This is a genomic window from Streptomyces sp. NPDC090077, from assembly GCF_044747545.1.
In the GTDB taxonomy this organism is placed as follows: domain Bacteria; phylum Actinomycetota; class Actinomycetes; order Streptomycetales; family Streptomycetaceae; genus Streptomyces.
Genome location: NZ_JBIVEG010000042.1, coordinates 1 through 54,194, shown reverse-complemented (window position 1 = coordinate 54,194; position 54,194 = coordinate 1). Strand labels below are relative to the sequence as shown.

The 54,194-nt window shown below is 73.8% G+C and carries 43 protein-coding genes and 1 tRNA gene; 14 read left to right on the top strand and 30 right to left on the bottom strand.

From position 1 onward, the window contains the following. Positions 1-246 precede the first annotated feature (246 nt). Positions 247-1,986 carry a bifunctional 3'-5' exonuclease/DNA polymerase gene (locus ACIPW5_RS36850; protein WP_401254910.1) on the top strand — a complete coding sequence of 580 codons (1,740 nt, stop codon included), beginning with the start codon at positions 247-249 and terminating at the stop codon, positions 1,984-1,986. Between the two features lie 25 nt (positions 1,987-2,011). On the opposite strand, the gene ACIPW5_RS36845 is transcribed toward ACIPW5_RS36850, so the two are convergent. The 4 genes from ACIPW5_RS36845 to ACIPW5_RS36830 form a co-directional block, all read right to left on the bottom strand. After that, the gene (locus tag ACIPW5_RS36845; protein ID WP_401254907.1) at positions 2,012-3,253 is read right to left on the bottom strand and encodes a hypothetical protein; all 1,242 of its coding nucleotides are present in this window, start codon (positions 3,251-3,253) and stop codon (positions 2,012-2,014) included. Between the two features lie 95 nt (positions 3,254-3,348). Then, a complete protein-coding gene (locus tag ACIPW5_RS36840; RefSeq protein WP_401254904.1) occupies positions 3,349-3,870 on the bottom strand; it encodes a SigE family RNA polymerase sigma factor in 522 nt (173 codons plus the stop codon). A 56-nt stretch (positions 3,871-3,926) separates the two neighbouring features. After that, on the bottom strand, positions 3,927-4,445 hold the full coding sequence (locus ACIPW5_RS36835) for a GNAT family N-acetyltransferase (protein WP_401254901.1): 519 nt from the start codon (positions 4,443-4,445) through the stop codon (positions 3,927-3,929). An 81-nt stretch (positions 4,446-4,526) separates the two neighbouring features. Further along, positions 4,527-5,738 (bottom strand): serine hydrolase domain-containing protein, encoded by a 1,212-nt coding sequence (locus ACIPW5_RS36830; protein ID WP_401254898.1) that lies wholly within the window; start codon positions 5,736-5,738, stop codon positions 4,527-4,529. Positions 5,739-5,853: 115 nt separating this feature from the next. Between ACIPW5_RS36830 and ACIPW5_RS36825 the strand changes: the two genes are divergently transcribed. The 3 genes from ACIPW5_RS36825 (at position 5,854) to serS (ending at position 9,668) form a co-directional block, all read left to right on the top strand. Further along, a complete protein-coding gene (locus tag ACIPW5_RS36825) occupies positions 5,854-6,651 on the top strand; it encodes an ATP-binding cassette domain-containing protein (protein WP_401254895.1) in 798 nt (265 codons plus the stop codon). Beyond that, positions 6,648-8,309 (top strand): hypothetical protein, encoded by a 1,662-nt coding sequence (locus tag ACIPW5_RS36820; RefSeq protein ID WP_401254892.1) that lies wholly within the window; start codon positions 6,648-6,650, stop codon positions 8,307-8,309. Before ACIPW5_RS36825 ends, ACIPW5_RS36820 begins: the two co-directional genes overlap by 4 nt. Positions 8,310-8,375: 66 nt before the next feature. After that, a complete protein-coding gene (gene serS, locus ACIPW5_RS36815; protein ID WP_401254889.1) occupies positions 8,376-9,668 on the top strand; it encodes a serine--tRNA ligase in 1,293 nt (430 codons plus the stop codon). A gap of 118 nt (positions 9,669-9,786) precedes the next feature. Here serS and ACIPW5_RS36810 read toward each other — a convergent pair. The 11 genes from ACIPW5_RS36810 to bldG all read right to left on the bottom strand — a co-directional run bounded on the left by ACIPW5_RS36810 (position 9,787) and on the right by bldG (position 25,798). Then, positions 9,787-9,860 (bottom strand) — tRNA-Thr (locus ACIPW5_RS36810). Between the two features lie 103 nt (positions 9,861-9,963). Next, on the bottom strand, positions 9,964-11,496 hold the full coding sequence (locus tag ACIPW5_RS36805; RefSeq protein WP_401254886.1) for an alpha/beta hydrolase: 1,533 nt from the start codon (positions 11,494-11,496) through the stop codon (positions 9,964-9,966). Positions 11,497-11,686: 190 nt separating this feature from the next. Beyond that, on the bottom strand, positions 11,687-12,898 hold the full coding sequence (locus ACIPW5_RS36800; protein WP_401254883.1) for a DNA polymerase III subunit delta': 1,212 nt from the start codon (positions 12,896-12,898) through the stop codon (positions 11,687-11,689). Between the two features lie 105 nt (positions 12,899-13,003). After that, a complete protein-coding gene (gene tmk, locus ACIPW5_RS36795; RefSeq protein ID WP_401254881.1) occupies positions 13,004-16,282 on the bottom strand; it encodes a dTMP kinase in 3,279 nt (1,092 codons plus the stop codon). Between the two features lie 150 nt (positions 16,283-16,432). Beyond that, complete coding sequence (gene topA, locus ACIPW5_RS36790) at positions 16,433-19,258, bottom strand: type I DNA topoisomerase (protein ID WP_401254879.1); 2,826 nt, start codon at positions 19,256-19,258, stop codon at positions 16,433-16,435. Positions 19,259-19,534: 276 nt separating this feature from the next. After that, complete coding sequence (locus ACIPW5_RS36785; protein ID WP_401254877.1) at positions 19,535-19,732, bottom strand: hypothetical protein; 198 nt, start codon at positions 19,730-19,732, stop codon at positions 19,535-19,537. A 126-nt stretch (positions 19,733-19,858) separates the two neighbouring features. Further along, positions 19,859-21,373 carry a methyltransferase gene (locus ACIPW5_RS36780; RefSeq protein WP_401254874.1) on the bottom strand — a complete coding sequence of 505 codons (1,515 nt, stop codon included), beginning with the start codon at positions 21,371-21,373 and terminating at the stop codon, positions 19,859-19,861. A gap of 126 nt (positions 21,374-21,499) precedes the next feature. Further along, positions 21,500-22,060 carry a small secreted protein gene (locus ACIPW5_RS36775; protein WP_401254871.1) on the bottom strand — a complete coding sequence of 187 codons (561 nt, stop codon included), beginning with the start codon at positions 22,058-22,060 and terminating at the stop codon, positions 21,500-21,502. A 172-nt stretch (positions 22,061-22,232) separates the two neighbouring features. After that, positions 22,233-24,635, bottom strand: coding sequence for a sodium-translocating pyrophosphatase (locus ACIPW5_RS36770; RefSeq protein WP_401254868.1), 2,403 nt, complete (start codon positions 24,633-24,635; stop codon positions 22,233-22,235). Positions 24,636-24,912: 277 nt separating this feature from the next. Beyond that, a complete protein-coding gene (locus ACIPW5_RS36765; protein ID WP_401254866.1) occupies positions 24,913-25,353 on the bottom strand; it encodes an ATP-binding protein in 441 nt (146 codons plus the stop codon). Between the two features lie 103 nt (positions 25,354-25,456). Beyond that, a complete protein-coding gene (gene bldG / locus ACIPW5_RS36760; RefSeq protein WP_007264942.1) occupies positions 25,457-25,798 on the bottom strand; it encodes an anti-sigma factor antagonist BldG in 342 nt (113 codons plus the stop codon). 82 nt (positions 25,799-25,880) lie between these two features. On the opposite strand from bldG, the gene ACIPW5_RS36755 reads away from it, so the two are divergent. After that, the gene (locus ACIPW5_RS36755; RefSeq protein WP_401254863.1) at positions 25,881-28,328 is read left to right on the top strand and encodes a DEAD/DEAH box helicase; all 2,448 of its coding nucleotides are present in this window, start codon (positions 25,881-25,883) and stop codon (positions 28,326-28,328) included. Here ACIPW5_RS36755 and ACIPW5_RS36750 read toward each other — a convergent pair. From ACIPW5_RS36750 to ssd, 7 genes are all read right to left on the bottom strand, one after another. Further along, the gene (locus ACIPW5_RS36750; protein ID WP_401254860.1) at positions 28,300-28,773 is read right to left on the bottom strand and encodes an Rv3654c family TadE-like protein; all 474 of its coding nucleotides are present in this window, start codon (positions 28,771-28,773) and stop codon (positions 28,300-28,302) included. The two genes, ACIPW5_RS36755 and ACIPW5_RS36750, sit on opposite strands and share 29 nt — an antisense overlap. Before the next feature lie 71 nt (positions 28,774-28,844). Further along, positions 28,845-29,222, bottom strand: coding sequence for a TadE family type IV pilus minor pilin (locus ACIPW5_RS36745; protein WP_401254858.1), 378 nt, complete (start codon positions 29,220-29,222; stop codon positions 28,845-28,847). Then, positions 29,209-29,406, bottom strand: a complete 198-nt coding sequence (locus ACIPW5_RS36740) for a DUF4244 domain-containing protein (RefSeq protein ID WP_401254856.1) — start codon at positions 29,404-29,406, stop codon at positions 29,209-29,211. Before ACIPW5_RS36740 ends, ACIPW5_RS36745 begins: the two co-directional genes overlap by 14 nt. A 72-nt stretch (positions 29,407-29,478) precedes the next feature. Continuing rightward, positions 29,479-30,252: a type II secretion system F family protein gene (locus ACIPW5_RS36735; protein WP_401254853.1), complete on the bottom strand. Its 774-nt coding sequence runs from the start codon at positions 30,250-30,252 to the stop codon at positions 29,479-29,481. Further along, positions 30,252-31,136: a type II secretion system F family protein gene (locus ACIPW5_RS36730; protein ID WP_401254850.1), complete on the bottom strand. Its 885-nt coding sequence runs from the start codon at positions 31,134-31,136 to the stop codon at positions 30,252-30,254. The genes ACIPW5_RS36735 and ACIPW5_RS36730 overlap by 1 nt, the downstream gene beginning before the upstream one ends. Beyond that, positions 31,133-32,281, bottom strand: a complete 1,149-nt coding sequence (locus ACIPW5_RS36725) for a TadA family conjugal transfer-associated ATPase (protein ID WP_401254847.1) — start codon at positions 32,279-32,281, stop codon at positions 31,133-31,135. The genes ACIPW5_RS36730 and ACIPW5_RS36725 overlap by 4 nt, the downstream gene beginning before the upstream one ends. Beyond that, positions 32,278-33,405 carry a septum site-determining protein Ssd gene (gene ssd / locus ACIPW5_RS36720; RefSeq protein WP_401254915.1) on the bottom strand — a complete coding sequence of 376 codons (1,128 nt, stop codon included), beginning with the start codon at positions 33,403-33,405 and terminating at the stop codon, positions 32,278-32,280. The genes ACIPW5_RS36725 and ssd overlap by 4 nt, the downstream gene beginning before the upstream one ends. 489 nt (positions 33,406-33,894) lie before the next feature. Here ssd and ACIPW5_RS36715 point away from each other — a divergent pair, with 489 nt between their 5' ends. Then, complete coding sequence (locus tag ACIPW5_RS36715; protein ID WP_401254845.1) at positions 33,895-34,764, top strand: HAD family hydrolase; 870 nt, start codon at positions 33,895-33,897, stop codon at positions 34,762-34,764. 461 nt (positions 34,765-35,225) lie between these two features. On the opposite strand, the gene ACIPW5_RS36710 is transcribed toward ACIPW5_RS36715, so the two are convergent. Beyond that, complete coding sequence (locus ACIPW5_RS36710) at positions 35,226-36,089, bottom strand: oxidoreductase (protein WP_401254842.1); 864 nt, start codon at positions 36,087-36,089, stop codon at positions 35,226-35,228. 109 nt (positions 36,090-36,198) lie between these two features. Here ACIPW5_RS36710 and ACIPW5_RS36705 point away from each other — a divergent pair, with 109 nt between their 5' ends. Next, on the top strand, positions 36,199-37,212 hold the full coding sequence (locus ACIPW5_RS36705) for an ATP-binding protein (protein WP_401254839.1): 1,014 nt from the start codon (positions 36,199-36,201) through the stop codon (positions 37,210-37,212). Here ACIPW5_RS36705 and ACIPW5_RS36700 read toward each other — a convergent pair. Next, positions 37,169-38,482, bottom strand: coding sequence for a hypothetical protein (locus ACIPW5_RS36700; protein ID WP_401254837.1), 1,314 nt, complete (start codon positions 38,480-38,482; stop codon positions 37,169-37,171). The two genes, ACIPW5_RS36705 and ACIPW5_RS36700, sit on opposite strands and share 44 nt — an antisense overlap. Positions 38,483-38,717: 235 nt before the next feature. Here ACIPW5_RS36700 and ACIPW5_RS36695 point away from each other — a divergent pair, with 235 nt between their 5' ends. From ACIPW5_RS36695 to ACIPW5_RS36675, 5 genes are all read left to right on the top strand, one after another. Beyond that, a complete protein-coding gene (locus ACIPW5_RS36695) occupies positions 38,718-41,321 on the top strand; it encodes a bifunctional SulP family inorganic anion transporter/carbonic anhydrase (protein WP_401254834.1) in 2,604 nt (867 codons plus the stop codon). 266 nt (positions 41,322-41,587) lie between these two features. Further along, positions 41,588-43,543: an acetate--CoA ligase gene (acs, locus tag ACIPW5_RS36690; protein WP_401254831.1), complete on the top strand. Its 1,956-nt coding sequence runs from the start codon at positions 41,588-41,590 to the stop codon at positions 43,541-43,543. A gap of 229 nt (positions 43,544-43,772) precedes the next feature. Then, positions 43,773-45,218 carry a Na+/H+ antiporter NhaA gene (nhaA, locus tag ACIPW5_RS36685; RefSeq protein ID WP_401254828.1) on the top strand — a complete coding sequence of 482 codons (1,446 nt, stop codon included), beginning with the start codon at positions 43,773-43,775 and terminating at the stop codon, positions 45,216-45,218. Between the two features lie 54 nt (positions 45,219-45,272). Beyond that, the gene (locus ACIPW5_RS36680) at positions 45,273-45,731 is read left to right on the top strand and encodes a phage holin family protein (RefSeq protein ID WP_401254826.1); all 459 of its coding nucleotides are present in this window, start codon (positions 45,273-45,275) and stop codon (positions 45,729-45,731) included. Beyond that, the gene (locus ACIPW5_RS36675) at positions 45,728-46,687 is read left to right on the top strand and encodes an alpha/beta fold hydrolase (RefSeq protein WP_401254824.1); all 960 of its coding nucleotides are present in this window, start codon (positions 45,728-45,730) and stop codon (positions 46,685-46,687) included. The genes ACIPW5_RS36680 and ACIPW5_RS36675 overlap by 4 nt, the downstream gene beginning before the upstream one ends. Positions 46,688-47,100: 413 nt before the next feature. Here the strand turns inward: ACIPW5_RS36675 and ACIPW5_RS36670 are convergent, their stop codons facing one another. The 3 genes from ACIPW5_RS36670 to nth all read right to left on the bottom strand — a co-directional run bounded on the left by ACIPW5_RS36670 (position 47,101) and on the right by nth (position 50,040). Next, the gene (locus tag ACIPW5_RS36670) at positions 47,101-48,303 is read right to left on the bottom strand and encodes a MarP family serine protease (protein ID WP_401254912.1); all 1,203 of its coding nucleotides are present in this window, start codon (positions 48,301-48,303) and stop codon (positions 47,101-47,103) included. A gap of 13 nt (positions 48,304-48,316) precedes the next feature. Continuing rightward, complete coding sequence (locus tag ACIPW5_RS36665) at positions 48,317-49,033, bottom strand: NUDIX hydrolase (RefSeq protein WP_401254821.1); 717 nt, start codon at positions 49,031-49,033, stop codon at positions 48,317-48,319. 143 nt (positions 49,034-49,176) lie between these two features. Beyond that, positions 49,177-50,040, bottom strand: coding sequence for an endonuclease III (nth, locus tag ACIPW5_RS36660; RefSeq protein ID WP_401254819.1), 864 nt, complete (start codon positions 50,038-50,040; stop codon positions 49,177-49,179). 250 nt (positions 50,041-50,290) lie between these two features. On the opposite strand from nth, the gene ACIPW5_RS36655 reads away from it, so the two are divergent. Together ACIPW5_RS36655 and ACIPW5_RS36650 are read left to right on the top strand one after the other, a co-directional pair. Next, positions 50,291-50,965 (top strand): Crp/Fnr family transcriptional regulator, encoded by a 675-nt coding sequence (locus ACIPW5_RS36655; RefSeq protein WP_007264960.1) that lies wholly within the window; start codon positions 50,291-50,293, stop codon positions 50,963-50,965. Between the two features lie 134 nt (positions 50,966-51,099). Further along, positions 51,100-51,903 (top strand): nucleotidyltransferase domain-containing protein, encoded by an 804-nt coding sequence (locus ACIPW5_RS36650; RefSeq protein WP_401254816.1) that lies wholly within the window; start codon positions 51,100-51,102, stop codon positions 51,901-51,903. Here ACIPW5_RS36650 and ACIPW5_RS36645 read toward each other — a convergent pair. From ACIPW5_RS36645 to ACIPW5_RS36635, 3 genes are read right to left on the bottom strand one after another with little or no spacing between them, the layout of a single operon-like run. After that, positions 51,900-52,214: a hypothetical protein gene (locus ACIPW5_RS36645; protein ID WP_401254814.1), complete on the bottom strand. Its 315-nt coding sequence runs from the start codon at positions 52,212-52,214 to the stop codon at positions 51,900-51,902. The genes ACIPW5_RS36650 and ACIPW5_RS36645 overlap by 4 nt on opposite strands. Next, entirely contained in the window at positions 52,211-53,056 is an 846-nt protein-coding gene (locus ACIPW5_RS36640; RefSeq protein ID WP_401254811.1) for an MBL fold metallo-hydrolase, read from the bottom strand. The genes ACIPW5_RS36645 and ACIPW5_RS36640 overlap by 4 nt, the downstream gene beginning before the upstream one ends. Next, positions 53,053-53,961, bottom strand: a complete 909-nt coding sequence (locus tag ACIPW5_RS36635; RefSeq protein ID WP_401254808.1) for an NUDIX hydrolase — start codon at positions 53,959-53,961, stop codon at positions 53,053-53,055. Before ACIPW5_RS36635 ends, ACIPW5_RS36640 begins: the two co-directional genes overlap by 4 nt. Positions 53,962-54,194 lie beyond the last annotated feature (233 nt).

Below are 54,194 nucleotides of genomic sequence, written 5' to 3'. Positions count from 1 at the left end.
GCGCGGGGGTCTGGGGGCGGAGCCCCCAGAAGGGGTCCGGGCGCAGCCCGGGGAACGGTGGAAGGGCGGGTAGGGGACTTGGCCCCGCGCAGCGGCACGCCGACCCGCACCCGGCGCCCCGTACAGCCCCGGCCAGGGCAGCGGCACAGCCCGGCCCGGCAACGCCCCCGGCACGGAGCCCCGTACCCGCCCGGCCAGGGCCCCCGTACCCGCCCGGCCAGGGCCCCCGCGCGCCCGGCCAGGGCGATGTCAGACCCCGGTGGGACACTCGCACCCGTGAGCGACCACTCCCCCACCCCCTGGGCCCTCGCCGAAACCGCCGAAGGCCAGTGGCACGCCACCCCCCTCCGCCCCGGCGCCCGCCCCGTCACCACCGCCACCCCCGCGGAGGCGATCCGCTGCGCGCCGCCCGGCACCCGCTGGATCTGGCGGTCCACCGCCGCCGTCTACCCCCGCGTCCTCGCCGCCGGCACCCGCGTCGAGCGGTGCTACGACATCGAGGACGCCGAGCTGCTGCTCCTCGCCCACGAGGGCCGCTCCGGCGAGCCCCGCTCGGCGGCCGCGGCCTGGGCGCGGCTCAACGACGCGCCCGTCCCCCCGGACCCCCCGCAGCGCGCCGCCGAGCCCGCGCGGGCGGCCGCGCAGGACTCCCTCTTCGACGTCGGCCCCGGGGCCGCCGCGCCGCTCCCCCTCGACGCCCTGCTCGCCGTGCACGCGGAGCAGGCCCGCCGGATCGCCGCCACCGCGCACCCCGACCGGATGCGCCTGCTCATCGCCTCCGAGTCGGCCGCGTTCCTCATCGCCGCCGAGATGCACCGTGCGGGCCTGCCCTGGCGGGCCGACGCGCACCGCGCCCTGCTGACCGAGCTGCTCGGCGAGCGCTACGCCGGCGGCGGCGAGCCCCGCCGCCTCGCCGAGCTCACCGATGAGATCTCCGCCGCCTTCGGCCGCCGCGTGCGCCCCGACCTGCCCGCCGACGTGGTCAAGGCCTTCGCGCAGGCCGGCATCCGACTCGGGTCCACCCGCCGCTGGGCGATCCAGGAGGTCGACCACCCCGCCGTCGCGCCGCTCCTGGAGTACAAGACGCTGTACCGGATCTATACGGCCCACGGCTGGTCCTGGCTCGCGGACTGGGTCCGGGACGGCCGGTTCCGCCCCGAGTTCATCCCCGGCGGCACCCTCACCGGCCGCTGGGTCACCAACGGCGGCGGGGCCCTGCAGATCCCCAAGGTGATCCGCCGGGCGGTGGTCGCCGACCCGGGATGGCGGCTCGTCGTGGCCGACGCCGACCAGATGGAGCCCCGCGTCCTGGCCGCGATCTCCCGCGATCCGGCCTTCATGGAGGTGGCCGGGCGCCCCGAGGACCTCTACACGGCCGTGTCCCGCCAGGGCTTCTCCGGCGACCGGGACAAGGCCAAGCTCGCCGTGCTCGGCGCGGTCTACGGGCAGACCTCCGGGGACGGCCTGAAGAACCTGGCCGCGCTGCGCCGCCGCTTCCCGCGCGCCGTCGCGTACGTGGACGACGCGGCCCGCGCCGGCGAGGAGGGGCGGCTGGTGCGCACCTGGCTGGGCCGCACCTGCCCGCCGCCCGTCGGCGCGGCCGAGGCCGACGAGGCGGGCATCCCCCAGGAACAGGAGCAGGAGCGCGCCGGGTCCGGGGACACCGGCTGGACCCCGGGCCACGCCTCGACGAACACCCGCGCCCGGGGCCGGTTCACCCGTAACTTCGTCGTCCAGGGCAGCGCCGCCGACTGGGCGCTGCTGATGCTCGCCGCGCTGCGGCAGGCCACGGCCGGGATGCGCGCGGAGCTGGTGTTCTTCCAGCACGACGAGGTGATCGTGCACTGTCCCGCCGAGGAGGCGGAGGCCGTGGTCGGGGCGATCCGGGCCGCGGGTGACCGGGCGGGCCGGATCGCCTTCGGCGACACCCCGGTCCGCTTCCCGTTCACCACGGCGGTGGTGGAGTGCTACGCCGACGCCAAGTGATCCGGGCCCGCCCCCGGCGGCCGCGTCAGCGCCCGAAGGCCTCCTTCCAGTGCCGGTTCAGCGCGACCTCCTTCAGCTGCTCCAGGGTCAGCGCGGGCGCCGTACGGCTCGCCGGGCCCGTCTGCTTGGGGGCGTTGTACGCGGAGACCGTGATCCGCTCCCCGTTGGGCCGCTCGGTGTCCACCGTCCAGCGGACCACGCCCGGGGCGTTCTCGCCGGCGGGGCCCTGGGTGACCTTCGCGTGGACTCCGCCGGGCTGCGCGGTGGCGTCCTTGGGGAAGTCGTCGTTCTCCGTGCGCGGCCGGACGCGGAGTTCGACCAGGGAGCGGCCCTTGCCGTCGTCGAGGACCACGTAGCCGTAGGCCCCGTCGCCGCCCTTGTCCGCGACCGGGATCTCGTAGCCGCGCAGCAGGACCTCCAGGAACGCCTGGGCGTCCTCCTCGGGGCCCTTGCGGGAGCCGCTCTCGGACGGTGCGGGCGGCAGGTCCGCCAGGGCCGGGCGCCACTTGTCCGACAGGACGAGGGCCTTCAGCCGCTCCAGGGGCAGCGGCGGTTCGGCACGGGTGGGGCGGACCTTCTTGCTCTCGGGAGCGTTGAACTCCGAGGCGTCGACGAGGTAGCCCTGCGGGGTGGCGAGGGTGGCCCGCCACTCCTTCACCGAGCGGCGGGAGTCGTCGTAGTCGTAGTCCTGGATCAGCAGCAGGCGGGAGCCGTCGGGGAGGACCTCCTCCTTGCAGGAGTCGAAGGCCACGTTCCTGCGGTCGGGGCAGGTGGTCATCTCCTTGGCCATCGCGCCGGCCGGGTCGATCCGGGTGAGCAGGATGCCCAGGCGGCCCTGCCCCTTGCCGTCGTCGACGAGTCCCGAGGCCATCGGGCCGCTGCTGTCGGAGCCGCGGCTCTCGCCCGGGGTGAACTGCCCGGCCGGGACGAACGACTTCAGGACCTCGGTCATCTGCCGCGCGGTGACCGCCCCGGTGCCCACCCGTTCCTGCGGTCCGTCCGCCGGCGGCCGGACCGTGCCCCGGCCGGGCAGGGCGGGCGCCGCGGCGACCTCTCCCGTGCCGCCGCCGATCAGGCCGCCGGTCCAGGCCCCGGCCGTGCCGATCAGGGCGAGGGCCAGTACGGAGCCCCCGGCGACGGCGGCCCGGCGGCGGGCCACGAGCCGGCGTCCGCGCCGTTCGCCCGCCTCCACCAGGGCCTGCGGGTCCGGCGTGAAGGCGGCGCCCGCGGTGCGGAGGGCTTCGCCGAGCTCGTCTTCAAGGGGCATGGGGGGCATGCGGAACCAGACCTTCCACTTGGTGGGCGGGGAGAGGGACGGGGCGGAGGGGAGGACGGCACCGTGAAGGGCGCGGCACCGGGGCCTCAGTGGCCCGCGAACTCGGCGAGGCTGCCGCCCAGCTGCCCCCGCAGCCGGGACAGCGCCCGGGAGGTCCGGGTCCGCACGGCCGCCGAGGTGACCTTCATCGCCTCGGCGGTCTCCTCGACGCTGCGGTCCTCCCAGTACCGCAGCACCAGCACCGCCCGGTCCTTCGGCGCCAGCCGCCCCAGCGCCTCCAGCAGCGTCAGCCGCAGGGCCGGATCGGTGCCGCCGGCCGCCGGCTGCGCACCGTCGGCCCCGGGGAACTCCCCGAACGGGCGCTCCCCCGCCGAGCGGCGGCGCTGGTGGGTCAGGAACACCCGGACCAGCACCGTCTGCGCGTACGCGGCCGGGTTCTCGATGCGGGAGATCCGGCCCCAGAGCACGTACATCCGCCCCAGGGTCTCCTGTACGAGGTCCTCGGCGAGGTGGGTGTCCCCGCTGGCCAGCAAACAGGCCGACCGGTACAGATGACCCGACCGGCCCGCTGCGAACTCGCGGAACCCGTCTCTGCGACCCTGCCGCATGCACTCCCCCTCGCGTCCGTCTCACCCCATCGACGCGCCGGCCCCCGGGAAATGTTTCAGCCGAGGTCGTGGAAGTAGACGTGGAACTCCTCGCGCACGAAGCCCTCGGACTCGTACAGCCCCTGCGCCACGTGGTTGTCGTACGCGGTCTCCAGCTGGACCCCCGCCACCCCGGCCTCCCGCGCCCGGCGCAGCACCTCGCGCAGCAGCGCCCGGCCCGCGCCGGTACGGCGGCCCGCCGGGGCCACGTACAGGTCGTTGAGGATCCACGCCGTGCTCAGGGTGAGGGAGGAGAAGGCCTGGTAGACCTGCGCGAACCCGACCGTGCCCGGCACCCCGGGCGCGTCGGCGAGCAGCACCAGCGACTCCCCCTTGGCGATGCGCTCCGCGAGGAACTCCCGCGGGCCGTCGGCGTCCTGGACGGTCACCTCGTAGAAGTCGAGGTAGCCGCGGAAGAGTTCCGCGGCCGTGTCCAGGTCCGCCTCCCCCGCCACGCGGAGCACGACGCCGGAAGCCCCGTCCGTCACCGTGCCGCCCGCTCCGTCGCCGCCCCGGGTTCCTGCCTGACCGAACATGCGTCTCTCCTTGGTCCACTCGCGCGATGCGGTCCATTGTGCGACGCGGGCGCGGGCCAACGGGCCCCGGAGGAACGCGCGTCAGTGCCCGGTGACGGGCTGGGCGGGCAGCGTGAACACGTGCTGCGGGGTGACGGTCTTCGTGATCGCCTCGCCGAACAGCGTGCTGGGTTCGCTGCCCCGGTACGCGATGTCCGTGTTCAGCATGACCACCAGCGTCGCCTGCGCCTCGGGGAGGTAGACCACCAGGTCCTGGTAGCCCGGCAGCGATCCGTTGTGCCCGATCCACCCCTGCACGTCGAAGACGCCCAGGCCGTAGCCGGCGCCCGGCAGGGCCTCGACCACCTTCAGCCGCTGCGCCTGGGTGGCGGGGGTCAGCAGGGTGCCGGTGGCCAGGGTCTTCGCCCAGCTCCGCAGGTCGGGCAGGTCCGAGATCATCGCTCCGGCCGCCCAGCCCCAGGAGGGGTTCCAGTCGGTGGCGTCCTCGGTCTTCCCGGAGGCGGTCTGGTCGGTGTAGCCCTGCGCGTGCGGCTCCGGGAACTCCGCACCGGTGGGGAAGAGGGTGTGGTGCAGCCCCGCGGGCCCGGCCACCTTCTCGTCGATGTACCGGTGGAGGGGCGTACCGCTCAGCTTCTCGACCACCAGCCCCAGCAGGATCAGATTGGTGTTGCAGTAGTCGAACTTCGCGCCCGGCTCGAACAGCACCGGGTGCCGGAAGGAGTACGACAGCAGCTCCTGCGGGGAGAAGGGGCGCCGGGGATCGGCCGTGAGGGCCTTGAAGAACCCTTCGTCCTCCGAGTAGTTGTAGAGCCCGCTGCGCATCCCGGCCAGCTCGCGCAGGGTGATCCGGTCGCCGTTCGGCACTCCGGCGACGTACTTCCCGATGGGGTCGTCCAGCCGGGCCTTGCCCGCGTCGACGAGCTGGAGCAGGGCGGTGACGGTGAAGGTCTTCGTCACGCTGCCGATCCGCTGGTTCACGTCGGTGCGCATGGGCGCCCCGGTCGCCTTGTCGGCGGTCCCGAAGGCCCGTACGTACTCGCCCTTGCCGGGGGCGGAGAGCGCGACGACCACGCCCGGCACCGCGGCCTCCTTCAGCACCCGCTGGACGGCCTCGTCCAGCCGGGCCGCCACGGCGGGCGTGAGCTGCGGGAACGCGTCGGACTCCGGAGCGGCGGCGACGGTGCCCGCGGGCGCCGCGGCCTCCCAGGCGTACCCGGCCCCGACGCCGACGGGGACCACCACCAGCCCGATCGCGGCCGCGCCCACCGCCGCACTGCGCCACCGTCCCGCCATGACCGGCCTCCCGCTGCCGTACGTCCTTCCACGCTAGCCCCGCGCCCGGGACGCGGGCGACCTGGGGCGAAGTGGCCGGAACGCGCGTTCACTACCATCTTCAGATGATCCACTTATGCACCGCGCCGCCTCCGCGTACGGGGCTGCCGAGGACCCGGAGCAGGCACCGCACATGAAGAAGAACCGGAAGCCGGGCTGGAAGACGGCCTGGCAGGCCGCCCGGGCCACCGACCGGAAGCCCGCACCGTCCCGGACCCTCCTCCGGCTGACGGACGTGAGCCGCAGCTACGGGGACCGGAGCGTACTGCACGGGGTCACCATGGAGCTGGCGACGGCGGAGTGCACCGTCCTCGTGGGGGACAACGGTTCGGGGAAGTCGACGCTGCTGCGCCTGGCCTGCGGCCGCGAACGCCCCACCTCGGGCGAAGTCCTCTTCGACGGCGAGCCCCTGCACGAGGACTCGCCCCGCACCCGCGCCCGGGTCGCCACCGTGATGGAGGCCGGCACCGCCTACCCGGACCTGACGGTGCGCGAGCACCTGATGCTGGTCGCCGTCGGGCACGGACTCGGCCGCCGCGCGGACGAGGCGGTGGACCGGGCCCTGGCCGGCCACCGGCTGGCCGACCACGCCGGATCACGGCCCTCGGCGCTCTCGTCGGGGCAGACCCAGGCCCTCCTGCTCGCCTCCGCCTTCGTACGGCCGCACGAACTGCTGGTCCTGGACGAGCCCGAACAGCGGCTGGACGCCCGCGCGCGCACCGAGCTGGCCGAGCGGCTCTCCGACCACAAGAGACGGGGCACGGCGATCCTCCTCGCCACCCACGACGCCGCTCTGGCCGCGGCCGTGGCCGACCACGTGCTCACCCTGGAGGACGGGCGGGCCACGGTGGCTCCAGCCGGGAGCCACCGGTGACCCCCGACCGCACCGGCCCGCGCGAGCGCACCGGCCTGCGCGAACGCACGGACGAGACGCTGGCCCTCCTCCACGAGCTCCACGCCCCGGCGCGCCGCCGCAAGCGCGGCAGCACCGCCTTCCTGCTGTACTGCACCGCCCTGGGGACCGCCTTCTGGGGCATACCCCTCCTGCTCACCGCCGACCGGGCCGGACAGCGGGGCGACTGGCACGGCGGCACCGCCGACCGCCTGCTGGCCGGCCTCCCCGTGGCCGTGCCGGCGCTGCTGGCGCTCGTGATGGTCCACGCCGCCCGCAGCGCCGTCTGGCGGGGCCCGGTCCTCGTGGACCTGCCGACCGTCTCGTGGCTGCTGCCCCTGCCCGTCCTGCGCGGGCCGTTCCTGCTGCCCCGCTTCCACGCGGCCGCACTCCGCGCGGCCGCGCTCGGCCTGGCCGGCGGCGGACTGCTCGGCTACCTGCTCGCCGTCGCGGGCTCCGCCGCCCGGCTGCCGCTGACCGGCGCGGGCGCCTGGGCGGGCACGGCGACGGCGCTGACCGCGGTGGCCGCCGGGCTGCTCGTCGAACGCCACGACCGCGCGGTCGCCCGCGACGCCGTCCGCTTCCAGGCCGTCACCTGGACGCTGGCGGCGGGCTCCGCGGCGCTCTGCGCGTACGCGGCACTGCGCGGCACCGGCGGCCTCCCCGGCGCGGCGGCCCTGTGGTCCGGCCCCTGGGGGTGGGCCGCCCAGCCGCTGGTCGCCGCGGCCGGACACCCCACCCCGGGCTGGCCGTTCGGGGCCGCCCTCTCCGCGGCGTTCACCCTCGCCGCGCTGCTGTTCGCCCGCCGCCGGACCCCGGACGTCCCCGAGGAGGCCCTGCGCGCCCGGGCCACCGTCGCGTTCCGGGTCTCCGCCTCGGTGTACTCCCTCGACCTGCGCCAGGCCCGTTCCGCGGCCCGCGGCATGCGGGGACAGCGGGCCAGGCCGGCGCTGCGGCTGCCGGTACCCCGCAGCGCGTGGCTGATCGTCCCCTGGCGCGACGCCACCGGGCTGCTGCGCGCCCCCGGACGCCTGCTCTGGGCGGCCCTGTGGGGCACCGCGGCCCTCGCCCTCCTCGCCGCCGCCCACCGCGCCACCGGGGACGGGCGGGCCGCCCTGTGCGCGGCCGCCCTCGCCGCCGAGTACCTGGCGGCCGCGCAGCTGACCGAACCGGCCCGCCTCGACAGCGACGACGCCCGCCGCTCCGCCAACCTGCCCCTCGCGTTCCGGTCCCTCGCACTGCGGCACGCGTGGGTCCCGTGCGGCCTGCTGCTGGGCTGGCTCGGCGCCGGCGCCTCCGCGGCCTGGCTCACCGGCCGCTGGACGCCCGGCTGCGCCGTGCTCCTGGCGGCGGTCCCGGTCATGGTGGCGGCCGCGCTGGTCAGTTCGTACCGCGGCACGGTCCCCACCCACCTCCTGATCGGCGCCGAAACCCCCACCGGCAACACCGCCGCGCTCCAGACGGGCCTCTGGTACGGGCGCGGCCCGCTGGCCGCGCTCGTGGTGTCCGTCCCGGTCCTGATCGCCGCCGAACGCTCCCACCAGCTCGGCGCCGGCCCCATCGGCTGGCTGCTCCTGGCGGCCGCGGCCCTCATGTGGTGGGCCCGCCGCACGGCCCACCGCCTGCACGGCACCCCCTGACCCGCGTGTTGCTACGGTCGACCGGCACGTCCCCGTCCCACTCTCCGGTGAAGAAGGACCTCCCCCATGCATGATGCCCGCGCCCTGATCGACATGGGTGCCGAAGCGGTTCGTCGGCTCGCCCGTCGCGGCTACTCCCTGGACCTGTCCCGGCTGGAGGACCTCCAGTCCCGGCGCAACCAGGGCATCCGCTCCGCCGACGAACTGCGGGCGGAGTCCAAGCGGGTGGCGAGCGAGGTCCAGCAGACGGCCAAGCAGGGCGGCGACATCTCCGCGCTCAAGGAGCGCGCCCGCGAACTCAAGGACCAGATCCGCGACATCGACACCGAGCAGGAACAGGTCCAGGACGAACTGCGCGACCTCCTCCTGACCATCCCGAACCTCCCCGACGACGCCGCCCCCGACGGCGACTCCGAGGAGTTCGCGGTCGAGGTCCGCCGCGTCGGCACCCCGCCCGTCTTCTCCTTCGAGCCGAAGGACCACGTCGACCTCGGCGAGGCCACCGGCATCCTCGACTTCGCCCGCGCCACCAAGCTCTCGGGCCCCCGCTTCGCGGTCTCCCGCGGCGCCGGCGCCGCCCTGGAACGCGCCCTGGCCGCCCTCTTCCTCGACCTCCACACCCGCCGCCACGGCTACGTCGAGCACTCCGTCCCGTACCTGGTCACCCGCAAGACGATGACCGGCACCGGCCAGCTGCCGAAGTTCGAGGAGGACCTGTTCAAGACCGGCGTCGCCGACCGCGAGCTCTTCCTCATCCCCACGGCCGAGGTCCCGCTGACCAACCTCTACGCCGACGAGATCATCCCGCCGGCCGAACTGCCCCTGGCCCTGACCGCGCACACCCCGTGCTTCCGCTCCGAGGCCGGCTCCTACGGCCGCGACACCCGCGGCCTGATCCGCCAGCACCAGTTCGCCAAGGTCGAGATCGTCAGGATCGTCGACCCGGAGACCGCGGACGCCGAACTGGAGACGATGGTCGGCCACGCCGAGGCCTGCCTGAAGGAGCTCGGCCTCGCCTACCGCGTGGTCAGGCTGGCCGCCGGCGACACGGGCTTCTCCGCGCAGCTCACGTACGACATCGAGGTCTGGATCCCGAGCCAGAACACGTACCGCGAGATCTCCTCGGTCTCGAACTTCGGCACCTTCCAGGCCCGCCGCGCGAACATCCGCACCCGCGGCGAGCACGGCAAGCCCAAGCTGGTCGCCACCCTCAACGGCTCCGGCCTGCCCATCGGCCGCACCCTGGCCGCGCTCCTGGAACAGTGCCAGCAGCCCGACGGCTCCCTCACCCTGCCCGAATCCCTGGCCCCGTACCTCGGCTTCCGCCACATCACCCCGAACGGCACCCCCCAGCCCTGACCCCACCCCCCGCGCGCCCCGGCCCACCGGGGCCGCGGGCCGTCTCCGCTCCCGATCGGGAGCTGCCCGCGCAACAGAAAGAGCCAGGTCAGACAATGTCTGACCTGGCTCTTCTCTGAGCCGCCTTCGGGATTCGAACCCGAGACCTACGCATTACGAGTGCGTTGCTCTGGCCAACTGAGCTAAGGCGGCACCGCCGGGAGACAAGAATTCCCTGGGAGGGAGGCTCTCATCAGCAGCGGCGCCAAGTCTACAGGGTTAAACCGGGTGCCCCGAACCGGGGCGGGCGGGCGGGTCAGCAGCGTTTGCCGGCCGCCGGGGGGAGGCCTTCCAGGAGGTAGCGGTTGATCGCCGTGTCGATGCAGTCGCTGCCGCGGCCGTACGCCGTGTGGCCGTCGCCGTCGTAGGTGAGGAGGGTGCCCGAGTCGAGCTGGCCGGCCAGGGCCTGGGCCCACTGGTACGGGGTCGCCGGGTCGCGGGTCGTGCCGACCACCACGATCGGGGCCGCGCCCGCCGCCTTCAGGGGCTTCGCCGTGCCCGTCGCCTTCACCGGCCAGTACGCGCAGTTCAGGGAGGCCCAGGCCAGGCCCGTACCGAAGACCGGCGAGGCCTTCTCGAAGGAGGGCAGCGCGGCGTCGACCGCCTCGGGGCCGCTGAAGGCGGGCGGCTGGTCCAGGCAGTTCACGGCCGCGTTGGCGTACATGAGGTTCGCGTACGAGCCGTCCGCCCCGCGCTCGTAGTAGCTGTCGGCGAGGGCCAGCAGGCCGGCGCCGTCGCCGTCCATCGCGGCGGTGAGGGCCTCCCGCAGCTGCGGCCAGGCGCTCTCGTCGTACAGGGCGGCGATCACGCCCGTCGTCGCGAGGGCCTCGCCCAGCGGGCGGGCCGGGTCGCCCGAGGGGACCGGCTGGGCGTCGACCTTGCGGAAGAACTCCTTCAGGCGCTGCGCCACCTCGTCCGGGCCGCCCCGGCCGAGCGGGCAGTCGGCCTGCTTCGCGCAGTCCTTCGCGAAGGAGCGGAAGGCGGTCTCGAAGCCCGCCGTCTGGTCGCGGTTCAGGTCGAGGGCCGACCGGGACGGGTCCATCGCGCCGTCCAGGACCAGCCGGCCCACGTGGCCCGGGAAGAGGTCCGCGTACGTGGCGCCGAGCAGGGTGCCGTACGAGGCGCCGACGTAGTTCAGCTTCTCGTCGCCCAGGACCGCGCGGAGCATGTCCATGTCCCGGGCGGCCTCGACGGTCGAGACGTGTGGCAGCACCCGCTTCGAGCGGCTCTCGCAGCCCTTCGCGAACTCCTTGAACGCGGCCACCAGCTTCGCGCGTTCCGCCGGGTCGTCCGGGGTCTGGTCCACCTGGGTGAAGCGGTCCATCTCCGGCCCGGTCAGGCACTCGACCGGGCTGCTGCGGGCCACGCCGCGCGGGTCGAAGGAGACCATGTCGTACTGGGCGCGCACGGCGGCGGGGTAGCCGATGCCCGCGTACGCCTGGAGGTAGCCGATGCCGGAACCGCCGGGGCCGCCCGGGTTGACCAGCAGGGAGCCCAGCCGCTTGCCCGGGCCGGTCGCCTGCTTGCGGGCCACCGCGATCTCCACGTCCTGCCCGGAGCCGGGGTCCGCGTAGTCCAGCGGCGCCTTCATGGTGGAGCACTGGAAGCCGGGGACACCGCAGTCGCGCCAGCTCAGCTTCTGGCCGTAGTACGGGCGCAGGGCGTCCGGGACCGCGGTGGGCTCGGCCGAGGCCGCCACCTCGGGGCCCCCGGTGGTGCACCCGGAGACCAGCAGCCCGGCGGCTGCGATCACGGTTCCGGCGGTACGCAGCAGGCGGCTGGTGTCCATGCGGCGAGCCTACGTGCTGCCGACGGCCCCCGTCGGGCGCGCGGGATCCCGGCGGCCGGCGGCCGAACGCCCGCCGACCGGGCGGCTGCCGGGCTCCGGGCGGGCGCCCGGTCCCGGGCGGGCCCCCGCGGCGGTCCGCCCGGGACCGCTCGTACGGGTGAACCGGCGCGCGCACCGGGCCCGCGGAGGGTCAGCCCGCGCGGAGCGCCATCGTCATGGCCTCCACCGCGAGCAGCGGCGCCACGTTCCGGTCGAGGGCCTGCCGGCAGGCGATGATCGCCTCGATGCGCCGCAGCGTGCGCTCGGGGCCCGAGGCGCGGGCGATCCGGTCGAGGTCGGGCCGGACGTCCTCGTTGGCGATGGCCACCGCCGAACCGAGCTGGAGGGCCAGCACGTCCCGGTAGAAGCCGGTGAGGTCGGTCAGGGCGAGGTCGAGGCTGTCGCGCTGGGTCCTGGTGCGGCGGCGCTTCTGGCGGTCCTCCAGCTCCTTCATCACCCCGGCGGTGCCGCGCGGCAGCCGGCCGCCCGCGCCCGCTCCGGCGCCGAGCGCGGCCCTCAGCTCCTCGGTCTCCTTGGTGTCGACCTCTTCCGCGACCTGCTTGGCGTCCTCCGCGGCCGCGTCCACCAGCTCCTGGGCGGCCTTGAGGCAGCCGCCCACGTCGTCCACCCGCAGCGGCAGCTTGAGGACGGCGGTGCGCCGGGACCTGGCGGCCTCGTCGGTGGCGAGCCGGCGGGCCCGGTCGATGTGGCCCTGCGTGGCGCGGGCGGCGGCCGCCGCGGCGGCCGGCTCCACGCCGTCCCGGCGCACCAGGACGTCGGCCACCGCCGCCACGGACGGGGTGGTCAGCGTCAGGTGCCGGCAGCGGGAGCGGATCGTGGGCAGCACGTCCTCCAGGGAGGGCGCGCACAGCAGCCACACCGTCCGCGGAGCGGGCTCCTCCACGGCCTTGAGCAGGACGTTCCCCGCGCCCTCGGTGAGCCGGTCGGCGTCTTCCAGGACGATGACCTGCCAGCGCCCCACGGCGGGCGAGAGCTGGGCCTGCCGGACCAGGTCGCGGGTCTCCTTCACGCCGATGGACAGCAGGTCGGTGCGCACGATCTCCACGTCGGCGTGGGTTCCCGCCATGGTGGTGTGGCAACCGTCGCAGAACCCGCAGCCCGGTTCGCCGCCGAGAGTGCGGTCCGGGCTGACGCACTGGAGGGCCGCCGCGAAGGCGCGGGCGGCGGTGGCCCGGCCGGAACCGGGCGGGCCGGTGAACAGCCAGGCGTGCGTCATCTTGGACGCGGGCGGCGGCGGGGTCCCCTGCGCGGCGGCCGTGACGAGGGCGTCGGCGTCCCGGGCTGCGGCGGCCAGCTGCGCCTGTACGCGGTCCTGGCCCACCAGGTCTTCCCACACGGGCATGCCGCCCACCGCCTTTCACTCTCCGTCGACACTGCCTGCTCACATTGTGGCGCCCGCCACCGACAATCCCCGCCCGCGGTCACGTTCCGTGATCCGCGGGGCCCGTCAGCGGCGGCGGCGCGGCCTGCCCCGGCCGTCGGCTTCGTCCTGGCCGTCCTCGTCGTCCCGGCGCGGGCCCAGCAGCTCGTCCGCCAGCGTCGGCAGGTCGTCCATCGGGGTCGCCTCCGCCCAGTCGGACGGGGCCCGGCGCTGCCCGCCGTCGTCGCCGATGACGGGGAGCTCGCGGGTCACGTCGTTCCCGGAGTCCCGGAAGATGCCGGGCGGCACCCGGTCGGCCGGGGCCTCGTGCGAGTGGGGTGCCGTCGGCCGCTCCGCGGGGCGGGTCCGCTCGGAGCGCGTCTCCCGGACGTCGCCGTCGGGGCGCACGGGCGGGAGGACGGCCGTCTCGTCCAGCGGGCGCGGGGCGCGCGGGTCGATCTTGGGCACCGGAACGGTCTGGGTCACGTCGTCGGGCCGCACGAACCGCCGGACCACCGGGGTCTCGACCGTGACGGCCTCGTCCGGCAGCGGCTCCTTGCGCATCTCGACCTTCGGCGCGGGCCGCCCGGCGGACTCCGCCGCCGGGGCCTGCGCGGCCGCGGCACGGGCCTGGGCCTCGGCCTCGGTCCGGGCCTGCGCCTCGGCGCGCTTCCGGGCCTCGGCACGCTCCTCGGCCGCAGCCCGCTCCTCGGCGGCCGCCTGGGCCTCGGCCGCGGCACGGGCCTCGGCGGCACGGGTCGCCTGCTCGGCGGCCGCGGCGGCGGCTGCGGCCTCCGCGAGCCGGCGCGCCTCCTCGGCCCGCAGCAGGGCCTCCTCCGCACGCCGCTGCTTCTCCACCCGGCGCTCCTCGGCCTCGGCACGCAGCCGGGCCTCCTCCGCCTCCTGGAGCCGGATCCGCTCCCGCTCGGCGGCGAGGGCCTTCTCCTCGGCCTGCACGCGCAGCCGCTCGGCCTCCGCCCGGGCCCGGGCCTCCTCCTCGACCCTCAGCCGCTCCTCCTCGGCGCGGCGGGCCGCCTCGGCCTCGGCGCGCAGCCGGGCCTCCTCGGCCTCCCGGGCCAGGCGGGCCTCCTCCTCGGCCTTCAGCCGGGCTTCCTCCGCCTTGCGCGCGGCCTCCTCCTCGGCCTTGCGCCGGGCCTCCTCCTCCGCGAGCCGGCGGGCCTCGATCTGCGCGGCCACCTCGGCCTCGGACAGCGGGAGCATCCGGTCCAGCCGGTGGCGCACCACGGTGGTCACCGAGCCGGGGTCCTGACCTGCGTCGACGACGAGGTAGCGCCCGGGGTCGGCGGCGGCGAGCGTCAGGAAGCCGGCCCGCACCCGCTGGTGGAACTCGGTCGGCTCGGACTCCAGCCGGTCCGGCGCCTCCGTGAACCGCTCCCGGGCGGTCTCCGGGGAGACGTCGAGGAGCACGGTCAGGTTGGGCACGAGGCCGCCGGTGGCCCAGCGGGAGATACGGGCGATCTCGGTCGGGGACAGGTCGCGCCCGGCACCCTGGTAGGCCACCGAGGAGTCGATGTAGCGGTCGGTGATGACCACCGCACCGCGCTCCAGGGCGGGCCGGACCAGCGAGTCCACGTGCTCCGCGCGGTCGGCGGCGTACAGCAGGGCCTCGGCGCGGTTCGACAGCCCGGCGGAGGAGATGTCCAGCAGGATCGAGCGGAGCCGCTTGCCGACCGGGGTGGCCCCCGGCTCGCGGGTCACGACGACCTCGTGGCCCTTGCTCCGTATCCAGTCGGCCAGCGCCTGCACCTGGGTGGACTTGCCGGCCCCGTCGCCGCCCTCCAGGGCGATGAAGAACCCGGTCGCGGACGGGGCCTGTACGGGCTCCCCGCCGCGCAGCGCCTCCCGCAGGTCGCGGCGGAGCGGCACGCCGCCCCGGTCGTCGGCCTTGGCGAGGACCACCACCGCGACGGGCAGCAGCAGCGCGCCGGCCAGCATCAGCGCGTAGGCGGCGCCGCCATAGGCGTGGCCGACCTCCCCGCCGCCGAGGCGGTGCGGGCCGATCGCCGCGGCCACCAGCGGGGCGGCGACCGCCCCGAGGGCGACCGCCACGCGGGCCACGGCCTGCAGGTGCTCGGTGACCCGGGCCCGGCGGAACTCCTCGGTCTCCTGGTCGAGCAGGGTGTGTCCGGTGTTGGCCGCCACGCCCGCGGCGGTGCCCGCGAGCAGCGACAGGAAGAGCACGGTCGCCGTGTCGGAGACCAGCCCGGTCAGCAGCAGCGCCAGCCCGGCCACCGCGATGGCCAGGGCCAGCAGCCGGCGCCGGGAGAGCGCGGGCAGCACCTTGCCGGCCTGCGTGGCGCGGATCCCCAGCCCGGTGCCGCCGACGAGGGCGAGCACCAGCAGGGCGTACGCGGACGGCCCGCCGCCCAGGTCGAAGGCGTGCAGCACGGACACGGACGCGGCGAAGGCGACGGCCCCGGCGACGGCGGCGCAGGCCGCGACGAGCAGCCGGATCGCGCCCGTACGGCCCTTCTCGGGCCGGTCGCCCGCCCTGGGGGCCCGCAGGCCCTCCAGCGGGGAACGCGGCCTCGGGGTCTTCACGGCGGGCAGCGTCAGCGGCACCAGCAGCGAGACGGACGCGGCGAACAGCCCGGCGGCGACGTAGGAGCCCAGCGCCGCCTGGTTCGCGGCGAACCAGTCCACGCCCAGGGCCAGCGCCCGCCCGGTCAGCGTCGCGGCGAGCAGCGCGGCGGCCGCCGCGGGCATCGCGGCGAAGCCGGTGCGCAGCGAGAGCCGGCGCAGGGCGTCGAGGTGGTCGGGGAGGGGCCGTACGGTCGCCCCCTCCGGCGGCGGCGCGGGCAGCAGCGCGGGGGCGGCGCTCTCCTTGGCCAGGGTCCACACCCGCTCGGCGGCACCGGAGACGAACACGGTGGCGAGCAGTGCGGTGGTGGCCTGTGCCGGGATCCAGTCGAGCCACAGCGGGGCGACGACGAACAGGGCGATCCGCAGTCCGTCGGCACCGACCATCGTCCAGCGGCGGTCGAGCCTGCCTCCGGGGGCCGTGAGCTTGGCGAGCGGGCCGAGCAGGACCGCCCCGAACAGGACGGTGGCGAGGACGCGCACCGCGAAGACGGCGGCGACGGCGAAGGCCGCGCCCCGGTAGCCGCCGCCGAAGAGGCCCTCCGGGGCGGCGGTGACGGCCGCCTGGAGGGTCAGCAGCACCAGCACCAGCAGGGCGAGGGCGTCACCGATGCCGCTCACCAGCTGGGCGCTCCACAGCCGGCGCAGCCCGGGTGTGCGCAGCAGGGCGCGCACCGCTCGCTCGCGGGAGTCCGCGGCCAGGGCTTCGTCGTAGGTGGGCTTGTCGGAGTCGGTCACGACCGTCGGCTGCTCGGCTCGCGTCATCCGCCCAGCCTATCCGCTGCGCCTTGCCGTTGCGGGGGCCTGTGGACGACGCCGGGTGTGACCCGGGACCCACCTTGCGGGGCCCCGGTCGAGGGCACCGCCCCGCCCCGGTCGGCGGCACCGCCCCGGCCGGGGCGGTGCCGCCGTCGGCTACTCGTCCGCCGGGGCGGAGGCGGCCGCCTTCTTCGCCGCCGCCGTCGTCTTCTTCGCGGCCGTCTTCTTGGCGGCAGCCGTCGTCTTCTTGGCCGCGGCGGTCTTCGTCGCCGCAGCCTTCTTCGCCGGAGCCTTCTTGGCGGGCGCCTTCTTCGCGGGGGCCTTCTTCGCGGTCTTCTTCGCCGGCCCCTTGGCCCGCTTCTCCGCGAGCAGCTCGTAGCCCCGCTCCGGCGTGATGGTCTCGACGTCGTCGTCCCGCCGCAGCGTCGCGTTCGTCTCGCCGTCCGTCACGTACGGGCCGAAGCGGCCGTCCTTGACCACGACCGGCTTCTCGCTCACCGGGTCCGTGCCCAGTTCCTTCAGCGGCGGCTTGGCCGCGGCCCGGCCCCGCTGCTTCGGCTGCGCGTAGATCGCGAGGGCCTCGTCGAGGGTGATCGAGAACAGCTGGTCCTCGGTCTCCAGGGAGCGCGAGTCCGTGCCCTTCTTCAGGTACGGGCCGTAGCGGCCGTTCTGGGCGGTGATCTCCACGCCCTCCGCGTCGGCGCCGACCACGCGCGGCAGCGACATCAGCTTCAGGGCCTCGTCGAGGGTGACCGTGTCCAGGGACATCGATTTGAAGAGCGAGGCCGTCCGCGGCTTGACCGCGTTCTTGCCGGTCTTCGGCGTGCCCTCGGGCAGGATCTCCGTCACGTACGGACCGTAGCGGCCGTCCTTGGCGACGATCTGGTTGCCGCTCACCGGGTCGGCGCCCAGCTGGAACTCGCCGCTCGGCTTCGCGAAGAGCTCCTGCGCGTACTCGACCGTCAGCTCGTCCGGAGCCAGGTCGTCCGGTACGTCGGCCCGCTGGTGGCCCTCCGCGTCCTTCTCGCCGCGCTCCACGTACGGCCCGTAGCGGCCGACGCGCAGCACGATGCCGTCGCCGACCGGGAAGGAGGAGATCTCCCGGGCGTCGATCGCGCCGAGGTCCGTGACCAGCTCCTTCAGGCCGCCGAGGTGGTCGCCGTCGGCCGGTACGACCTCCGAGGCGTCCTCCGAGCCGAAGTAGAACCGCTTCAGCCACGGCACGGACTGGGCCTCGCCCCGCGCGATGCGGTCGAGGTCGTCCTCCATCTTGGCGGTGAAGTCGTAGTCGACGAGCCGGCCGAAGTGCGTCTCCAGCAGGTTCACCACGGCGAACGACAGGAAGGACGGCACGAGGGCCGTGCCCTTCTTGAAGACGTAGCCGCGGTCGAGGATGGTGCCGATGATCGACGCGTACGTCGACGGGCGGCCGATCTCCCGCTCTTCCAGCTCCTTGACCAGCGAGGCCTCGGTGTAGCGGGCCGGCGGCTTGGTGGAGTGGCCGTCGGCCGTGATCTCCTCGGCCGTCAGCGCGTCGCCCTCGGCGACCTGCGGCAGCCGCCGCTCGCGGTCGTCGAGCTCGGCGTTCGGGTCGTCCGCGCCCTCGACGTAGGCCTTCATGAAGCCGTGGAAGGTGATGGTCTTGCCGGAGGCGCTGAACTCGGCGTCCCGGCCGTCCGACGCCCGGCCGCCGATCTTCACGGTCACCGAGTTGCCGGTCGCGTCCTTCATCTGGGAGGCGACGGTCCGCTTCCAGATGAGCTCGTACAGGCGGAACTGGTCGCCGGTCAGACCCGTCTCGGCGGGAGTGCGGAAACGATCACCCGAAGGACGGATCGCCTCGTGCGCCTCCTGCGCGTTCTTGACCTTGCCCGCGTAGACGCGCGGCTTCTCCGGCAGGTAGTCGGCCCCGTAGAGCTGGGTGACCTGTGCCCGGGCCGCCGTCACCGCGGTGTCGGAGAGCGTGGTGGAGTCCGTACGCATGTAGGTGATGAAGCCGTTCTCGTACAGCTTCTGCGCCACCTGCATCGTCGCCTTCGCACCGAAGCCCAGCTTGCGCGAGGCCTCCTGCTGGAGCGTCGTCGTACGGAAGGGGGCGTACGGGGAGCGGCGGTACGGCTTGGACTCGACCGAGCGGACGGCGAACGAGGTCTCGGCCAGCGCGGCGGCCAGCGCCCGCGCGTTCGCCTCGTCGAGGTGCAGGACCTCGCTCTTGAGCTGCCCGTTCGCGCCGAAGTCGCGGCCCTGGGCGACGCGCTTGCCGTCCACCGTGTTCAGCCGGGCGACCAGGGTCGACGGGTCGGAGGCGTCACCGGCGCGGCCGGTGCCGAAGGTGCCGGTCAGGTCCCAGTACTCGGCGGAGCGGAAGGCGATGCGCTCGCGCTCGCGCTCGACGACGAGGCGGGTGGCGACGGACTGGACGCGGCCGGCCGACAGCCGCGGCATGACCTTCTTCCACAGGACCGGCGAGACCTCGTAGCCGTAGAGGCGGTCGAGGATGCGGCGGGTCTCCTGGGCGTCGACCATGCGCTGGTTCAGCTCGCGCGGGTTGGCGACGGCGTCGCGGATCGCGTCCTTGGTGATCTCGTGGAAGACCATCCGGTGGACGGGGACCTTGGGCTTCAGGACTTCCTGGAGGTGCCACGCGATGGCTTCGCCCTCGCGGTCCTCATCGGTGGCGAGGAAGAGTTCGTCGGACTCGGCGAGCAGGTCCTTGAGCTTCCTGACCTGCGCCTTCTTGTCCGCGTTCACCACGTAGATCGGCGCGAAGTCGTGCTCGACGTCCACGCCGAGGCGGCGGACCTCGCCGGTGTACTTGTCGGGGACCTCGGCCGCGCCGTTCGGGAGGTCGCGGATGTGCCCGACGCTCGCCTCGACGACGTATCCCGGGCCGAGGTAGCCCTTGATCGTCTTCGCCTTGGCAGGGGACTCGACGATGACGAGTCGGCGGCCGCCCTTTGCGGTCTCGCTAGTCGGGGACAACTTGGCTCTTCTCTCCGGTCGGCACGGTCGGCACACGGTCGCGGTACGGCGACGCTGCGGAGTGTGACGGTACAACCCGCCCCCGTGTCAAACGGCACAAGCCCGCAACGGCCACTCGAACGGTAACCCGACAAGTGCCATTTCTGCCGCCCGGATGCCGCGCCGGGACCCTCGCGGTCACCGGCCAGAGTGGTCCGGGGGCCGTCTGGCCCCGCCCCCGCACCGGTCGCGACGTCGGGTTTCACACCCGGGTGGAAAGCTCCGGCGGAGTCCGCCTCAGACGTGCTGGAGGCACCAGACGCCGAGGGCCAGGGAGCCCGCGCCGGCCAGTACGGCCAGCGGTACGGCCACGACGGGGCGCACGCCTTCAGCCACCGGCGCGCGGTGCCAGGCGCGCGCCCCCGTCCAGACCAGCAGAGCGGCTCCGAACAGCAGGAACACGGCTGCCGCGAAGATCGCCGGACCGCGTTCCATACCGTTCCCCTTTTCCCCCGGGCCGCTCGGGGATCCCCCCGGGTCCCCCGCTGCCCGGGAGCCTGCCAGCCGAGGGGGTACACCAGGCGAACCCCGGGTTACATCACGGCGCCGAAGCGCCGCCGGCTACTGGGCGGGGCCCTGGACGGGCTCCAGGAACCCCTGCTCGACCAGCAGCCGGATCGCCTCCGGGGTCCGGTCCCGCAGCACGACGGGGTCCTCCTCCACCAGCTGGGCGATCGCGTCCAGGATCCGGCCCGCGCTGAGTGAGCCGTCGCACACGCCGGCGAAGCCCGCGCCGACCGTGTCCACCTTGGTGGCGCGGCGCATCCCCCGGTTCTGCCGGAGCACCACGTGCTCGGGGTCCTCCGCGCCGGGCGCGCCGACCTGCTCCTGCACGACCTCCGCGGTCAGCTGGAAGTACCCCGCCAGCAGGGCCGCGTCGTCGTGGTCGCGCAGGTAGTCCCGGCGGGCGAAGTGCGCGAGGACCGCCTCGCCGAGGGGCTGCTCCACCGAGTGCGGCCACTCCTCCACCACGACGGAGGGCTCGGCCGCGTCCGTACGGCGCAGGGTGATCCAGCCGAAGCCGACGGCCTTGGTCTTGCGGGCCTCGAACTCGTCGAGCCAGTCCTCGTACCGGGCGGCGTACTCGGCCGGATCCGTGCGGTGGTCGCCCGCGTCGCGCAGCCACAGCTCCGCGTACTGCGTCACGTCCTGCACGTCACGCTGCACGATCCAGGCGTCGCAGCCGCGCGGCACCCAGGAGCGGACCCGGTCGTGCCAGTCCTCCCCCTCCACGTGCTGCCAGTTGCCGAGGAACTGCGCGTACCCGCCCGGGTTGAGATGGGCCCCGGCCTGCTGGACCAGGGTCCGGCACAGGTCGTCGCCGCCCATGCCGCCGTCCCGGTACGTGAGCCGCGCGCCGGGCGAGATCACGAAGGGCGGGTTCGACACGATCAGGTCGTACGTGCTGTCGCCGACGGGCTCGAACAGCGAGCCCGCGAGCAGTTCGGCCTCCGGCGCCCCGGAGAGGGCCAGCGTCAGACGGGTGAATTCCAGGGCGCGGGGGTTGACGTCGGTCGCCGTGACCCGGGTGGCGTGCTGGGCGGCGTGCAGGGCCTGGATCCCGGAACCGGTGCCGAGGTCGAGGGCGGACCCGACGGGGACGGGCACGGTGATCCCGGCCAGAGTGGTGGAGGCACCGCCGACGCCGAGGACCACGCCCTCCTCGCGGCTGCCGATCCCGCCGGCGCCGCCCACGGCGCAGCCGAGGTCCGAGACGATGAACCAGTCCTCGCCGTCGGGGCCGCCGTACGGGCGTACGTCGACGGTGGCGTGCACCTCGTCGCCCTCACGGCGCAGCCAGCCGTCGGCGAGGGCGCCCTCGACGGGCATCACGGCGGCGGCGTGCACGTACGGCTCCGGCTGCTGGAGCAGGAAGAGCCGGATCAGGCTCGCGAGCCCGCCGTCCTGCGCCCCGCGGGTGGCGCGCAGTGCGGGGACCGTCTCGCTGCGGGCCAGCGCGGCGTAGGCGGGCGCGCCGAGCAGGTCGAGCAGTCCGTCGGCGGTGAACCCCGCGGCGAGGAACGCCTCGCGGAGCTCGGCGGCGTGGTCGGGCTTGGGAAGGCTGGTGGTACTCACCCGACCATTGTGGCCGCTGGGGCCGGTATTGCGTACGAGCCCGGGCGCGCGACGGGCGGCCGGATCCGCTGGGATCCCGGCCGCCCGGACCGCGCGGGGCGCGGGGTGTGCGGAGCTCGGGGAGGGTCAGCTCTTCTCGGGGGTCGCGACCTGGCAGCCCTTCTGGCTGTAGATCACCTTGAGGCCCGTCGAGTTGAGCTTCTCCTTGGCCGCCGTCTCGTTGGCCGCGACCTCGGTGAGCCCGCCGGCGACGCCCTGGAGGCCCTCCGCGAACTTGCCCTGGTCCTTCGGGTCGAGCCCGTCGATCTTCGTCTTGAGGTCGGTGTAGCTCTTGGAGATCTCGCCGTAGCTCTTGACCACGGAGTCCGCCGCGGGCTTGCCGTCCTTGACGGGCGGTTCACCGGCCGCCGTCAGGGCGCCGCCCATGGTCTTGTAGGCCTCGGAGAGCGTCTGGAAGGCGGCCGAGTCGGTCTTCTGGACCTCCTCGGGCTTGCTGCTCGTGGAGGCGACCCGCTTCAGCTCGTCGTTGGTCGTCTTGATCTTGGTGAGCTCTGGCTCCCACTTGTCGCAGACCTTCTTGGCCCAGGCGTCGGCCTTCTTGTCGCCGTCGTCCCCGCCGCCGCAGCCGGACAGGACGAGCATCAGTACCGCACCGCCGGACACTGCGGCCGCAAGCTTCTTGTTCACCGGATTGGTCCCTTCGAAGGCTCTCGGCCGGAAGATACACGCCCGCCATCAGGGCACGCACAAAGGCGGACAGACGGCGCGTCAGTCCGCGCCGCCCGTCCGCCGTTCGGGCGCATCTTGGAGCCGGTGGGCCCGCGTGGCCCCGGGAGCCGGGCTCAGGGGCCCGGGTGCGTCAGGAGACCACCGCCGGATCGGCCGACTGGGCCACCCGCTCCGCGTTCGCGCTGCCGCCGTCCTCGCCGACCGCGATGCCGCGGCGCTTGGAGACGTACACCGCGCCGACGATCACCGTGAGCGCGACCACCGCGACGACGGCCCGTACGACCGCGCTGGTGTCCGGGCCGTAGCTGAACTGCACGACCGCGGGGGCGATCAGCAGGGCCACCAGGTTCATGACCTTCAGCAGCGGGTTGATGGCCGGGCCCGCGGTGTCCTTGAACGGGTCGCCGACGGTGTCGCCGATGACGACCGCGGCGTGGGCCTCGCTGCCCTTGCCGCCGTGGTGGCCGTCCTCGACGAGCTTCTTCGCGTTGTCCCACGCGCCGCCGGAGTTGGCGAGGAAGACCGCCATCAGCGTGCCGGTGCCGATGGCCCCCGCCAGGAAGGAGCCGAGCGCGCCGACGCCGAGGGTGAAGCCGACCGCGATCGGGGTGAGCACGGCGAGCAGGCCGGGCGTGGCGAGCTCCCGCAGCGCGTCCTTGGTGCAGATGTCGACGACGCGGCCGTACTCGGGCTTCTCGGAGTAGTCCATGATCCCGGGGTGCTCGCGGAACTGGCGCCGCACCTCGTAGACGACGGCGCCCGCGGAGCGGGACACGGCGTTGATGGCCAGGCCCGAGAACAGGAACACCACGGCCGCGCCGAGGATCAGGCCGACCAGGTTGTTGGGCTGGGCGATGTCGAGGCTGAGGTTCATCTCCCCGGCCTTGGCACCGACTTCCTTGACCGCGCCCGTGATGGCGTCGTTGTACGAGCCGAAGAGCGCGGCCGCGGCCAGCACGGCGGTGGCGATGGCGATGCCCTTGGTGATGGCCTTGGTCGTGTTGCCGACCGCGTCCAGGTCGGTGAGGACCTGGGCGCCCGCGCCCTCGACGTCGCCGGACATCTCGGCGATGCCCTGGGCGTTGTCCGAGACGGGGCCGAAGGTGTCCATCGCGACGATGACGCCGACGGTGGTCAGCAGGCCGGTGCCGGCCAGGGCGACCGCGAAGAGCGCCAGCATGATCGACGTGCCGCCGAGCAGGAAGGCCCCGTAGACGCCGAGGCCGATGAGCAGGGCCGTGTAGACGGCGGACTCCAGGCCGACGGAGATGCCGGCGAGGACCACGGTGGCGGGTCCGGTCAGCGAGGACTTGCCGATGTCCCGGACGGGACGGCGGTTGGTCTCGGTGAAGTAGCCGGTCAGCTGCTGGATCAGGGCCGCGAGCACGATGCCGATGGCGACGGCGACCAGCGCCAGGATCCGCGGGTCCCCGCTGTGGTTGGAGATCGCGGCGTCCTCGACCCCGACGAGCTCCTTGTAGGTCGCCGGGAGGTAGCTGTAGACGGCGATCGCGACGAGCGCGAGGGAGATCACGGCGGAGATGAAGAAGCCGCGGTTGATCGCGGTCATCCCGCTGCGGTCGGTGCGGCGCGGGGCGACCGCGAAGATGCCGATCATGGCGGTGATGACGCCGATGGCGGGCACGATCAGCGGGAAGGCCAGGCCCAGGTCGCCGAAGGCGGCCTTGCCGAGGATGAGCGCGGCCACCAGGGTGACGGCGTAGGACTCGAAGAGGTCGGCCGCCATCCCCGCGCAGTCGCCGACGTTGTCGCCCACGTTGTCGGCGATGGTCGCGGCATTGCGCGGATCGTCCTCCGGAATGCCCTGCTCGACCTTGCCGACCAGGTCGGCGCCGACGTCGGCGGCCTTGGTGAAGATGCCGCCGCCCACGCGCATGAACATCGCGATCAGGGCGGCGCCCAGGCCGAAGCCCTCCAGGACCTTGGGGGCGTCGGCGGCGTAGACCAGGACGACGCAGGAAGCGCCGAGCAGGCCCAGGCCGACGGTGAACATGCCGACCACGCCACCGGTCCGGAAGGCGATCTTCATGGCCTTGTGGGCCACGTCGGTCAGGTCCTTGGCGGGTTCGCCCTCGGCGGGGGTGGCCTCGCGGGCGGCCGCGGCGACGCGGACGTTGGCGCGGACCGCGAGGCGCATGCCGATGTAGCCGGTGACGGCCGAGAAGATCGCGCCGACGAGGAAGAAGGCGGAACGTCCCGCCCGCTGCGTCCAGTCGTCGGCGGGGAGCAGGAAGAGCAGGAAGAAGACCACCACGGCGAAGACGCCGAGGGTGCGCAGCTGGCGGCCGAGATAGGCGTTGGCGCCCTCCTGCACGGCTGCGGCGATCTTCTTCATGCTGTCGGTGCCCTCGTCGGCGGCGAGGACCTGGCGGACCAGGATCTGCGCGACGACGAGGGCGGCCAGCGCGACGCCCGCGATGACGAAAACGATGACGCGGTTGTCATCGGTGAGTACTGCGGCTGCCAGATCATGTGCGTGATCCGGAGCGAAAGGGGTGAAGAGCCCCGTCATTCGTCCTCCTTGACGTGATGAGCTCAAGATGTGGACGGATTGTAGGGAGCGCGACCTGATCAAAACAGTGCGCGCGAAACGGAATTGGCGCGCTCTCGCTCCTCAGCAATAGATCACGTCACTCCATTACCCTCGAAAGAAGTAATGGGGCAAAGCCATTGACGGTTGATCAGCGATCTAGGAGCTTTCCCCGGAAAACGAAAAAGGCCCTGCTCAGCAGGGCCTTGGTAAAGATCGGAGGAATGGGCGAAGATCGGAATATAGGGCCGGGAGCGCGCTACGGAAGATCGGGGGACGCGGCCACGGGCCAGCTCATCCGGATCGTTCCGCCCGATTCCCCACTGGTCACCGAGACGTCGTCGACCAGCCCGCTGATCACCGCGAGCCCCATCTCGTCCTCCTCGTCCGTGTCCGGGTCGAGGACGGCGGCGATGCCCGGCACCGCCTCCGCCGAACCGCCGGCCGGCCCGGGCACCTCGTCGCCGACCTCGATGGAGAACGACTTCTCCTCCTCGGTCAGCACGACGCGCACGGGCGCGGTCAGGCCGTTGCTGCGGTGCAGTCCGACGGCACGCGAACAGGCCTCGCCCACGGCGAGGCGGACCTCGTCGAGGACGGCCTCCTCCACTCCCGCCCGGCGCGCCACGGCGGCCGCGACGAGGCGGGCCGTCCGGACGTGTTCGGGCTGGGCGCTGAAGCGCAGTTCAACGGTGGCCATGTGCGTCCCCCTCGGACTACGGGCGTGCCTTGACAGGGGCCCGGACCACCCATGGCCCGGTACCCCCGCTCCTGGACGGCTCCCCGGTGTCGGGAGCCGTACGTCAGTCGGTGGCCTGGACGGCGTCTTCCACCGAGGTGTGGATCGGGAACACCTTGGTGAGACCGGTGATCCGGAAGATCTTCAGGATGCGCTCCTGGTTGCAGACCAGACGCAGCGAGCCCTCGTGCGCACGCACGCGCTTGAGGCCTCCCACGAGCACACCGAGGCCGGTGGAGTCGAGGAAGTCCACTCGCTCCATGTCGACGACCAGGTGGTAACTGCCGTCGTTCACCAACTCCACCAACTGCTCGCGCAGCTTGGGCGCGGTATACACATCAATCTCGCCACCGACCTCTACGACCGTGCGGTCGCCGACAGTGCGAGTCGACAGGGACAGGTCCACGGATCCTCCAGCACCTTGCTATCGAGCGGCGCCCCCCAGGGGCCTCCCCACCCGAAGGTAGGGGAGGGGATCGGCTGCCGCGATGGCATTCAATCACTTACCGGCAGGCGCGCACGACGCCTTGGGACCATTGTCCCGCACGCCAGTGACACACTCGGTTCCAATGGCCAACACTCACCGCCCCGGTCCGCCCACGGCACCAGCCGATCCACGACCCGCTCCCGGCACGGTCCTGGACCGCCTGTCACGGGGGCCTTCCCGGGCTGCGCGCATCACCCATACGGAGCACTTGCCCCCTCGGGAGGGCCGTCATGCGGTCTGGCCCCATCGCATCCGAACGGATGTCGTAGCCGCGATCCGCGACGCGGGGATCGACCATCCGTGGGAACACCAGGCCGCGGCCGCCGAGCACGCCCTGGACGGCGAGTCCGTGGTCGTCGCCACCGGAACCGCCTCCGGGAAGTCCCTGGCCTACCTGGCCCCCGTGCTGTCCGCCCTGGCGGACGGCGCCGAGGCGCCGAACGGACGGGGTGCGACCGCCCTCTACCTGGCTCCGACCAAGGCTCTGGCCGCCGACCAGCGGCGGGCCGTCCGCGAACTGGCCGCACCCCTGGGGAACGCCGTGCGCCCGGCCGTGTACGACGGGGACACCCCCGTCGAGGAGCGCGAGTGGGTGCGCCAGTACGCCAACTACGTGCTGACCAACCCCGACATGCTGCACCGGGGGATCCTGCCCTCCCACCCCCGCTGGTCCTCCTTCCTGAAGGCCCTGCGCTACGTGGTCGTCGACGAGTGCCACAGCTACCGCGGGGTGTTCGGCTCCCACGTCGCCCAGGTCCTGCGGCGGCTGCGCCGGCTGTGCGCCCGCTACGGCTCCGAACCGGTCTTCCTGCTGGCCTCCGCCACCGCCGGCGACCCGGCGGTGGCCGCGTCCCGGCTGACCGGCGTACCGGTCACCGAGATCACCGACGACGCCTCCCCTCGCGGCGAGGTCGTCTTCGCCCTCTGGGAGCCGCCGCTGACCGACCTCCGGGGCGAGAAGGGCGCCCCGGTGCGCCGGACCGCCACCGCCGAGACCGCCGACCTGCTGACCGACCTGGTCGTCCAGGGCGTGCGGACCGTGGCCTTCGTCCGCTCCCGGCGCGGAGCCGAGCTGATCTCCGTGATCGCCCAGGAGCGGCTCGCGTCGGTCGACCGGTCCCTGCCCGGGCGGGTCGCCGCCTACCGGGGCGGCTACCTGCCCGAGGAGCGACGGGCCCTGGAGCGGGCCCTGCACTCCGGGGAGCTGCTGGGCCTGGCCGCCACCACCGCCCTGGAGCTGGGCGTGGACGTCTCCGGCCTGGACGCCGTGCTGATCACCGGCTACCCCGGCACCCGGGCCTCGCTGTGGCAGCAGGCCGGGCGCGCCGGACGCTCCGGGCAGGGCGCCCTGGCCGTGCTGGTCGCCCGGGACGACCCGCTGGACACCTACCTGGTCCACCACCCCGAGGCCCTGTTCCGCCAACCGGTGGAAGCCACCGTGCTGGACCCCGACAACCCGTACGTGCTGGCCCCGCACCTGTGCGCGGCCGCCGCCGAGCTGCCCCTGACCGAAGCCGACCTGGACCTCTTCGGCCCCGCCGCGAGCGGCCTCATGCCCCAGCTGGAGGCTGCGAAGCTGCTGCGGCGCCGGGCCACGGCCTGGCACTGGACCCGCCGCGAGCGCGCCTCGGACCTGACCGACATCCGCGGCGGCGGGGGCCGCCCGGTGCAGATCGTGGAGGCCTCCACCGGCCGGCTGCTGGGCACCGTCGACGAAGCCGCCTCCCACACCGCCGTCCACGACGGCGCCGTCCACCTCCACCAGGGCCGCACCTACCTGGTGAAACACCTGGACCTGGAGGATTCCGCCGCCCTGGTCGAGGAGGCGAACCCGCCCTTCTCCACCACGGCCCGCGACACCACCTCCATCTCCATCCTGGAGACCGAGACCGAGATCCCCTGGGGCGCGGCCCAGCTCTGCTTCGGCTCCGTCGAGGTCACCAACCAGGTCGTCTCCTACCTGCGCCGCAAGCTGGTCACCGGCGAGGTGCTCGGCGAGGCCAAGCTCGACCTGCCGCCGCGCACCCTGCGCACCCGGGCCGTGTGGTGGACGGTGACCGAGGACCAGCTGGACGAGGCCCGGATCGGCCCGGAGATCCTCGGCGGCGCCCTGCACGCCGCCGAGCACGCCTCCATCGGCCTGCTCCCGCTGTTCGCCACCTGCGACCGCTGGGACATCGGCGGGGTCTCCGTCCCGCTGCATCCGGACACCCTGCTGCCCACGGTCTTCGTGTACGACGGCCACCCGGGCGGCGCCGGCTTCGCGGAGCGGGGCTTCCAGACGGCCAGGGCCTGGCTGACCGCCACCCGGGACGCCATCGCCGCCTGCGAGTGCGAGGCGGGCTGCCCCTCCTGCATCCAGTCCCCCAAGTGCGGCAACGGCAACGACCCCCTCCACAAGCGCGGCGCCCTACGCCTCCTCACCCGCCTCCTCTCCACGGCCCCCTGACCGGCACCCCGAAGCCCGGCCCGGACCCGAAGGACCCCGCAGCCCCTGGACCGGCGGGACCGGCGGGACCGGCAGGGGCGCCAGGCCCTGCGGAACCGGCAGGGCCCGACGGGGAGGCAGGGCCGGGCCAGGCGGCGGGGGCGGCCGCCGGGGGACCCGCCCGGGCGGCGGCCTCGGGGGTGAAGGGGCCGGCCCGGACGCCGGCCCGGACCTCGGCCACCTCACCGCCGACCTCGCAGACGGCCAGCACCGCCCCCTGGGCCCCGGCCACCCGCCGGGCCGTCGCACAGGCCCGCTCGGGGCCGTGCGCCCAGCTCGCGGCCGCCGCCAGGGCCGCCAGATCGGCCGCCGCACCCGCCCGGTGGCGGGCCACCACCGCCTGCCCGAGCAGCAGCACGCCCCCGAACACCGCCACCAGCACCGCCGCCACCACGGTGGCCCACACTGTCGCGACCCCCCGGTCCCGCCCGGCGCGCCACGCCCGGCCCCGCCCCCGGGCCCACGCACGGTCCCGGCTCACGACGGCGGCCCCACGCTGTCCTCCGCCAGCGCCACCGCACTCGCCCCGAGCCGTACCGGCAGCCCGCCCGGCCCCGGCGCCGGAGCGGCCACCCGGACCCGCCACAGGTCGCCGGACCGCTCCACTTCCACCTCCGCCCCCGGCGGGGCGGCCTCCCGGGCCGCCGCCACCGCCGCCGCCACGGGCTCGGACCGGGCCGCCGCACGGGCACCCGCCCGGGCGGCGTCCACACACCGGATCTGCGCGGCCGCCGCCATCAGCGCCCACACCAGCAGCGCCGCGAACAGCACCAGAGCCGGAATGACCACAGCCGCCTCGGCCGTCACGTAACCGCGGTCGGCGATTCCCGGCCGCTTTCGCTCAGAAGGGCGCATCGAGAGCCTTCCCGATGACCGACTGGAGGGCCGCCGACACCGCGTCGCTCGTCACCACCTTGTACAGGACCGCAGCGAACGCACACGCCGCGATCGTGCCCATGGCGTATTCCGAAGTCGACATTCCCGCATCACCCCCACGCCCCTTCAGCACCGCCCGCAACCGAATACGGATGATCCTCATGACAACCTCCTGTGGGATTACGTTCTTGATCTGATTTCAGTTTTTCGATTCAGCCGGTCGGGCCGGTGCTCCTCACCGCTGCGACAGCAGCCCCGAGGCCATTCCGATCACCACCGGCGCCACCCCGACCGCGAGGAACGCGGGGAGGAAGCACAGCCCGACCGGAGCGGTGACGAGCACCGCCGCCCGCTGCGCCCGGGCACCCGCCCGCCGGGAGCGGTCCGCCCTCAGGGCCGCCGCCAGCCGGGAGACCGGCTCGGCGGCCGGCGCCCCGGTCCGCGCGGCGCGCTCCAGGCACTCCGCCAGCCCCCGCGCCCCCGGCAGCTCCGCCAACCTCCCCCACGCGGCCCCCGGTTCGCCGCCGAGGCGCAGCTCCGCACCCGCGAGCGCCAGCCGCTTCCCCACCGGGCCGCCCAGCGACTCCCCGACCACCTCGGCCGCCTCCACCGGCCCCGCCCCCGCCGCGAGACAGGCCGCCAGCAGGTCCGCCGCGAACGGCAACTGCCCCTCGGCCTCCCGCACATCGGGGCCGGTGGGCGGCCGGGCCCGGGCGAGCAGCCACCGCACCGCGAACGCCGCCGCGCACCCGGCGAGGATCCCCGGTACCCCGCCGATCAGCAGCCAGCCCGCCGGCAGCGCCCCGGCGGGCGCCGCCCAGGACAGTGCCGCGGCCCGGAACCCCGGACCCGGCACCGGCCGCCGCACCGGCCCGGCCCGGAAGAGCACCGCGGTCCTGCGCCGGACCGCCCGCCGCCCCAGCCGCGCCACCACCGCCGAGGCCGGCCACCACACCAGCGCCGCCGCGCACAGCGCCGTCCCCAGCCTGTGGACCGCGGGGCCGTCCATCACCGCTCCCCCGTCCGCACGATCCGCCGGCACCACAGCAGCCCCAGTACCTCCAGCAGCCCGCCGGCCAGCAGGCAGCCCCACCCGACCGGGGAGTGCAGCAGTACCCGGAGCGGATCCGCCCCCAGCGCGGTGCCCATCAGCAGGCCCACCAGCGGCAGCAGCGCGAGCACCACCGTCGTGGACCTGGCCCCCGCCAGCTGGGCCCGCAGCAACTCCTCCCGGTCCCGCTCGGCCCGCAACGCCCCTTCCAGCCGGTCGAGTCCGGCCGCCAGGCCCGCGCCCCCGTCCACCGAGACCCGCCAGCAGGCCGCCATCCCGGCCAGCCCGCGCGCACCGGGCTCCCGGGCCGCCTCGTGCAGGGCTCCGGCCACGTCCCCGCCGAACGCGGCGGCGGCCAGCACCCCTGCCTCCGCCGCCCCGGGACCCCCCGGGCCGGCCACCGTGCGCCGCACCGCCACGGTCAGGGCCCTCCCCGGCTGGGCGCCGGCCCGCAGCTCCCCGACGACGGCCCCGCACAGCTCCACGACCCCCGCCGCGCGGGCGGCACGCACCCGCTCCCGCTCCCTGGCCCGCAGCCAGCGCCGCAGCAGCGGCACCGAGGCCGCGCCGAGCAGCAGCGGGACCACCGACCCGCCCGCCAAGGCGACCAGCAGCCCGGCCGCCGGACCGGCCCACTCCCGCCACCGAGCGGCGCGTACCCGCAGCGCGGCCGCCAGCCGCCGGCCGGGCGCCGGCCCGCCCGGAACCAGCGGGCCGCCCCCGGCCAGGACCAGCCGGGCCCGCCGGGGCGGCCGCTCGCCCCCCGCCAGCCCCCAGGCCGCCGCCCCGGCGCACAGCACCCCGGCGAACACGGGCACCGACCCGAGCGCCCCGGCGTTCACCGCGCACCCCCCAGCAGCGGGGCGAGCCGCGCCCAGCCGGCCTCCCGCAGGAAGCCGCGCGGCCCCCAGCGCAGCGCGGGGACGGTGACCACCAGCCCGGCCGGGTCCCGCTCCAGCACGTGCACCTCGGCCACCCGCCGCCGCCCGGACCGGTCCCGGACCAGGTGGACGACCAGGTTCAGCGCGGCCGCCAACTGGCTGTGCAGGGCGGCCCGGTCGAGCCCCGCGGCCGTCCCGAGCGCCTCCAGCCGGGCCGGGACGTGCCCCGCGGCATTGGCGTGCACCGTGCCGCAGCCGCCTTCGTGCCCGGTGTTCAGGGCGGCCAGCAGGTCGGCCACCTCCGCACCCCGCACCTCGCCGACCACCAGCCGGTCGGGCCGCATCCGCAGGGCCTGGCGGACCAGGTCGGCGAGGGTGACCTGCCCAGCGCCCTCCTGGTTCGCGGGCCGGGTCTCCAGCCGGACCACATGGGGGTGGTCGGGGCGCAGCTCGGCGGAGTCCTCGGCGAGCACGATCCGCTCACCGGGCCCGACCAGCCCCAGCAGGGCGCTGAGCAGGGTGGTCTTCCCCGTCCCGGTCCCGCCGGAGACGAGGAACGACAGCCGGGCCTCGACCATCGCCTTCAGCAGCCGCTGCCCGCCCGGCGGGAGGGTCCCGGCGGCGACCAGCTCGTCCAGCGTGAAGGCCTTCGGCCGGACCACACGCAGCGACAGGCACGCCGATCCGACGGCCACGGGAGGCAGCACGGCGTGCAGCCGGGTGCCGTCCGGCAGCCGGGCGTCCACCCAGGGCCGGGCGTCGTCCAGCCGCCGCCCGGCGACGGCGGCCAGCCGCTGGGCCAGCCTGCGCACGGCCTCGGCGTCGGCGAAGGCGACCGGGGTCAGCTCCAGCCCGCCGCCCCGGTCCACCCACACCCGGTCCGGGGCGGCCACCAGCACGTCGGTGACGGCGGGGTCGGCGAGCAGCGGCTCCAGCGGCCCCGCGCCGACCAGCTCGGACCGCAACTCGGCAGCCACCCCCAGCACTTCGGCGTCCCCGAGGAGCCGCCCCTGGGCCCGCAGGGCCGCCGCGACCCGGGCGGGCGTGGGCTCGGCCCCGCTCTCGGCGAGGTGCTGGCGCACCGCGTCCAGCAGCACCGCGCTCATGCCGGCACCCCCTGGACGGAGCCGAGCGCCCGCTGCCAGAAGCCGTCGCAGAAGCGGGCCAGCATGCCCCGCGCGCCCGGCGGTTCCCCCTCGGCCACCCTCCCCGGGAGCCCCACCTCGACCGGTACCTCCCCGGCCAGCGGTGCCCCCAGCAGCCCCGCCACGGCTTCGGCGTCGAGCCCGTCGGGACAGCGGCCCCGCACGACCACGCGGACGTCCCGGGCCACCATCCGCACCCCGGCGGCGACCCGCCCCGCCGCGGCCACCGACCGCAGCCCGCCCGGCACCACGAGCAGCACGAGGTCCAGTTGGGCCAGCACCTCCGCCACGGCCTCGTCCACCCGTCGGGGCAGGTCGACCACGACGACCCCGCCGCGCCTGCGGGCGGCGGCCACGACCGACCGCATCGCGGCGGGCGGCACCACCACCCGCTCCCCGCGGTCCCAGCTCAGCACCCGCAGCGCGTGCAGTTCGGGCAGGGACTCCTCCAGGGCCCCGGCGCCGACGCGGCCGCGCGAGGCGGCGAAGTCGGGCCATCGCAGCCCCTCGGCGCTCTCGCCGCCGAGCAGGACGTCCATGCCCCCGCCGAGCGGGTCGGCGTCGATGAGGATGGTGCGCTCACCGCCCTTGGCGGCCCGCAGGGCGAGCGCGCAGGCGAGGGTGGACGCCCCGGCGCCGCCGCTGCCGCCGATCACCCCGACGGCCAGCGCGGGCCGCCCCGCGCCTTCCGCCACATCGGCGATGCGGTCGACGAGCGCGCCCTCGGCGTCGGGCAGGCGCAGGACCGCCTGGGCGCCGATCTCCACCGCCCGCCGCCATACGGAGGGGTCGCCGAGGTCCCGGCCGACGAGGTACACCCCGTCCCGGCGCGGCGCCCCACGCACCCGGCGGGCGGCGTCGTCGCCGACCAGCACGAGGGGTGCGGTCTCCCACCCCGCGGCCTGCGCCCCGGCTCCGCCGTGCTCGGGCACCGCGTGGTGCACGTGCGGCTCGGCGCCCGCGGCGGCGCACAGCCGCAGCAGGTCGTCGAGGAGCAGCGGGTCCTCGGTGACGATCAGCGGGCGGCCGCCGCCGGGTGCGGTGCCCCCGGCACGGACCGGGGGCCCTCCCCCACCGGCCACCACGGGTGCCTGGGCTTCACACGACTTCGATCCAGCCACGATCTCCGCCTCCTTCTCACCGCAAATCCACGAGCCGCGGACTTCGCGGCTGGATTCACGGTGGAGGGATCCGGAAAAAGAAGTGGATCTTGCTCGAAAGCTGTGGACAACAAGGCGCCTGTGAATAACTCCGCCACACCATCAGGTGAGTTCCACAGCGCTGCGGAACAACTACGCAGCGTCACGAGTTCGGAGGAGTGAAGGCCTGAGGTCGACGGGCCCATCGAGGAGGGAGGGCCGGGATGAAGGTCGCCGGAGACCGGGTGAAGGGGACGCAAACCGCGTCCGGACATGCGACGACCCCCGCCGGGGGGGAGAGCGGGGGTCGTCCCCACGGTCCGACTCGGGGGGGGAGGAGCCAGACCGGGTTAGCACGGTCGCGAACGATCCGTGACTTCCATGGTGTACCCGAGAGCCTTCTCAGGCAAACCCACGCGCCACACCTTACGCCGAATGGTGGGCGCATATGCTCGGGTCGTGGAAAATCAGCCCTTGCCGCACTCGTTGCCTCGGACCGCCGCCTTCTTCGACCTGGACAAGACGGTCATTGCGAAGTCGAGCGCTCTGACGTTCAGCAAGTCCTTCTACCGGGGCGGCCTGATCAACCGCCGCGCCGTGCTGCGGACCGCCTACACCCAGTTCATCTTCCTGGCCGGCGGCGCCGACCACGACCAGATGGAGCGGATGCGGGAGTACCTGTCCGCCCTCTGCAAGGGGTGGAACGTCCAGCAGGTCCGGGAGATCGTCGCCGAAGCACTGCACGACCTGATCGACCCGATCATCTACGACGAGGCCGCGTCCCTCATCGAGGCCCACCACACGGCCGGCCGCGACGTGGTGATCGTGTCGAGCTCCGGCGCCGAAGTCGTCGAGCCCATCGGCGAGATGCTCGGCGCGGACCGGATCGTCGCCACCCGGATGGTGGTCGGCGAGGACGGCTGCTTCACCGGGGAGATCGAGTACTACGCCTACGGCCCCACGAAGGCGGAGGCCGTGCGCGAGCTCGCCGAGTCCGAGGGGTACGACCTCGCGCGGTGCTACGCGTACAGCGACTCGATCACCGACGTGCCGATGCTGGAGGCCGTGGGACACCCGCACGCCGTCAATCCCGACCGTGCGCTGCGGCGCGAGGCCGTCGCGCGGGAGTGGCCGGTCCTCGTGTTCAACCGGCCGGTGCGGCTGAAGCAGCGCCTGCCCGGGCTCTCGATGCCGGCCCGGCCCGCCCTCGTCGCGGCGGCGGCGGTCGGCGCCGCCGCCGCCACCGCAGGGCTCGTCTGGTACGCGAGCCGCCGCCGCGCGGGCGCCTCCGCCTCCTCGGCCTGACCGTCCCGGGGCGGGCTCCCGCCCGCCCCGCCCACACCCCGGCAGCCCTCGGCGACGCCCGTCGACCCGTCCCGACCTGGGGCGATATGCGGTGTCCGGTTCGCCCGCACTCACCCCGGAAAGTAAAGAACTCCGGCCAGGGGTTTCGCTCGGCACCGAAGCGGAGTACAAAGGAGTCACGGCCCGCGAGACCAAAGAACATCCGAGAGGATCATCTTTAAAACGCAGTAAGGCCCACGGACCGAAGCAGGAACGCCGAGCACCCACGCGACGTCGACCCGTCGATTACGGGCCAGCCGCACCAGGCCACGGGCAAAGTTCCCGGCCTGATGGGCAACCATCGAGGACGCTTGGTAACTGGGCGTGAATGCCAGCGGCGACACCAGAGCAGTACGGTGTCGCCGCAACCCTGTGCCCGGCCTGAAACGCAGCCGGGCCCCCCTGGCCCCCGGCCCGAGCGGTCAGGCCGCGCCGCGCTGGAGCGCCTCGCACACCGCGGTCGACTCGCGCACACCGAGCTCGATGGCGCGGCCGCAGTGCCGGATCCACTCCGCCATCCCCTCCGCGGTGCCGGAGACGTACCCCTCGAAGGCCTTCAGATAGGCCTCCGCCCCCTGCTCCGCGTGGCCGACCTCCGCCGGGCAGATCGCCTTCGGGTCCAGCCCGCTGTTGATCAGCACGATCCGCTCGGCCGCTCGCGCCACCAGTCCGTTGTACGAGGCGAAGGGCCGCAGGGCGAGCAGCTCCCCGTGCACCACCGCGGCCGTGACCAGCGCCGGAGCGGACCCGCCCGCGATCACCAGCCGGGACAGCCCGTCCAGCCGGCCCGCGACCTCCTCGGCGCTCGGGAGCGGCAGGTCCACCAGGGGCTCGTCCACCGGCTCGCCCGCCAGCCGGGGCCTGCCGACCACGTCGCCGACGCCGGCGGCCCCCGCCGCAGCGGTCCCGGCCAGCCCGGCGGCCCCGGTCGCCCCGCACGCGACGAGGTGCAGGCGCGCCAGGACCCGCATCGGCGACTGGCGCCAGATGCTCAGCAGCTGCCCGGCCTCCGCCGTCAGTCGCAGCGCGGCGCCCACCGTGCGCGCCTCGTCCTCCGCCCCGAAGTCGGTGCGCCGACGCACCTCCTCCAGCGCCCAGTCGGCACCGGAGAGCGCCGCGCTGCCCCGGGCGCCGCGCAGGGCGGCCTCCGAGGTGATCTCTCCGCTGCGCCGGCGCATCACCCGGTGCCCGTAGACGCGGTCCACGGCCTTGCGTACGGAATCCACGGACTCCGCGACCCCCGGCAGGGATCCGAGGGCCGCCAGCGGGTCAGAAGCGCTACTCATAAGTAGGGAGCCTACGCACTCCGCACCCATAGCACCGACCCCTCCTTGGAGTGGTCTTCTTCACTCACCTCGACCACTCCGCGCAGTCGACCCACTACGCTTGGTGAACATGAAGATCGCTTTCGTGGGAAAGGGCGGCAGCGGGAAGACCACGCTGTCCTCCCTCTTCATCCGCCACCTCGCAGCCAATGAAGCACCCGTCGTCGCGGTGGACGCCGACATCAACCAGCACCTCGGGGCCGCGCTCGGGCTCACCGACGAAGAGGCCGCCGCGCTGCCCGCCCTGGGTGCGCACCTGCCCCTGATCAAGGAGTACCTGCGCGGCTCCAACCCGCGCATCGCCTCGGCCGACAGCATGATCAAGACCACGCCGCCCGGCGCCGGCTCGCGCCTGCTGCGCATCACCGAGGAGAACCCGGTCTACGAGGCCTGTGCGCGCACGCTCCCGCTCGACGCCGGGGACTCCGTACGGCTGATGGCGACGGGCCCGTTCACCGAGTCCGACCTGGGCGTGGCCTGTTACCACTCGAAGGTCGGCGCGGTCGAGCTCTGCCTCAACCACCTGGTCGACGGCGCGGACGAGTACGTCGTCGTCGACATGACGGCCGGGTCCGACTCCTTCGCGTCCGGCATGTTCACCCGCTTCGACGTGACCTTCCTCGTCGCCGAGCCGACCCGCAAGGGCGTCTCGGTCTACCGCCAGTACAAGGAGTACGCCCGGGACTTCGGTGTGGCGCTCAAGGTGGTCGGCAACAAGGTGCAGGGCCCGGAGGACATCGAGTTCCTCCAGGACGAGGTGGGCGAGGACCTGCTCGTCACCTTCGGCCACTCCGACTGGGTGCGGGCGATGGAGCGGGGCCGCCCGGCCGCGTTCGACCTGCTGGAGGCGAGCAACCGGCTCGCGCTCCAGGCGCTCCAGGACGCCGCGGAGGACTCCTACGCGCACCGCGACTGGGGGAAGTACACCGAGCAGATGGTGCACTTCCACCTGCGCAACGCCGAGAGCTGGGGGAACGCCAAGACCGGGGTCGACCTGGCGGACCAGGTCGACCCCGCCTTCGTCCTCCACGAGGCCCTGGTCAGCCCTCGTCCTGCTCCGCTGCCCGCTCCTCAGCCGGCTTGACCTTGTCCGCACCCGACGGGGCGGCCGGGGCCGCCGGCGGCCCCGCGGTGAGGAACTTCGTCCAGCCCTCCTTCGGCGCCTCGCCGACGTCGAGGGTCCGCATCCACTCCAGCGTCTTCGGGTTCTGGACGTCCAGCCAGCCGGCCAGTTCCCGGAAGGGGACGCACCGCACCTCCGGCTTGGTGCACATGTCCTTGATGGACTCCTCGACGGCCCGCATGTAGGTGCCGCCGTTCCACGACTCGAAGTGGTTGCCGATGATCAGCGGTGCGCGGTTGCCCTGGTAGGCGCGGTCGAAGGCCTGCCGCAGGCCGTCGCGCATCTGGTCGCCCCAGTACTGGTGCTGCGAGGGGTCGCCCTGCGTGGTCGTGCCGGACTGGTTGACCATGTAGTTGTAGTCCATGCTCAGCGTGTCGAAGGCACGGCCGGGCATGGGCACCAGCTGGAGCGGCAGGTCCCAGAGCCCGTCCGTCTTCTTGGGCCAGATCTGCTTGCTGATGCCGCTGGAGTCGTAGCGGAACCCCATGTCCTTGGCCGCGAGCATGAAGTTCTTCTGGCCTTCGAGGCAGGGGGTGCGGGCCCCGATCAGCTCCTTGTCGTAGTCGAAGGGGAGCGGGGCCATGTCCTTCAGGCCCGCGTTCGTCTTCCAGTTCTTGACGAACGACTTGGCCTGGTTGATCTCGCTCTTCCACTCCGCCACCGACCAGGTGCCGACGCCGCCGTCGGGGCCGCAGAAGTGGCCGTTGAAGTGGGTACCGATCTCGTTGCCCTCCAGCCAGGCCGCGCGGACCTGGGTGGCGGTGTCCTTGATGCCCTGGAGGTCCCCGAAGCCGATGTCGGACAGGCCCGAGGAGTGCTGCGGTGCGGTGTAGAGGGAACGCTTCTCCTCCGGCAGCAGGTACACACCGCTGAGGAAGTACGTCATCCGGGCGTTGTACTGCTTGCCCACCTCGCGGAAGTGCGAGAACAGCTTCTGGCTGTCCTCGCCCGCGCCGTCCCACGAGAACACCACGAACTGCGGGGGCTTCTCGCCGGGTTTCAGCTTCTGTGGCACCTGCACGTTCGGCTGCGAGCCGGTGTAGGCCGTCGAGCCGTCGCCGATGAGGCGGTTGAGGCTGCCGGGAGCGTCCGGGGCGGCGGGCCCCTTCCTCGCGTTCTGGCCGCCGGGGGCCCCGGTGCCGGCCGGCCCGGAACCGCTGCACCCGGCTGCGCACAGGACCAGGGCCGTGGCGACCAGGCCGCCGGCGATCTTCTTCGTGGCGGCGATCATCCGCACACCTCTCCCTCGCAGTTCCATCGCGGGACGTTTCGCGACGCAACGTCCCATGCGGTCCGCTTTTCGGAAGGTGTGACAAGCCAGACAAAATACTTATTCATCCTTGCGCGCTAATTTCTAGGCCATTTGCCCCCATTTCCCACCACTGTTCTTTACTCTCCATTACCGTTCATTTACCGAGTGTTGAGACTCCCGCCGCTCCATCCCTCCCCAGAGGAGACGGGAACCCATGACAGCCACCACCCCAGCCGCATCCCCGGCCGCGACCCCGGCCCCGACCGGCCCGCAGAGGCGAAGTCCGCTCAAGGACCTCCCCGCGGACCTGTCCGCGTCCGCCGCCGTCTTCCTCATCGCCCTGCCGCTCTCCCTCGGCATCGCGCTGGCCACCGGCGCCCCGCTGCAGGCGGGACTGGTGGCCGCGGCCGTGGGCGGGATCGTGGCGGGCCGGTTCGGCGGAGCACCCCTCCAGGTGAGCGGGCCGGCCGCCGGACTCACCGTCGTGACCGCCGAGTTGATCCAGCGCTACGGCTGGCGCACCACCTGCGCCATCACCGTGCTCGCCGGCGTCTGCCAGCTCGGGCTGGCACTCCTGCGCACCGCCCGGTCGGCGCTCATGGTGAGCCCGGCCATCGTGCACGGAATGCTCGCGGGCATCGGCGTGACCATCGCCCTGGCCCAGCTGCACATCGTGCTCGGCGGCAGCCCGCAGAGCTCCGCCGTGGCCAACGTCCTCGGACTGCCGGCCCAGTTGGCCGATCCCCATCCGGCCGCCCTCGGGGTGAGCGCGCTGACCCTGTGCGTACTGCTGGGCTGGAGCAGGCTGCCCGGACGGGTGGGCCGCGCCCTGCGCAAGGTGCCCGCCGCGCTCGCGGCCGTCGCCACCGCCACCGCCTTCGCGGCGCTGGCCGGGCTCGCCCTGCCCCGGGTCGACCTGCCGTCCTGGAGCAGCCACGCCCTGCCGGAGCTGCCCCAGGGGCCGGTGCTCGGCCTGATCGCCGCCGTCCTGACCATCACGCTGGTCGGCAGCGTGGAGTCGCTGCTGTCCTCGGTCGCCACCGACAAGCTGATCGCCGCCGAGCGCGGTACGGACAACCGCCCGCCCCGCGCCGACCTCGACCGCGAACTGCGCGGCCAGGGCGCGGCGAACATCGTCTCCGGGATGCTGGGCGGACTGCCCATCACGGGCGTGGCCGTGCGGAGCGTGGCGAATGTGAAGTCGGGTGCCGTCAGCCGAAAATCAGCCATGTTCCACGGGCTGTGGGTGGTGCTCGCGGCGGGGCTCCTCGTCCCCGTCCTGGACCTCATCCCGCTCGCGGCGCTGGCCGCCCTGGTGATGTTCGTCGGCATCCAGATGGTCAGCATCACGCACCTGCGTACGGTCCGCCGGCACGGGGAGGTGCTGGTCTACGCGACGACCATCGCCGCCGTGGTGCTGGGCGGGGTGCTGGAGGGCGTGGCCGTCGGGATCGCGGTCGCCGTGGCGCTGGCCCTGCGCCGGCTCGCCCGGACCCGGATCACGCTGGACGAGGCGGACGGCGTCCACCAGGTCCGTGCCTGCGGCCAGTTGACCTTCCTCGCCGTCCCCCGGCTGAGCCGGGTGCTGAGCCAGGTCCCGCACGGCGGGCACGTGGTGGTCGAGCTGGACGGCTCGTTCATGGACCACGCCGCCTACGAGGCCCTGCACGACTGGCAGAACTCGCACCTGGCGCACGGCGGATCGCTGGAACTCACCGGCCCGGGCGGGCGCGCCCTCGCGGGCACCGGTCCGGACGCGGAAGCGGGCCGGGATGCGGACGGGGGCGGGGAAGCGGCCACCGGCGCGGACTCCGGCCCGGGCACATACGCCCCCGCCGATCACGGCCGGGCCGGCTCCGGTTCCGGCGCGGGCACGAGTGCGGGCGTGGGCTCGGGCTCGGGCTCGGGCTCGGGCTCGGGCTCGGGCTCGGGCTCGGGCTCGGGCTCGGGCTCGGGCTCGGGCCACCAGCGGACCGACTCCGGGCGCGGGGCGCACCACTGCTGCCGGCCCTGGACGCCCTGGCAGAACCACTGCGACCACCGCACGGCACACGCCCCCGCCCCCGCGGCGGGCCCCGGCGGCACGACCGGGCTTACGATCCCCAGCGCGTCCGGAGCCCCGGCCGCCGAGCAGGAGTTCCGCCGGCCCGGAGCCGGTCAACTGGCGAGCGGGATCAGCGCCTTCCAGCGGGACACCGCCCCGCACGTCCGGGACGAGCTGGCCCGGCTGGCCCGTGAGGGGCAGCGCCCCTCGCAGCTCTTCCTGACCTGTGCGGACTCCCGTCTGGTCACCAGCATGATCACGGCGAGCGGTCCGGGCGACCTCTTCACCGTCCGCAACGTGGGCAACCTCGTCCCGCTGCCCGGCGCCGAGGCCGCCGACGACTCGGTCGCCGCGGCCATCGAGTACGCCGTGGACGTGCTCAAGGTCGCCAGCATCACGGTGTGCGGGCACTCGGGCTGCGGGGCCATGCAGGCCCTGCTGAACTCCCACGCGGAAACCCCGGTCACCCCCCTCACGCGCTGGCTGCGGCACGGCCTGCCCAGCCTGGAGCGGATGGGCAGCCGGCACCACGCCTGGGCCCGGATCTCCGGGCGGCTCCCGGCGGACGCAGTGGAACAGCTCTGCCTGACCAACGTGGTGCAGCAGCTGGAGCACCTGCGGGCCCACGAATCGGTGGCCCGCAGGCTCGCCGAGGGCACGCTGGAGCTGCACGGGATGTACTTCCACGTGGGCGAGGCGCAGGCCTATCTGCTGTCCGAGGGCGAGGACTTCTTCGACTGTCGGGTTTTCGACAGCGTCGGCCAGACCGTTTGATCCACGGGCGGCTCGAACCGATAGCCTCCCGTATCCGTGCAAGCTGTTGGCCCCTTCCCGCACCCTGCAGCGGGAGGGGGCCATTCGTACGCCGTGGAAACGCTCGTGGACCTGCTCCGGGACCTGCACCGCGACCCTCCCGGTCGTGATATAGGTCTAAACCAATTTTCGGCTACCCCTTGTCACCTGGGCATCCGACTGATGAGCTATGCCCGGAGACACAGCTATGCCCGGGGACAACGGAAACTCTGGGAAAGGGAGATGTCGTGAGCACTGACAGCCTGGCCAACCTGCTCAAGGAGGAGCGGCGGTTCGCACCGCCTGCCGATCTGGCCGCCGCCGCCAACGTGACCGAGGCGGCGTACGCACAGGCCGACGCGGACCGGCTGGGCTTCTGGGCCGAGCAGGCCCGCCGGCTGAGCTGGGACACGGAGCCCACCCAGACGCTCGACTGGAGCAACCCGCCCTTCGCCAAGTGGTTCGCGGACGGCAAGCTGAACGTCGCGTACAACTGCGTGGACCGGCACGTGGAGGCCGGCAACGGCGACCGCGTCGCCCTCCACTTCGAGGGCGAGCCCGGCGACAGCCGCTCGATCACCTACGCCCAGCTCAAGGACGAGGTGTCCCAGGCCGCCAACGCCCTCACCGAGCTCGGTGTGCAGGCCGGCGACCGGGTCGCCGTCTACCTGCCGATGATCCCCGAGGCGGTCGTCGCAATGCTCGCGTGCGCCCGCGTCGGCGCCGCGCACTCGGTGGTCTTCGGCGGCTTCTCCGCCGACGCCGTCGCCTCCCGCATCCAGGACGCCGACGCCAAGCTGGTGATCACCGCCGACGGCGGCTACCGCCGCGGCAAGCCCAGCGCCCTCAAGCCCGCCATCGACGAGGCGGTCACCAAGTGTCCGCAGGTCGAGCACGTCCTCGTCGTGCGCCGCACCGGCCAGGACACCGCCTTCACCGAGGGCCGCGACGTCTGGTGGCACGACCTGGTCGGCCGCCAGTCCACGGAGCACACCCCGCAGGCCTTCGACGCCGAGCACCCGCTGTTCATCCTGTACACCTCGGGCACCACGGGTAAGCCGAAGGGCATCCTGCACACCTCGGGCGGCTACCTCACGCAGGCCTCGTACACCCACCACGCCGTCTTCGACCTCAAGCCGGAGACCGACGTCTACTGGTGCACCGCCGACATCGGCTGGGTGACCGGGCACTCGTACATCGTCTACGGGCCGCTCGCCAACGGCGCCACCCAGGTGATGTACGAGGGCACGCCGGACACCCCGCACCAGGGCCGGTTCTGGGAGGTCGTGCAGAAGTACGGCGTCACCATCCTCTACACGGCGCCCACGGCCATCCGCACGTTCATGAAGTGGGGCGACGACATCCCCGCGAAGTTCGACCTGTCGAGCCTGCGCGTGCTGGGCTCGGTCGGCGAGCCGATCAACCCCGAGGCCTGGGTCTGGTACCGCAAGCACATCGGCGGCGACCGCTGCCCGATCGTGGACACCTGGTGGCAGACCGAGACCGGCGCCATGATGATCTCCCCGCTGCCGGGCGTCACCGCGACCAAGCCCGGATCGGCGCAGCGCGCGCTGCCCGGCATCTCGGCCACCGTCGTCGACGACGAGGCCCACGAGGTTCCGAACGGCGGGGGCGGCTACCTGGTCCTCACCGAGCCGTGGCCGTCGATGCTGCGCACCATCTGGGGTGACGACCAGCGGTTCATCGACACCTACTGGTCGCGCTTCGAGGGCAAGTACTTCGCGGGCGACGGCGCCAAGAAGGACGACGACGGCGACATCTGGCTGCTCGGCCGGGTCGACGACGTCATGCTCGTCTCGGGCCACAACATCTCCACGACCGAGGTCGAGTCGGCACTCGTCTCGCACCCCTCGGTCGCCGAGGCGGCCGTGGTCGGCGCGGCCGACGAGACCACCGGCCAGGCCATCGTGGCCTTCGTGATCCTGCGCGGCTCCGCCTCGGAGACCGAGGGCCTGGTCGCCGAGCTGCGCAACCACGTCGGCGCCACCCTCGGCCCGATCGCGAAGCCGAAGCGGATCCTGCTGGTGGCGGAGCTGCCGAAGACCCGCTCGGGCAAGATCATGCGCCGTCTGCTGCGCGACGTGGCCGAGAACCGCCAGGTCGGCGACGTCACCACGCTGGCCGACTCCTCGGTGATGGACCTGATCCAGACGAAGCTGCCCAGCTCCTCCGACGAGGACTGACCGGCAGCGGGCCATCCGAGCCCACGGGGGCGTCCGGCGCACAACGCGCCGGACGCCCTCCGCGCGTTTAGGGTGAAGATCACCCGATATGGCCGAACGGTCCCCGCACACAACAGACCCTGTAAAATATGAAAAGCGTCAAGATTTGACGTCCTAAGTCTCAGGGTGCGCCGGGAAGTCTGGTCGGCAACTGCATGTGTCATGCCGTCGACCGACCGGAGGTGCCCCCGTGGCAGCGCCCACCACCCGCCACAAACTGCTCGGCCGCCTCTCCCTGCCCGAGCGCCGCTTCGTCGCCAACGCCCTGCGCACGGAGACCGTCGGCGGCGTCCTGCTGCTGGTGGCCGCGATCGCCGCCCTCCTGTGGGCGAACATCCCCGCCGTCTCGGCGAGCTACGACAGCGTCCGCTCCTTCCACATAGGCCCCGCATCCCTCGGCCTGGACCTCTCCCTCCAGCACTGGGCGGCCGACGGACTGCTCGCCGTCTTCTTCTTCGTCGCGGGCATCGAGCTCAAGCGCGAACTCGTCGCGGGCGACCTGCGCGACCCCAAGGCGGCCGCCCTCCCGGTGATCGCCGCGATCTGCGGCATGGCGGTACCCGCACTCGTCTACCTGCTGGTCAACACCCTGGGGAGCGGCTCGACCGACGGCTGGGCCGTCCCGACCGCCACCGACATCGCCTTCGCCCTCGCCGTCCTCGCGGTCATCGGAACCTCGCTGCCCTCCGCGCTGCGCGCCTTCCTGCTGACCCTGGCCGTGGTCGACGACCTGTTCGCCATCCTGATCATCGCCGTGTTCTTCACCAGCGACCTGAACTTCGCGGCGCTCGGCGGGGCCGTCGCGGGCCTGGTGCTGTTCTGGTTCCTGCTGCGTGCCGGCGTCCGCGGCTGGTACGTCTACGTCCCGCTCGCCCTGGCCATCTGGGGCCTGATGTACAACAGCGGCGTCCACGCCACCATCGCCGGCGTGGCCATGGGCCTGATGCTCCGCTGCACCCGCCGGGAAGGCGAACAGCACTCCCCCGGCGAGCACATCGAGCACCTGGTGCGTCCCCTGTCCGCCGGGCTGGCGGTCCCGCTCTTCGCCCTCTTCTCCGCCGGCGTCTCCCTTTCGGACGAATCCATCGCACAGGTCTTCACCCGCCCCGAGACCCTCGGCGTGGTGCTCGGACTCGTCGTCGGCAAGGCCGTCGGCATCTTCGGCGGCACCTGGCTGGCCGCCCGCTTCACCCGGGCCGAGCTCAACGAGGACCTCGCCTGGCCCGACGTGCTCGCCGTGGCCTCGCTCGCCGGAATCGGCTTCACCGTCTCCCTGCTGATCGGCGAACTCGCCTTCGCCGGGGACGCGGTCCTCACCGACGAGGTCAAGGCCGCCGTGCTGATCGGCTCCCTCATCGCGGCGATCATCGCGAGCGTCCTGCTCAAGCTGCGCAACCGCAGGTACCGGGCCCTGACGGAGGCCGAGGAGCGCGACGAGGACAGCGACGGGATCCCGGACATCTACGAGCAGGACAACCCGGACTACCACCTGCGGATGGCGCGGATCCACGAGGAGAAGGCCGCCGAACACCGCCGCAGGGCCGAAGCCGCGGCCCGCGAACGGGCCCGGGAGACGGAGCCCGCCGCAGGCGAAGCGGCGGGCGGGTCCAGCGCCCGCGCCGACCGTCCGGCATGATCTGAGGGACGACGGAGGACAGCCGCCGGCAGACGACGACAGAGGGAGACAGAGATGAGCGCAGTGGACCAAGGGGCTCCGGGAGCCGAGCGCACACTCGGCCAGCTGGTCGCCGCGGCCACCGCCGAGATGTCCGCCCTGGTGCACGACGAGATCGCCCTCGCCAAGGTCGAGATCAAGCAGGACGTCAAGCGCGCGGGCATCGGCAGCGGCGCCGCGATCGCGGCGGGCGTGCTCCTGCTCTTCTCCCTCCCCGTACTGAGCTTCGCCGCGGCCTACGGCATCCACAACCTCGGTCTCGGGCTGGCCTGGTCCTTCCTCATCGTCGGCGTCGCCTTCTGGCTGATCGCGGGCCTGGTCGGGCTCCTGGCGGTGGCGAAGTTCAAGAAGATCAAGCCGCCGGTGAAGACCATGGACTCCGTCAAGCAGACCGCCGCGCTGGTGGGAACCGTCAAGCCGCACCCGCGGCCGGTGAGTGACCAGGCTGTGGGTGTGGCACGCTCGTCCTCATGACAGCGTCCTCGGCCGACTCCGCGCCTCCGCCCACCGCCGCCACGGCGGTACGGCTCGACCTGCCCGGCGGGCGGGCGGTGACGCACCGGGACGTCGCCGCGAACGGCGCCCGCTTCCACGTCGCGGAGGTCGGTGACGGGCCGCTGGTGCTGCTGCTGCACGGGTTCCCGCAGTTCTGGTGGACCTGGCGGCACCAGCTGACCGCCCTCGCGGACGCCGGATACCGGGCGGTGGCCATGGACCTGCGCGGGGTGGGCGGCAGCGACCGCACCCCGCGCGGCTACGACCCGGCGAACCTGGCGCTCGACATCACCGGGGTCATCCGGTCCCTCGGCGAGCCGGACGCCGCCCTCGTCGGACACGACCTGGGCGGCTACCTCGCCTGGACGGCGGCCGTGATGCGGCCCAAGCTGGTGCGCCGGCTGGTCGTCTCCTCCATGCCGCACCCGCGCCGCTGGCGCTCGGCGATGATGGCCGACTTCGGCCAGACCCGGGCGAGTTCCCACATCTGGGGGTTCCAGCGGCCGCTCATCCCCGAGCGGCAGCTCGTCGCCGACGACGGCGCCCTCGTCGCGGAGCTGATCCGGGACTGGTCCGGGCCGATGCTCCCGGAGGACGCCGATCTGGACGTGTACCGGCGGGCCATGTGCATCCCGTCCACCGCGCACTGCTCGGTCGAGCCCTACCGCTGGATGATGCGGTCGATGGCCCGCCCGGACGGACTCCAGTTCTACCGGCGGATGAAGCGGCCCCTGCGGGTGCCCACGCTCCACCTGCACGGCTCGCTGGACCCGGTGATGCGCACGCGCAGCGCGGCCGGCTCCGGGGAGTACGTCGAAGCCCCGTACCGCTGGCGGCTCTTCGACGGCCTGGGGCACTTCCCGCACGAGGAGGACCCGGACGGCTTCACCGCCGAGCTGCTGAACTGGCTCGGGGACCCCGAGCCCGACCGCTGACGTCCCGTCCGCGCCGTGCGGACGGGACGCGCCGCCTGACGGACCGTCCGCACACCGCCTGACGGACCGCCAGTGGGCTCGTACGACGGTCTTACGGGCATTCAATTGCCCGGCGCATAGGCCAATTGGCCGCCCCGGACGGGGTTACGGACCTTGGACCCCGGGCACAGCTCGTTGTATGGGCTGGACGCACGACCACGGTGACACCGCACGCGAACGCCGCTCGGCCAGGGTGCCGGGTACGCACGACAGGACCGGCCGGGACGGCCACGACCCCCGGCTCGGGATTCCGCGCATCCTCCGCCGCCGCGCCCGCTGGGTCTCGGCGCGGCTGCGCCATCCACGCATGTAGGAGCAGCCGGTGACGCGCCCTGGAGCGGCGCCCCGCCGGCCGGTACGCGAGCGCGTACCGGTCAGAGGGCGCAGCCCTGGGTGTCCACCCGGCGCTCGGCGGTCTTCCCGGTGCGGATGTCGTCGCGGATCTCGTCCGCCGTCAGGGCGTAGCCGGTGTTCGGGTCGTCGAGCGACTTCGCGAAGACGACCCCGTACACCTTGCCCTCGGGCGTCAGCAGCGGGCCGCCGGAGTTGCCCTGGCGGACGGTCGCGTACAGCGAGTACACGTCGCGGCGGACGGTGCCCCGGTGGTAGATGTCCGGGCCGTTGGCGTTGATCCGGCCGCGGACACGGGCCGCGCGGACGTCGTAGGCGCCGTTTTCCGGGAAGCCGGCGACGATCGCGTCGCTGCTGCTCGTCGCGTCCTTGTCGGTGAACTCCAGCACCGGGGCCTTCAGCTTGGGCACGTCCAGGACGGCGATGTCGCGCTCCCAGTCGTAGAGCACGACCTTGCCGTCGTAGAGCTTGCCCTCGCCGCCGATCTGCACGGTCGGCTCGACGACCCCGCCGACGACGTGGGCGTTGGTCATCACCTTGCCCGGCGCGAAGACGAAGCCGGTGCCCTCCAGGACCTTGCTGCAACTGGGCGCGGTGCCGACGACCTTCACGATCGAGAGCTTGGCCTGCTGGGCGACCCCGCTGCGAGCGAGCGCCGGGTCGGGGGCCTTCACCTCGGTGATCGGCTCGTTCGAGAACGGACTGAAGACCTGCGGGAAGCCGTTGCGGGCGAGGGTGGAGCTGAGGTCGGAGAACCAGGTCTCGGCCTGGGCCGGCAGCACCCGGGAAACCCCCAGGAGGACCTTGGAGTTGCGGACCTCCCTGCCCACGGTGGGCAGCGCGGTCTGGGCCACCAGCAGGCCGATCAGCCAGGCCACCAGCAGCATCGCCATCACGTTGACCAGGGCGCCGCCGGTCGCGTCGAGCGCGCGCGCCGGCGACCAGGTGATGTGGCGGCGCAGCCGGCTGCCGAGGTGGGTGGTCAGCGCCTGTCCGATGGAGGCGCAGATGATGATGACGACGACGGTGATCACCACCACGGTGGTGGACACCTGGGTGCCGTTCTCCGTGACCCGGTCCCAGATCAGGGGCAGCAGGGACACGGCGATGAGGCCACCGCCCAGGAAGCCGATCACCGACAGGATGCCGACGACGAACCCCTGGCGGTAGCCGACGATCGCGAACCACACGGCGGCGACCAGCAACAGGATGTCCAGCACGTTCACGAGGGTCACCGTCTCATGCGTGCCAGTCGAGCGGGACGTGACGTGAGCGGTCCCACGGTCGCTCCCATCCCGAGAAGTGCAGGATCCGGTCGATCACACCGGCGGTGAAACCCCAGACCAGGGCCGATTCCACGGTGAATCCGGGCCCTTCGTGCCCGCGCGGGTGGACCACCGTGACCCGGTGGGCGGGGTCCGTGAGATCCGCCACGGGCACCGTGAAGACCCGGGCCGTCTCCGCCGGGTCCACCGCGCCGACCGGCGAGGGCTCGCGCCACCAGCCGAGCACCGGGGTCACCACGAACTCGCTGACCGGGATGTAGAGGCGCGGCAGCACCCCGAAGAGCTGGACTCCGGCCGGGTCCAGCCCGGTCTCCTCCTCCGCCTCGCGCAGGGCGGCGCGCAGCGGGCCGGTGGTGTGCGGGTCGCCGTCCTCCGGGTCGAGGGCGCCGCCGGGGAAGGAGGGCTGTCCGGCGTGTGAGCGCAGGCTGCCCGCGCGCTCCTGGAGCAGCAGCTCCGGGCCGCGCTGGCCCTCGCCGAAGAGGATCAGCACGGCGGACTGGCGGCCCCGGCCGTCCTCCGGGGGCAGGAAGCGGCTGAGCTGGCGCGGCCGGACGCTCCGGGCGGCCGCCGCGACGGGGGCGAGCCAGTCGGGCAGGCCGTCCGTCGTGAGGGCCGGGGCGTCTCCCGCGCGGGCGGCTGCCGTGGTCTCGTCCTGCGTACCGCGCGTCATGGGCACCCCTGTCCGCATTCCTTCGTCAACACCGTCTCCCACACCGCTGAACGCGGTCCGGTTCCCGATTCGTTCCGGCGGGGGCGCGGGGGCCCCGCGCCGCACGCCCCCGCCGCGCCCCCGCCGCCCGCTGCGGCCCGCGCTCAGAGCTCCGTACGGGCTCCCAGCGGCAGCGCCGGGAGGCCCGGGTAGTCGGGGGGCGGGGTCAGGCGCTGGCCCGGCTGGCCGCCCTTCTCGTACTTCAGCAGCTTCTGCGCCTTCTCCGGGTCCGTTTCGCCCTCCCCGTAGGCCGGGCAGAGCGGGGCGATGGGGCAGGCGCCGCAGGCGGGCTTGCGGGCGTGGCAGATCCGGCGGCCGTGGAAGACGACGCGGTGGGACAGCATCGTCCACTCGCTCTTGGGGAAGATCGCACAGATCTCCGCCTCGACCTTCTCCGGGTCCTCCTGCTCGGTCCACTTGAAGCGGCGCACCAGCCGCCCGAAGTGCGTGTCGACGGTGATCCCGGGGACCCCGAAGGCATTGCCGAGCACCACGTTGGCCGTCTTGCGGCCGACTCCGGGGAGGGTGACGAGGTCCTCGATCCGGCCGGGCACCTCGCCGCCGAAGTCGTCGCGCAGCGCCTGCGAGAGGCCGAGCAGGGACTTCGCCTTCGCCCGGAAGAACCCGGTCGGCCGGATGATCTCCTCCAGGTCCTCGGGCGCCGCCGCGGCCATGTCCTCGGGGGTCGGGTAGGCGGCGAAGAGGGCCGGGGTCGTCTGGTTCACGCGCAGGTCGGTGGTCTGCGCGGAGAGGACGGTCGCGACCAGGAGCTCGAAGGGATTGCGGAAGTCCAGCTCCGGATGGGCGTACGGGTACACCTCGGCGAGCTCGCGGTTGATGCGGCGGGCCCGGCGGACCATCGCGAGGCGCGATTCCGGCTTCGCCGCCACCGGTTTCTTGGCCGAACCTTTGCCCAAGGGGACAGGTCGCACCTTTTCGGACGCCTTCACAGGGGGCTGTTCGCCCACAGCTGAATTCCGGGTCGCCGTCACTCCTGCGGACCCCTTGGCCTGTGCTCTCACCGGCTTATTGGACACCCGGCCAGCCTAAGGCCGGGCGCCGACACCCGCCCGGACCTCAGGTAACACCACCCCGATCGGCCTCTCGCCGCACAGCACGCCCATCCGTCCGGCATCCTTGTGATTGATCGCACTGTTTGAGCCGTCCGGCAAAATGGGGAGCGGTCCCCACTGGCTGGTCGACATAGGAGAGAGACTCGTGGACGACGTTCTGCGGCGCGCCCCGCTCTTCGCGGCGCTCGATGACGAGCAGGCCGCGGAGCTCCGCGCCTCCATGGCCGAGGTGACCCTCGCACGCGGCGACGCCCTGTTCCACGAGGGCGACCCCGGCGACCGGCTGTACGTCGTGACCGAGGGCAAGGTGAAGCTCCACCGCACCTCCCCCGACGGCCGCGAGAACATGCTGGCCGTCCTCGGTCCCGGCGAGCTGATCGGCGAGCTGTCGCTGTTCGACCCGGGCCCGCGCACCGCCACCGCCACCGCGCTGACCGAGGTCAAGCTCCTCGGCCTCGGCCACGGTGACCTCCAGCCGTGGCTGAACGCCCGGCCCGAGGTCGCGACCGCGCTGCTGCGCGCCGTCGCCCGGCGCCTGCGCAAGACCAACGACCAGATGTCCGACCTGGTCTTCTCCGACGTTCCCGGCCGTGTCGCGCGGGCGCTCCTCGACCTGTCGCGCCGCTTCGGCGTGCAGTCGGAGGAGGGCATCCACGTCGTCCACGACCTCACCCAGGAGGAGCTGGCGCAGCTCGTCGGTGCCTCCCGCGAGACCGTGAACAAGGCCCTGGCCGACTTCGCGGGCCGCGGCTGGCTGCGCCTGGAGGCGCGCGCCGTGATCCTGCTGGACGTGGAGCGGCTCGCCAAGCGCTCCCGCTGAGCCCATCGGGCCGTTGTCGCGGAGGGGCCCCGTCCGGGTGCGGACGGGGCCCCTCCGCGCGTCGTGGGGGCACGGCACGGGCTCCCGCCCTCAAATACCGGCCGGTCAGGGCCGGGGCCGTGCACAGTGGGGCCATGGAGCACAGAGGGCTGGACGCGGACGGGTACTTCGAGCGGGAGGGCTCCCTCGGGCGGATCGGGCCCGAGTTCGCGGACCTGGTCGCGGCCGCGCGGGCCCGGCTCGCGGAGGCGTACGGGCGCCGGCTGCACAGCGCCTACCTCTACGGCTCCGTGCCGCGCGGGACGGCCCGGCCGGGCCTCAGCGACCTCGACCTGCTGATCGCCCTGCACCGGGAGCCGGGCGACGAGGATCGGGACACCGCCGAGGTGCTGGGCCGGGGACTCGACCAGGACTTCCCGCAGGTCGACGGCGTCGGCATCCTGCTGTACGGCAAGGAGCGGCTGCTGAGCGAGCAGGAACGTTACGACCTGGGCTGGTTCCTCGCCTGCCTGTGCACCCCGCTGCTCGGCGACGACCTGGCCGAGCACCTGCCCCGGTACCGGCCCGGCAGCCTGCTCGCCCGGGAGGCCAACGGCGACCTGGCAGCCCTGCTCCCGCAATGGAGGGCCCGGTTCGAGGCCGCCTCGGAGCCCGCCGAGTACCGCAGGATGAACCGGTTCTTCTCACGCCACCTGGTGCGGACCGCGTTCACCCTGGTCATGCCCCGGTGGGGCGGCTGGACCAGCGACCTCGCCGAGTCCGCCGAGGTCTTCGGCGCGTACTACCCGGAGCGGGCGGCCCAGCTGCGGCGGGCGGCCGCCGTGGCACTGCACCCGGTCGACGACCCGGCCGTGGCACGGGCCTACCTCGACGACCTCGGGCCGTGGCTCGCGGACGAGTACACGGCCCGCCACGGCACGAAGACCCCGCGGGACTAGCCCTGGGCGGCGGCGGGCGCTCCGACGGCCTCCAGGGCGTCCACGGCCCGCTTGGCCTCCGCCAGGCCCGCACCCGTGATCTGCCGGTAGACCTTGATCGCCGAAACGGTGCGGCCCTCGCGCACCAGGGCGCGCACCTCGTCCATCCCGGCCGGCTCCGGCTCCTCGATGCCGAAGTGCTCCAGGACCAGGCCCAGCCTGCGCTCCAGCCGGTCGGCCTTGTCCTCCAGGGCCCGCACCTTGAGGTTCAGGGTCGAGGTGATCCAGCCGGCCACCGCGACCAGCGCGAGCGCCAGGAAAAGCGTGTTCATTCAGGTCCCCCCGGAATCAGTCCGTGATCACGAAGGTACTCCAGCTGCGCCCGTACGGACCACGTGGCGGCCGGCCACAGGGAGCGGTCCACGTCCGCGTAGACCCGGGCGACGACGGCCTCGGCCGTGGTCAGCCCGTTCTCCACGGCCGTCTCCACCTGGGCGAGGCGGTGGGCGCGGTGGGCGAGGTAGAACTCGACGGCCCCCTGCGCGTCGTCCAGGACCGGCCCGTGGCCCGGGAGGACCGTGTGGACCCCGTCGTCGACGGTCAGGGAACGCAGCCGGCGCAGGGAGTCCAGGTAGTCGCCGAGCCGTCCGTCGGGGTGCGCGACGACGGTGGTGCCGCGGCCGAGGATCGTGTCCCCGGTCAGCACGGCCCGGTCGGCCGGCAGGTGGAAGCAGAGCGAGTCCGCGGTGTGGCCGGGGGTGCCCACCACGCGCAGCTCCAGGCCGCCGGTGCGGATGACGTTCCCGGCCGCCAGGCCCTCGTCGCCGAGGCGCTGCGCGGGGTCGAGGGCGCGGACCTTCGTACCGGTGAGCTCGGCGAAGCGGCCGGCGCCCTCGGCGTGGTCGGGGTGGCCGTGGGTGAGGAGCGTCAGCGCGACCCGCTTGCCGGCCTGCTCGGCGGCGGCGATGACGGCCTTCAGGTGCCCCTCGTCCAAGGGGCCCGGGTCGATGACCACGGCCAGCTCGGAGCCGGGCTCGGAGACCAGCCACGTGTTGGTGCCGTCCAGGGTCATCGCCGACGGGTTCGGGGCCAGGACGTTGACCGCGCGGGCCGTGGCCTGCCCGGAAGTGACGATTCCGCGGGGCTGGCCGGGGAGGGCTGCGGCATCGGTCATGCGGGGCCTCCCGGGCGCACTCGCTTCGTGAACTCGTCGTGCCCCGGCCAGCTGAGCACCAGTACGCCGTCCTCCAGCTCGGCCCGCGCCAGAACGGGGGCCAGGTCCTGGCCGCCGGCCGCGGCGAGCGCGTCGGCGGCGCTCCCGTACGGCTCCAGGGAGCGCAGGGTGGAGATGGTCGGCGGCATCATCAGCAGCTCGCCCTTGTCGTACCCGTCGGCGGCGTCCGCGGGGCGGATCCAGACGGTCCGGTCGGCCTCGGTGGAGGCGTTGCGGGTGCGCTGCCCCTCCGGGAGGGCGGCGACGAAGAACCACGTGTCGTACCGGCGCGGCTCGAACTCCGGGGTGATCCACCGGGCCCACGCCCCGAGCAGGTCGGAGCGCAGCAGCAGGCGGCGCCGGTCGAGGAACTCGGCGAAGGACAGCTCGCGCGCCACGAGGGCCTCGCGGTCGGCCTCCCAGTCGTCACCGGTGGTGTCGCCGACGACCGTGTCCGGGGTCTCCCCCGCGAGCAGCACCCCGGCCTCCTCGAAGGTCTCCCGCACGGCACCGCAGACGATCGCCTGCGCGGTGGCGGCGTCCGTCCCGAGGCGCTGCGCCCAGAGGTCCAGGCCGGGTCCGGCCCAGCCGATGCGGTGATCCTCGTCACGGGGGTCGACGCCGCCGCCGGGGTAGGCGTACGCGCCGCCGGCGAAGGCCATCGAGGAACGGCGGCGGAGCATGTGCACGGCGGGGCCCGCGGGGGTGTCGCGCAGCAGCATCACGGTGGCGGCGCGTCTGGGTTCCACCGGGGTGAGGGCCCCGTCCGCGAGCGCGCGGATGCGGTCGGGCCACTCCGGCGGGTACCACTGCCCTCCGGCGGGCGGCTGGCTGGGCGAGGGCTGACCGTGCTGACCATTCGGCATGGCGGGATGCTACGGCCATCCGGCCCGATGTTCGAGGCCCCTGCCCTGGCCGGGCGGATCTTGGACCCCCGCCCCTGCCCTGGCCGGGCGATGGTGCGGGGTGCGGGTGGGGGCCGCTGCGCGGGCTGCTCCCCGCCCCGCCCTTCGCCCGTTCCCCGGGCTGCGCCCGGACCCCTTCTGGGGGCTCCGCCCCCAGACCCCCGCGCCTCAAACGCCGGCGAGGCTGATTTCAG

What these genes read in the sequence shown, in the direction of transcription:
- ACIPW5_RS36850 (WP_401254910.1), top strand. Translation starts at nt 247, where the DNA reads ATGTCAGACCCCGGTGGGACACTCGCACCCGTGAGCGACCACTCCCCC.
- ACIPW5_RS36845 (WP_401254907.1), bottom strand. Translation starts at nt 3,253, where the DNA reads ATGCCCCTTGAAGACGAGCTCGGCGAAGCCCTCCGCACCGCGGGCGCC.
- ACIPW5_RS36840 (WP_401254904.1), bottom strand. Translation starts at nt 3,870, where the DNA reads ATGCGGCAGGGTCGCAGAGACGGGTTCCGCGAGTTCGCAGCGGGCCGG.
- ACIPW5_RS36835 (WP_401254901.1), bottom strand. Translation starts at nt 4,445, where the DNA reads ATGTTCGGTCAGGCAGGAACCCGGGGCGGCGACGGAGCGGGCGGCACG.
- ACIPW5_RS36830 (WP_401254898.1), bottom strand. Translation starts at nt 5,738, where the DNA reads ATGGCGGGACGGTGGCGCAGTGCGGCGGTGGGCGCGGCCGCGATCGGG.
- ACIPW5_RS36825 (WP_401254895.1), top strand. Translation starts at nt 5,854, where the DNA reads ATGCACCGCGCCGCCTCCGCGTACGGGGCTGCCGAGGACCCGGAGCAG.
- serS (WP_401254889.1), top strand. Translation starts at nt 8,376, where the DNA reads ATGCATGATGCCCGCGCCCTGATCGACATGGGTGCCGAAGCGGTTCGT.
- ACIPW5_RS36805 (WP_401254886.1), bottom strand. Translation starts at nt 11,496, where the DNA reads ATGGACACCAGCCGCCTGCTGCGTACCGCCGGAACCGTGATCGCAGCC.
- ACIPW5_RS36800 (WP_401254883.1), bottom strand. Translation starts at nt 12,898, where the DNA reads ATGCCCGTGTGGGAAGACCTGGTGGGCCAGGACCGCGTACAGGCGCAG.
- tmk (WP_401254881.1), bottom strand. Translation starts at nt 16,282, where the DNA reads ATGACGCGAGCCGAGCAGCCGACGGTCGTGACCGACTCCGACAAGCCC.
- ACIPW5_RS36785 (WP_401254877.1), bottom strand. Translation starts at nt 19,732, where the DNA reads ATGGAACGCGGTCCGGCGATCTTCGCGGCAGCCGTGTTCCTGCTGTTC.
- ACIPW5_RS36770 (WP_401254868.1), bottom strand. Translation starts at nt 24,635, where the DNA reads ATGACGGGGCTCTTCACCCCTTTCGCTCCGGATCACGCACATGATCTG.
- ACIPW5_RS36765 (WP_401254866.1), bottom strand. Translation starts at nt 25,353, where the DNA reads ATGGCCACCGTTGAACTGCGCTTCAGCGCCCAGCCCGAACACGTCCGG.
- ACIPW5_RS36755 (WP_401254863.1), top strand. Translation starts at nt 25,881, where the DNA reads ATGGCATTCAATCACTTACCGGCAGGCGCGCACGACGCCTTGGGACCA.
- ACIPW5_RS36745 (WP_401254858.1), bottom strand. Translation starts at nt 29,222, where the DNA reads ATGCGCCCTTCTGAGCGAAAGCGGCCGGGAATCGCCGACCGCGGTTAC.
- ACIPW5_RS36740 (WP_401254856.1), bottom strand. Translation starts at nt 29,406, where the DNA reads ATGAGGATCATCCGTATTCGGTTGCGGGCGGTGCTGAAGGGGCGTGGG.
- ACIPW5_RS36735 (WP_401254853.1), bottom strand. Translation starts at nt 30,252, where the DNA reads ATGGACGGCCCCGCGGTCCACAGGCTGGGGACGGCGCTGTGCGCGGCG.
- ACIPW5_RS36725 (WP_401254847.1), bottom strand. Translation starts at nt 32,281, where the DNA reads ATGAGCGCGGTGCTGCTGGACGCGGTGCGCCAGCACCTCGCCGAGAGC.
- ACIPW5_RS36715 (WP_401254845.1), top strand. Translation starts at nt 33,895, where the DNA reads ATGGTGGGCGCATATGCTCGGGTCGTGGAAAATCAGCCCTTGCCGCAC.
- ACIPW5_RS36710 (WP_401254842.1), bottom strand. Translation starts at nt 36,089, where the DNA reads ATGAGTAGCGCTTCTGACCCGCTGGCGGCCCTCGGATCCCTGCCGGGG.
- ACIPW5_RS36705 (WP_401254839.1), top strand. Translation starts at nt 36,199, where the DNA reads ATGAAGATCGCTTTCGTGGGAAAGGGCGGCAGCGGGAAGACCACGCTG.
- ACIPW5_RS36700 (WP_401254837.1), bottom strand. Translation starts at nt 38,482, where the DNA reads ATGATCGCCGCCACGAAGAAGATCGCCGGCGGCCTGGTCGCCACGGCC.
- ACIPW5_RS36695 (WP_401254834.1), top strand. Translation starts at nt 38,718, where the DNA reads ATGACAGCCACCACCCCAGCCGCATCCCCGGCCGCGACCCCGGCCCCG.
- ACIPW5_RS36680 (WP_401254826.1), top strand. Translation starts at nt 45,273, where the DNA reads ATGAGCGCAGTGGACCAAGGGGCTCCGGGAGCCGAGCGCACACTCGGC.
- ACIPW5_RS36675 (WP_401254824.1), top strand. Translation starts at nt 45,728, where the DNA reads ATGACAGCGTCCTCGGCCGACTCCGCGCCTCCGCCCACCGCCGCCACG.
- ACIPW5_RS36665 (WP_401254821.1), bottom strand. Translation starts at nt 49,033, where the DNA reads ATGACGCGCGGTACGCAGGACGAGACCACGGCAGCCGCCCGCGCGGGA.
- ACIPW5_RS36650 (WP_401254816.1), top strand. Translation starts at nt 51,100, where the DNA reads ATGGAGCACAGAGGGCTGGACGCGGACGGGTACTTCGAGCGGGAGGGC.
- ACIPW5_RS36645 (WP_401254814.1), bottom strand. Translation starts at nt 52,214, where the DNA reads ATGAACACGCTTTTCCTGGCGCTCGCGCTGGTCGCGGTGGCCGGCTGG.
- ACIPW5_RS36640 (WP_401254811.1), bottom strand. Translation starts at nt 53,056, where the DNA reads ATGACCGATGCCGCAGCCCTCCCCGGCCAGCCCCGCGGAATCGTCACT.
- ACIPW5_RS36635 (WP_401254808.1), bottom strand. Translation starts at nt 53,961, where the DNA reads ATGCCGAATGGTCAGCACGGTCAGCCCTCGCCCAGCCAGCCGCCCGCC.